This window comes from Pedobacter sp. A2324 (assembly GCF_059693705.1).
Genome location: NZ_JCASSK010000004.1, coordinates 1 through 57,671 on the forward strand (window position 1 = coordinate 1; position 57,671 = coordinate 57,671).

Below are 57,671 nucleotides of genomic sequence, written 5' to 3' on the forward strand. Positions count from 1 at the left end.
AGCCGATGGTACTGCGGTAACACGTGGGAGAGTAGGTCGGTGCCAAATCTTAAACTGCCTAAAAGCAGATTAACAAGAACCCTTGCAGTAACAACTGTGAGGGTTTCTTCGTTTATAAAATCCACGTTTGTTAATGCAAATGCATTTATTCAATTGGAATAGGTGAACGACTGAAGTATAAATCAACGATGTCAATGGCAGCTGATGACGAGTTTACTATGAATGTTCATCATTTCAGGGTTAAACAATATGAATTTCATGATATATTTCATTTTAAAAACTGATTATTTGCAAATGTGTTAATATAATGAGGTTTGCCATATTATTTGGTTATCTTTGCTTTAATAACTATATATATAAAGGAATGAGTTTTTTTGCAGAGAAAAGAGGGGAAGTAATGCTGTATATTGAAAAATATATGCTGGAGATGATGGATACCTATTTAAAACCAATTGACACTAACTGGCAACCATCAGATTTTCTTCCTGATTCTACAAGTGAAACCTTTTATCAAGATATTAGAGTATTAAGGGAAAATGCTAAAGATCTTTCATATGATCTTGTAGCTGTTTTAATCGGTGATACCATCACAGAAGAGGCGCTTCCTACTTACGAGTCGTGGCTTGCTATGGTTAAAGGACCAAGCATGAAAGAAGATGGGGGATGGATGAAGTGGAATCGTCATTGGACTGCAGAAGAAAATCGGCATGGTGATCTTTTAAATAAATATTTATATCTGTCTGGCCGTGTTAACATGCGCCAGATGGAGATTTCAACACAGTACCTTATTGCTGATGGTTTTGACATCGGTACAGGTCATGATCCATACCGCAACTTTATTTACACTTCATTCCAGGAGTTGGCAACCAATATTTCGCACCGCAGGGTGGCATCTTTGGCTAAGAAAGATGGTGATACATTATTATCACGTATGTGCGGCGTTATCGCCTCAGATGAAGCTAGACATGCCAAAGCTTACAAAGATTTTATGAATCAGATTTTTAAAGTTGATCCAAATGAAGCGATGTTGGCTTTTGAAGATATGATGCGCAAGAAAATTGTAATGCCTGCACACTTTTTGAGGGAAGTGGGTTTAAAAATCGGACAAACTTTTGGACATTTTACTGATGCTGCTCAACGTTTAGGTGTCTACACAGCGGTTGATTATGTCGACATCATGCAAGAGTTGATTGAAGATTGGAAAATTGAAGGCATGCGCGATTTAAATGAGGCCGGAGAAAAGGCACGGGATTATATCATGGCTTTACCTTCACGTTTATTACGTGTTGCTGAACGTATGAAAAACCCGACCATTGATTATAAATTCAGCTGGATTGCCGGTTAAAAGTAATTCAAGATATGATATAGAGCCCTGATGTTTATCAGGGCTTTTTTTTTACAAGTTAAAACATCTACATGTTTCGCCTGTATTGACCGCCTACTTCATAAAGTGCCTTGCTGATCTGACCGAGCGAACACACTTTGCAAACTTCCATGAGTTGTGTAAATATATTCTCTCCGGCAATGGCTGACAGCTGCAGTTGCTTTAGAACTTTAGCGGAAAGATCAACATTCCGGTTTTGGAAGTTTTGTAATGCCTTAATCTGGTATTGTTTTTCATCTTCTGTAGCTCTGATTACTTCTCCGGGCACAATGGTAGGCGATCCATTTTTGTTTAGAAATGTGTTTACACCTACTATAGGATATTCGCCTGTATGTTTAAGTGTTTCATAGTACAAGCTCTCCTCCTGAATTTTTCCACGCTGGTACATGGTTTCCATTGCGCCGAGAACGCCACCACGATCGTTTATTCTTTTAAATTCTGTTAAAACAGCTTCTTCTACCAGGTCTGTTAGTTCTTCAATGATGAATGCACCTTGCAAGGGATTTTCATTTTTCGCCAACCCAAGTTCTCTATTAATTATCAGTTGAATGGCCATTGCCCTTCGTACAGACTCTTCCGTAGGTGTGGTAATGGCTTCATCATAAGCGTTCGTATGTAGCGAATTGCAATTATCATAGATTGCATATAAGGCCTGAAGTGTTGTTCTGATATCGTTGAAGTCAATTTCCTGAGCATGTAGCGATCTGCCGGAGGTTTGGATATGGTACTTCAGTTTTTGCGACCGATCGTTGCCCTTATATTTATTTTTTATGGCCTTAGCCCAGATTCTTCTGGCCACACGCCCGATTACAGCATACTCCGGGTCGATTCCATTTGAGAAGAAGAATGATAAGTTCGGTGCGAAATCATCGATCAGCATGCCGCGACTTAAGTAGTACTCAACAAAGGTAAAACCATTGCTGAGGGTAAAAGCCAGCTGCGAAATCGGATTAGCACCAGCCTCCGCAATGTGATAGCCTGATATGGAAACAGAGTAAAAATTTCTAACCTTTTCATCGATAAAATATTTCTGAATATCGCCCATCATGCGTAATGCAAATTCGGTAGAAAAGATACAAGTGTTTTGTGCCTGGTCTTCTTTTAGTATATCTGCCTGTACGGTGCCCCGGACTGCAGATATCGCTTTTGCCTTGATTGGTTCATAAATTTCTTCCGGTAATACCTGATCACCCGTTACTCCAAGCAACATTAGCCCCAAGCCGTCGTTACCTTCTGGTAATGAACCATTATAGGAAGGCCTTTCCATGTTCAGCTGATCGTAAATTGCATTAATCTTTGAATCGACCTCATCTTGAAGATTATTTTCGATAATGTATTTCTCACATTGCTGATCGATGGCTGCATTCATAAAGAAACCGAGTAACATTGGCGCAGGGCCGTTGATCGTCATCGATACCGATGTAGAAGGGGCACACAAATCAAATCCGGAATAAAGTTTCTTTGCATCATCCAGGGTTGCAATACTTACACCTGAATTGCCAATTTTTCCATAGATGTCGGGTCGGATGTGCGGGTCTTCTCCATATAAGGTTACAGAATCAAAAGCTGTGGAAAGCCTGTGTGCGGGCTGACCGAGAGAAACATAATGGAAACGCTTATTGGTTCGTTCTGGCCCACCTTCACCAGCAAACATCCGCGTAGGATCTTCACCGTCACGCTTAAGTGGAAAGACACCGGCGGCATAAGGGAATTCACCAGGAAGGTTTTCGGTTAAGAGCCAACGCAGAATATCACCCCAGTCTTCATACTTTGGTAGGGCAACCTTTGGGATCTTTAATTTCGAAAGGGATTCATAATAAAGCGGCTGTTTGATTTCTTTATCACGCACTTTGTAGATGAAAAATTCTTCTTTATAGGCCCTTTTTGTTTCCGGCCATTGGCGTAGCAACCGTTTACATTCAGCATCAAGTTGCTCTTCAAAAAAAGTGTAAGCTTCAGCAAGTCCGTTACCTATACCCAAAGATTGGTTTTCTGCAGCTAAATCGATCACTCCTTTTAGCTGATACATCTTTGTTGCAATGGATGCCTGTTTATTTACCCATTCGTTGTAAGCTTGACTGGCTTCTGCAATCTCCGCCAGATAGCGGGTACGATCGGGCGGGATGATGTATATTTTCTCAGATTGATCGCCTGTCAACTCCATTTTTGCTTTAAAATCAATGCCGGTTTTTTCCCTGACTTTTTGCATCAGTGCTACAAACAAATTGTTCATGCCTGGATCATTGAATTGTGAAGCCATTGTTCCGTAAACAGGAATTTCGTCGTCGTTGGCCTCAAATATCTGATGATTACGTTTGTACTGTTTGCGCACATCACGTAAAGCATCCAAAGCACCGCGTTTATCAAATTTGTTAATGGCAACGAGGTCTGCAAAGTCGAGCATATCTATTTTTTCAAGCTGCGTTGCAGCTCCGAATTCGGGCGTCATCACATAGAGAGATACGTCGCAATGCTCGGTGATTTCTGTATCTGATTGTCCGATTCCTGAAGTTTCAACAATGATCAGATCATACCCGGCAGCTTTGCAGATATCAATGCTTTCCTGTACATTTTTAGATAAGGCGAGATTTGCCTGGCGGGTAGCGAGGGATCGCATGTATACCCTTGGATTATTGATCGCATTCATGCGGATTCTATCGCCCAATAATGCACCTCCGGTTTTTCTTTTTGAAGGGTCTACAGAGATAATCGCCAGTGTTTTATCATCAACTTCAATTAGAAAGCGCCGAACCAGTTCATCTACCAAAGATGATTTACCAGCCCCCCCGGTTCCTGTGATGCCGAGAATCGGAACAGTGTAACTTGCCGATAACTTTTTCAGTTCGTTTACAAATTGTTGTGTCCCTTCCGGATCGTTTTCGGCCACTGTAATGGCGCCTGCAATTGCTTTTATATCTTTTGAAGGGACACTTGTCAACTCATTGGTAATGTTTTCTTTGGTAATGAAATCTGTTTTGATCAGCATATCATTAATCATGCCTTGTAGCCCCATTCTCCGGCCGTCATCCGGAGAGTATATTTTAGTAATACCATAGGCTTCCAGCTCTTCTATTTCAGCAGGAAGAAATACGCCGCCACCCCCGGCAAAGATTTTTATGTGTCCTGCTCCGCTATCCTGAAGCAAATCGTACATGTACTTGAAATATTCAATATGACCACCCTGGTAGGAAGTCATTGCAATTCCCTGAACATCCTCCTGAATGGCACAGTTTACCACCTCATCAACCGCGCGGTTGTGGCCAAGGTGAATCACTTCGGCACCTGATGATTGCAATATGCGGCGCATGATGTTGATGGTTGCATCATGCCCGTCGAAAAGGGATGCTGCTGTAACAAAACGAATTTTATTCTTTGGTTTGTATATTTCTACTGCTTGCATACTATGGAATTAAAGGCCTTACAGAATCAAATTCTGAACTGCCTGTAGCTGATATATTTGGTTCAACAAATGTAGCAAATTGTTATAATTAGTGGCTTTTATAATGATTTTAAGAAAGACACGTGCAAGAGCTGGGATGGAGGGGTAAACAAAAAAGCCACCTGGCAGGGTGGCTATATTTTTATTTGTTTGTAATTTCTGTTATGGGTTCTCCAACGGTTCCATTGGGTGTTTGGATATGCAATAGTGCGGCTAAAGTTGGTGCGATATCAGTCATATAATGCATGGTATTGGTTGCACCGGGTTTTATACCCCATCCCATAAATACCAATGGAATATGCGAATCGTAAGGGTTCCAGTTTCCGTGTGTGGTTCCGCTGCTGCTTCCATTAAACCAGTTTGGCTCAAGGACGTAATAAATATCTCCGCTACGACGTGGATAATATCCGTTTGTAATCATCTTTTTCTGAATTTCCTGTAAGGTAGCCTGAGAGATCTTTGAAATATCTACCGCATTTTGAAAACCATCAAGATGTCTTAAAAATTCAACTGATGCTGCTTTAATTACGTCGAAACTTACACTTACTTTATCAATTTTGTCATGATCAAAAATGATCTGGTTGTTCATTGATTTTAAAACGATGTTATCTGCTTTGAACTTGTCGTTTAAGAAAGTATTTAACTTGCTTGCAATGTCCCTGTCGCTCACTACGCCAGCAGGCAAATTGTTTTCTTTCATGAAACCTGGCACATGCGCCGCACCATGGTCTGCCGTAAGAAATACAGTATAATTTCCTTTACCCACCTGTTTGTCCAGGTAATTGAAAAAAGCCTCGATGTCTTTATCTAAACGGAGGTAAGTATCTTCAGCTTCAACGGAATTAGGACCGTAAGCATGGCCAACATAATCTGTTGATGAACAACTTACTGCTAAGAAGTCAGTAATGTTATCTTTTCCTAAATCTTCAGATAAAATGGCCAGTTTAGCCAGGTCGAGCGTAATGGTATTGCCATATGGCGTGCCTCTGATGGCATCAAAGTTCTTATCAATATTCTGTGTCAATTGATGAGGGAAAGTACTTGATTTACCTTCGTAAGCTTTCTCGTCTGCTGTGCTGTTTACGTATGTGTTTAGAGGATAAAGTGTTTCCCAGTTTTTAGCATAAAATTTATTTGCCAGTTTTAATTTGTTGTAATCAGCAATCCACGATGGTACCTCTTTCATGTAGTATGTACTGGTGATCCAGTTTCCGGTACTACCCTGGTACCAATATGCTGCATTGGCGGCATGGCCCGCCGGTAATATAGAACCTCTGTCTTTTAGAGAAATACCAATTACTTTGCCTTTAAAGTTTGTAGCTAATCTTAATTCATCAGTGATGGTATTGGTAAGCATGTTTTTAGGTGACATATTACCTTCAGGAGATGGTGAACTTCCAACAGTAGTTACGGTCGAATCATCTGTACAATAAACACTTTTCTTTGTTTCAGGATTGTACCAGTCGTTTCCAACAATACCGTGTACTGCCGGAACAGATCCTGTATAAATACAGGTGTGACCGCAAGCGGTATAGGTAGGTGTATATGGGATGAATGTATTTTCAACTGAAAAACCCTCATTTACTAATCTTTTAAAGCCTCCATTTGTGTAACGGTTATAAAAACGATACAGGTAATCCCAGCGCATCTGATCCACAACAAGGCCAACAACCAATTTAGGTCGGGCAACCTCGGCCGGAAAAGCCTTGGCAGGGACAGCGATAGTTTTCTTAGTTTGTGCGTTTGATATTGAAGCGGAGAGAAGCGATAGGGAAAAGAGTAAATAAGATATTTTCTTCATTCTATAATTGTTAAAGGGCTAAAGTAACAATTTTTAAATGAACATATTTTGAAGTAATTGTAAAGTTTTTATATCGCTTCTGCCACCACAAAAGTGCTGCCGCCAATGAAGATCAGGTCATTAGGATTGGCAGACTTCATTGCTGTTTCTTTTGCTGACTGCACGGAGGAGTATGAATTACCTGTTAAGCCGAAGGCAGCAGCCTGTTCTTTCAAATCCCCTGCATCCAGGCCTCTTTCCAGATCGGGCTTGCAAAAATAGTAAGTGGCATTTTGCGGCAACAGGGAGAGTACTTTTGAAATGTCTTTATCTTTTACCATTCCAAAAACAATGTGCAGCTTTTCATACGGGGTTTGGTCAATGTTTTTAATCACCTCAGCAATGCCTGCTTCGTTATGCCCGGTATCGCAGATTACCACAGGGTGTTGGTTTAAGGTTTGCCAACGGCCTTGTAGGCCAGTAAGTTTTTTTACCTGCTTTAAACCGCTTGCAATACTTTCAGCCGAAATGCTGAATTTTGAGGTCTGGTTGAGTATCGCAATGGTTTGGAGCACAGTTAAAATGTTTTTATGTTGGTAGGTACCGGTTAAATCACTCTCAAGAGTGTAATTAATTTTATTTCCAATTTTATTTAAGGATAACGAGAGTTTTCCCTTGGTAAGTTTAAAGTTGGTGGCTGTTAACTCCTGATCAGCAAACGAGATTGGTGCATTCATATCTTTTGCTTTTTTGATAAAAACCGGCGATGATTTTTCCTGAGTTTCTCCGATTACGATGGGAATACCTTTTTTTATAATTCCTGCTTTTTCACCTGCTATCTCTTCGAGTGTATCGCCGAGCATATTCATATGGTCCATGCTGATATTAGTAATTACAGAAATTTCCGGGGTGATGATATTGGTTGAATCCAATCTGCCTCCCAAGCCTACTTCGATAATGGCAATATCTACCTGATGTTTAGCGAAATGATCAAAGGCGAGCGCTACTGTAACCTCAAAAAAGGAGGGTTCAACCTCTTCGATTAATTCTTTCTGATCGTCTATGAAGGAAACCACCTCCGTTTTGGCGATCATTTTTCCATTAATGCGGATACGCTCGCGAAAATCTTTTAAGTGTGGTGAAGTATATAAGCCGGTTTTGTATCCCTGTGCTTGTAAAATTGCTGCCAACATGTGCGATGTAGAGCCTTTACCGTTTGTTCCTGCAACATGAATACTTTTAAATTTATCCTGCGGATTGTTTAATGCATTGCAAAAAACGATGGTATTGGTTAAGTCTTTTTTAAAGGCGGAAGCGCCAACACGGGTAAACATGGGGAGTTTACTGTAAAGGAAATCTAGTGTTTGCTGGTAGTTCATCATTCAGGTCAAATATAGGCTGACTATTTTTATTATGAAATAAAAAGTTGAACCTGAGATCCTATTTAAATGATTTTTTTGCAAAAAAAATGGCCTGCAAAAACAGACCATTATCTACGATTAAGTCAATTGCGACTTATTTCACCTTGAAGTTAAATACAACCACTCCGGTCTGGTTATCCGTCCCAATGTCCGATTTGCTCAGTGAAGAATTGAGCACGGCCTGAATACACTTATTAACCAGCTCAGTGTCGGTAATCGTTGAACCTTTTAATTCCTGATTGGCACGTACAATATCGCCCGAACGATTGAAATAAATACGGATTGCAATCCTTCCTGTTTTTTGTCCATCGTCTTTAGGAACTACCAGGTTAGAGAATCTTCTCAGTTCTATAGGCTTATTTCCAAAACCAGATCCACCTTCTCCATAATTATTTGCAAGCGGATCTCCGTTAACTGAACCCTGATTTCCAGCCGTATTACCTGTCCCGTCTCCGCCACCCTGACCTGTACTTTTTTTACCCTTATACAGCGCATTCTGGTTAATAACCGGTTGAGAAGGCTTTTCTTCAGTCGCCGTAGTTGGTGTGGTGGTTTTAGTTTTAGTTGGTTTAGTATTTACGCTAATGGCCTCTTCGGTATTCTGTGTCTGGATTTCCTTATCGCCTGTTTCTACAGTGGTGTTTTCTGTTACCTTCTCCTGTGGCGTTACTTTATCCGGCGCTTTCTGATTTGCATTAGGATCAGCTGAAGGTTCTTCAATACTGGTATAATCATCACCCATACCTTCTGCGGCAGTACCGTAATTTACCACCATACCGCCCATGCCTAAATCTTCAGGGGGTTCAAAAGAATTTATCACAATTAAGAAGCTAATTGCAAGCAAAACTGCCATGATCCCGGAGGAGATGGCGATAGCTTTTGGATAGTTATTTTCTTCTGTAGTATTCATTATTTTTTCGGCTCTACAGCTAAAACGAGTTTTAATTTCAGTTTGTTTGCCACATCGTAAGCTACCATGATATTTTCTGCAGGTACATTTTTAGCGACATACAAAATGATGGTCATATCTGGTGCTACCTTCTGGTACGACTCTATTGCTGCCTGTAAGGCATCAACACTCACTGGTTTTTTATCAACGAAATAATTGAACTTTTCGTCTATACTTACGGTAACCGCTTTTTTAGCGGTAGATTGTTGTCCGCTGGAAGACTGAGGCAATAACAGTTTAACCACTTGTGGATTTACCACAGCAGAAGCCAATAAAAAGAACAGCATCAGGAAGAACATAATATCGTTCAGTGCTGATGTATGTACTTCTACGCCTCCTTTTGTTCTCTTGCGTAAATTCATTATTTGCCTGGTTCTTCTAATAAATCAATAAAATCAATTGCGTCGGTTTCCATCTTAAGGATGATTTTTTCAACCATGATGTTCAGGATGTGGTACAGTACGTATGCGATGATACCAATGATTAGACCTGTAGCCGAAGTGATCATTTTGGTATACAAACCACCTGAGATGGTGCCGATTTCAATAGCACCTTTAATGGATACCTGGTGGAAGATCGTGATTACCCCGACAATTGTTCCTACGAAACCGAGCATGGGCGCGATACCCGCTACAATGCCTAAGATACTGATATTTTTCTCCAGTTTAGAAACTTCGAGTTTACCAACGTTTTCTATGGCACCTTCAATATCTTTAATGGGGCGTCCAATACGCTTTAAACCTTTCTGCAGCATTCTGGAAAGTGGGGAGTTATTGTTTCTAAGCAATGACATGGCTCCATCCAGATTGCCGGAATGAATGTATGACCTGATCTGACCCATTAAATTTGATTCGTCTTTTGTGGCTTTTTTAATGGTTAAATAGCGTTCAACGAAAATTACCAAAGCCAGAAAAGCCAGAAAAGCAAGGGGGATCATTACCCATCCGCCTTTGAAGAGCAAATCAATAAAATGAAGTTCTTCAGGAGCTGGTTGAGTTACTGCCTGATTAATTGCATTTGCGGTATCCTGTAATGCCTGTGTGGTGTCTTGAATTAATAAAGTTATCATTTTTATGGTTGTGTGTTGATTTTTAACTGTTTAATGTAAAAGCCTTTCCCATTGAGTTTCTTCTGCAGAATATCTTTCTGTTTCTCAGCTTCTTCTTTTGTACTAAAGTTAGCGATACTCACTTTTTTTCTGGTTCCTTCCATTTTTACAATCTCAGCATCCAGGCCAATTTTCTTCATCTTGGCAATGTATTCCAAGGCACGGGCTTCAGTTTTGTACGAAATGGCGATAACATAGAACCGTGAGGATGAATGATCAGCGACCGGTGGCGCTGCCGCAACAGCCGTGCTTACAGGTTTTGCTTTTTTAACGGTATCTGTTTTTGCTGCCACCTGACTGGCTTTCAAAATACTGTACGTTTTCGCGACAGAATCCTGTTTAACTTTCGCACTGTCAATGGTCACCTTAGCGGTGTCAATCGTTTTTACCGGTTGGTTGACTACTGGTTGCTGACGGTTAAACCATTCCGGTTTGGTATAATAAACAATGGCTCCAATGATTAACAGCAGGAAGATCGCTGTGAGAACTTTAGGCCAGATGGGTTTAGTGTCAGGGACTGATGGCTCTTCCGGAACAGGGTCATGGCCAAAGCGGTTTGGGTGTTCGGCGTGTTGCGCTTTGATAAATTCAGGTGCTTCGATAACCGGTTCATCAACAGTGGTCTCATCTCCAAGTTGAATATACTTTTTAGGTTGGTCAAGTGCTTCTGCAGCAATCTCCTGATTAATTTCGTGTGCAAGCACCTCTGATTCGGGCGTGTGGCCAAAGCGATGAGGGTGTTCCTCATGCTGCTCTTTCATAAATTCCGGTGCTGGAGTTTTTTTATTTACATGCTCTTCAGATTCTGGTGTGTGACCAAAACGGTTAGGATGTTCCTGGTGCTGTTCTTTGATGAATTCAGGAGCGGGCACTACATCTTCTTCCTTGGGTGTCACATTTTCCAAGGTCTTTCTTAAGTCGTCCTGTACTTCATCCAGTTCAATATTTTCAATAACGGGGTGTGCTATTTCCTTGCTTTCAGAAACAACAGGTGTATGCGGAGCTTCAGCAATCTCATCGTAAATGTCTTCGTCCGGTTCTTCGACTGAAGCTTTTGGTTCTACATGTAAAGGTTTCGGTTCTTCAGATATGGTTTCAGAAACCTGTGGTAAACCATAAAACTCTGAGCCATAATTAATATTGTTAGCTGGTTCAAAACTTAAGCCCGCATGTTCAGTGAAGAATAAGCGCCCTAGATTGTCCAGTTCAATTTCGTGTTCAGTTTCCAGCTTCTGCTGGATGTTTTCTACAAACTGAGCAATGTAATAATTCGCACTGTCAGTAGAAATATTTCTTTTAGCGGCAATAAAATCTGCCAGGTATCCGCTTTCTTTTAACTCAGATGTAAAAACCAAGGTATAACTTGGTGGCAAAAATGATTGTGTTTCTTTATCGTATCTCCCCGGTGATTTCTTTTTGAAGAAAGTGCCCAGGTCATTAACTCCAACTTCCTTGCGTTGTTGCAAAAGTTCTAAAAGGTATGATAAGATGTCCATTCCGGTATTATTAAGCATTAAATTTAAAAATTATATTTGACCTTCAAAGCGTCAGCAAATACGTTATCGTGCATTTTGCCTGAAAAAGGAGGGTGGAATGATGACCGTATTGATTGTTTTATCATGTAAAAGTGTAACGTGTTAAAAGATTCGTATCTCCTTAACTTCTAAAGATAACGGTTACAAAGATAGAAATGGTATGTGAGTTACCAAATGAGATACCTTATATAATCATTAATAAGATTAGAAATTTATTAAAACCAATTTTTGAGAACCTGATTGCGATTTGGTAGTGGCATAATAATTTATTCTCTTTATTTAAATTAATTATAAATAACTCTTGATTTGCAACGGTGCGGATTTTATATTTGCAGGAAATCTGACCGTATGCTGAATGGTATGGTAACCGATTCCAAACGAATTATGATAACAACTTCCTTCCTGTTTATGCTAATTGCATTTGAAATATGCTATCTGACTTCAAAACAGTTCAAGCAGCAACATCCACCTTCTTACGTTTCTACTATAGTGCATAAGAAAAAGCAATTTCGGGTACTCGCGGCACTGTTTTTTATAGTATCGTCAACTTTATTGATTTTAAACCTGGGCTGGGGGAGTGGGATTGCTGCCATTGTGTTTACCTTGATGGCAGCGGGCAGTCTGATTGTATCCATTCAGCCTTTCCGCTATGTCAGAATCGGTGTTATCGCAGCGGTTTACTTTTCAATTCTCTTACTAGAAATGTTTATATAATTTATGCCTGCAAATAAAAAACACCTTACCAAATCGCCGTGGATCAGGTTTGCGAAAATTCTGATTGGAGTAATCGGCGGATATCTGGTAATGTTCAGCTTTCATTTACTACTCACCAGAATCTTTCCGTCACCCGAGGTCATCGCCACTTCATTTATTACAGGTTATTTGTTATGGGCCGTTTTGTTACTCCTGACATTTTTATCAAGGAGTGTATGGAAAGTTTTAGGGATTTATACTTTATTAATATTAGTGTTTTCGGGCGCTTGCTACATGATATAATTAGAAATGGATAACAGGAAATACAATATTTACTTTCATACGCATACCATAAGTGGTATTATCATTTGTGCAATTTTATATGTGATGTTTTTTGCAGGTTCGTTTTCTTTTTTTAAAGATGATATCAGCGCCTGGCAAAAAAACAGTTCTTATGTTGAGGGGCGTAGAACCAGTACAAAAGATTACGGTCATATTCTGGATTCTTTAGGAGAAAAAACAAATTTGAAGGGGCGTGACTTTAGTTTTTTTATTCAGCGGAATGATGTTGGTGCTTATGTATCTGTAACAGGATCAAACGACAGCACACTGAAAAAGAAGATAACACCGAAACCAGCTGGGGAAGGCAAAAAACGTAAGGGCCGTGGAAGAGGTGGGGACGATGATTCAATGTATTTTAATTACGATTTTGCAAATAAAAAATCGGGTGATTATACTGACTCCTATGACATGGGTGAGTTTTTATATCGCCTGCATTTCCTCGCTCAACTGAATGCAGTTCCCATTCATTTAGGTGCACCATTCGGATACCTGCTTGCCGGTATTGTGTCATTTATCTTTGTTTTCGCATTGATAACAGGACTGATGCTACACTGGGAAAAGATTTTTTCGAATTTCTTCACCTTTAGACCATGGTCTAAATGGAAAACGTTATGGACGGATTTGCATACGGCTATCGGCGTAATTGGTTTTCCTTTTCAACTGATATTTGCCATAACAGGAGTTGTGCTTATTGCCAATGTATTTCTAATTGGGCCTTATACGAAATTCGCCTATAAAGGAAACAGTGCGGCTTTATATCAGGATTTAGAATACAGTGATACCACAAAATATGATTATAGCTACAAGCCATTAGAAACTTCTTTCAATATCAACGATTTGCTATCCAGAACCGAGCGCAAATGGAAGAATAGCAGAATCACCTCTGTTCAGATTAAGAATTACGGAGATGCGAATATGCACGTTATACTGGAGGCTAAACCACAGGCTCAGGAGAGCTTCTCTGGTACCGGACATCTCGTGTATAGAGTCAGAGATCAACAGGTCTTAAGTGAAGTATCACCTGTAAAGCAATCGAGCTATGTGGATAAAGTAAAAAGTATGATCTATCACCTTCATTTTGGTGATTTCGGAGGGAAACCTTTAAAGGTAATTTTCTTTGTACTTGGAATCATGGGCTGCCTGGTCATCATTTCAGGGATCCTGATCTGGCTGGTAGCCAGGGATAAAAATAACGTTCCAAAAAAGAAAAGGGTGTTTAACTTCTGGACCGCTAACATTTTTATGGCTTCCTGTTTAAGTATGCTGCCCGTTACAGCATTTACACTGATCAGTTTATTGTTCATAGATAAACCAGGCCAGTCAGATATTTTCCATCTGTATTTCTATTCGTGGTTATTGTTATCGGTTTATTTTATCGTAAGGCGAAATCTGGCGATAACTAATCATCAGAGTTTGATATTATCTGCTTTATCATGTTTCCTTTTGCCTTTAATGGATGGGATTAAACGTAACAACTGGTTGTGGATTACATTCGATCAGGGGAAGTTTGATATTTTGTTTATTGATCTGCTGTTCCTGATCTTATCCATTATTGCTGTTGTAGTGCTTGTTAAAATGAAGCAGCATGAAAAAGCAAAGAAGGTTGCTGCATAAATATCAAAAAAAATATTTCAACGAAAAAAACCACAGCTGTAAGCTGTGGTTTTTTTGTATAAAGACGATTAAAGGCTAAAATGAGTAGCTTAATCCACCAAAGATATTAAATCCATTCACCTGATAATACAAATATCTGCTGTAGTTTTTATTGAGCAGGTTGTTCGCTTTAGCAAATACAGAGAATTTGTTATTGATTTTATAATCTGCACCAATACCTAAATCAACATAACCTTTAACGGTAACAATCTCTTCTATACTGGTATTTGGAACTACATATTGTAAGGGGTTAACTGGTGCGCTCAGGTATAACTTCGCTTTAACATCATCCTGTATTACAACACCTGCATTAAAAGTCAGTTTTTTATTAAATGTATACACAAAGTTTGAGCTTACCTTCAAGCCTGGTTTAAACCAGCTATAGGTTTCCTGGGCCGGTTTCCAATCGTCAATGTTTAGTTTGCCTGTCCACTTTAATGCATCACTAACCTGAACTGATATCTCTCCTTCTAATCCGGTTAACTTGGTTTTACCAAAATCGTAAATCACATCAAATTTATTGAAATCAGTAAAGTTATTCACGAATAGTGGCATATCATCAAATTGCCTGATGTATAACTTAGCCTTGTAGCCGAAGCCCGGACCACCAGTGCCTTTAATACCTGCGCTAAAGCTCAGCTTCTCTACTGTGTTTTTAACCAGGATATTATTATTCAACCATGGATTCTCGTCTGTAAAGCCTTTCAGCGAATTTCTGTTTACATCGCCTTTCACTTCACCAAAAACTTGTAAGTAATCGGGAATCAAAGTGAAATCAGCTGTTACCGCAGGGAATATCCTGGTGCTGCTGAAGGCTCCAAACTCCTGTACGAAGTTAATACCAGCCGTTACTTTAGCCCCCTTAACCTGTAAGCGGATATAAGGATTTAAGCGAAGCAGGTTGTTGCCTACACTAGTGAGGGCGTCTTTTGTATTGCCGAATTCCGTTGAGGCGGCCAACCCCAGATTAAAGGAGCTGATGCGTTTATTAACATAGCCATTTAGCGTAAAGTAACTTTCCTTAGCATCGTATTTATCTCCCCAAAGGTAACCGTTTGCTTTAAGTGCATAGCTAAATGCATCCTGATCTTCGGTGAAGTTCTTTACCAGCTCCCCCTCAAGTTCAACAAAAGTTAAAGCTTGTTTTTGAGGATCGGTGTTAAAGGTCGGCCGGGCATCATCTATCCCGTAGAAATAAGTGCCGTTGCGTTCAAAATTAATTCGCCCGCTAACTGTGTTTTCGTCTAAAATGCTGCGACCAAATACACTCAACTGCTGACTGCTGCTGTTTTGTTTATTTAGCTTACCTTCCTGGCTAAAATGTTTGAAATAACCACCGAGCTGTAGGCCTTCATCTTTACCAGTATTAAAATAAGCCTCGCCCAATAATGTAGCCTGTGATCCAAATGCTCCTTTCACATAATTATTAACGAGAACGCTCGCCTTTTCATCAGCGAGGGCTTGTGCCTGCAGCTTTTGAATGTCGCTGTTTAACTCTAATTTCCGGTCAGTTATGCTGTAGTTGAATTTTGCCTTGTAGGTTTTTACGTCATCCAGATTCGGGCTTCTTCTCAGTTTTACAGCTTCAGCTAAAATTGGTTTATATGGGCGAACTACCTCAACTTCTTCAGTAACCACACCTTTTTCATCCTGTTTTTTATCTTGTGCCTGCACCGTGACTATTCCGGCAGCTAATAAGAAAAGTGTACTGTATATATATTTAATTGACTTCATAATGCTACTTCTTCTGGTTTAGTTTTTCTAGTTTTTCTTTGGCTGTAGGGATGATATCATCCTTGCCTTCGTAATTATCGATGATACTGAGAAGAGTACTTTTAGCCTGTAAATTATCCTTGAGGGCTACATAATTATCAGATAGGAGAATAAAGGCCTTCGCTACCCAGTAATCATAAGAAGCCATATTATTGATCAGATCAAAGCATGTTTTTGATGATGTTTTAAAATCGCCTTTACTGTATTCCAGCAAAGCCAGGTTGTATTTAGCTTCTGCTGCAGCAATGGTTTTGGTTTTTGCCACAACGTTTTTAAATTCCTTTACGGCTGTGGTGGTATCACCTTTTAATAAGTACGCTTTACCTGAGTATAATCCTGAACTATTTTTTTCTTCCTCCGACGCTTTCTCGGAATCTTTAGTCAATTGTGCATATTTTAACATATCATCAGGCATGTTAAGTGCGGTATAAGCTTTTAACAGGTTGTTGATGGCAAAACTGTAGTGAGATTTGTAATCGGTAGTTGTTTCCAGTCTTTTCAGATATACAATAGCTTCATTGTATTTTTTCTGGTTGAGAAAAACCTGCGAAATGCTTACCAGCGAACGCTCTGTGTAATCACTTGTCCAATCATTCAGTATAAACTCGTAGTCGGCGATAGCATCTTCCGGGCGGCCTAATTTTACCAATGATTCGGCCCTGATAAATTTAGCCTCTTTTTCGTGGATGGCTTTAGGAAATTTATCAAAGTAGGCGTTTACAGATTGAAAGGCACCATTTGCATCACCTTTGAGATAAAGGTTGTTGGCTGCAGCAAATACAATGTTATCCTGGTCATTTGATGAATAATTACCTAGTGGCGTAGAGTTAGCATAGGTAATAAAACCGTTTGCATCTCCGCGATCTATATAGATATTTTTGGTGGATTCCATGGCTTGCTTAGCCTCATCTGTTGTTGGATAGTCGCGCACCACTTTTTTGAATGACTCCAGAGCGGCATCATCCTGATCCTGATTATACTGAACCAGTCCGATGGTAACTAATGCCTTGGGCACGTAGCTGCTGCGGGGATATTTTGCCACCAAATCAACTAAATCTGATTTTGATTTATCGAAGTCGCCTTTTGTAAAATAAGTATAGGCTGTTTCAAAGCCTGCATCATCAGCATAGTTAGAGTTTGGAAACTTTGATAATAACGACTGCATGGTTCCGATCTTGGCATCATACTGATTTTCGAGGCCCTGGATCATTCCTTTCTGAAAAGTAGCATAGTCTTCAGAAGATGTATGTCTGGCAATGATTTTATTGTAATTAGACATGGCATCGCCATAACTTTTATTTACAAAATATGAATCGGCCAGGCGGATGGTTGCATCATCAATTGTTTTCTGGTCTTTATCGCTGCCTGCCAGGAATTTTTCAAAATAACTAGCGGCCTTACTATATTTTTCATCTTCAAAAGCTGCATAAGCAAGCGCATAGTTGGCGAAGTTATAAACACCTGTTTTGTCTGCGTCAGGCATTTTTAAAAATTTCTCGAAGGTAGCAACGGCTTCGCCAAATTTACGCAGTTCATACATTGATTCTGCTTTCCAATAGGTACTTAACGCATGGATCTCGGCATCTTCAGTATATTTTTCCGAACGTAAAAACATAGAGAGTGCATTTGGAAATGCCCTTTCATTATAAAATTCAAGTCCGCGGAAGTAAGTCACCTTCTGATAAGCTTCCTTTGCTTCTAATGTTTTATCCGGAATAGGTTCTAAAATATCAACAGCAGCCTGGTAGTTTTTGGTTGTCAGCAATACCTCACCCAACAGTGTTTTGGCTTCGTTAAGTTTTTTAGATTTTGGGAAGGCCTTTAAAAAACCTTGTGTGGCTTCCAATGCCTGCTGATGGAAGTCGAGCTCATAACTCAGCTTAGCATAACTTAACCAGGCTTCTTCCTGTATGGCTTTGTCGAAATCCAACCTTGATGCCCTGAAAAATGCACTTTGTGCTTTTTGCTTGTTGCCTAACTGAATAAATGCTTTACCCAGAGTGTGCATACCATTTTGCAGGTAAACATCATCATTGTTGAGTTTTTCTAAAACGGCAACAGATTCCTTATATTTTTTATTCTGGAAAAGTGAGTATCCGTACTGATAAATAAACAGGTTATTTTTGGTCTCGCTTTTATCCTTTGCATAAAACTCAGCAAAGTATTTTTCAGCGTTTTTGAATTCTGATTTTGCAAAGTATGATGCCGCGACAAGGCTTAACATTTCCGGTTCGAATTGTTGCTTTGTTTTCTGTATTGAAGCCAGAGCATACTCGATCACATCGTCATAGCGCTCATCAAGGTAATACATTGATGTGATGTAGTACGGATAACTGGCTTCATAGGTAGGAGAGCCTTTTAGCTTTTCGAAATTGGCAAGTGCCGTTTTATATTCTTTATTCAGGTAGTTGATGTAGGCAAAATAATAAGTTGCACTTTCCTGAAAATCACCTTTATCTTTTTTAACCAACTCAAATAAAGGTTCAGCTTTTTCGTAGTCTTTAAGTTCGAAATAGCTGTAGCCTTGTTTAAACTGATATTCATTTCTTTGTTTTCCGGATAGGGTTGAAGGGTCAGTTTTTTCAAACCACTCCAATGCTTTGGTATAATTTTTTTGTCCGAAATAAGTTTTGCCTACATAAAAATAAGCCAGTTTGGTATTTGGATTTAACGGATAGTCGCGGATAAAAGACTGGAATAAACTCTCAGCATCACTGTTTGTTAATTCGAGCGCGCAAACTGCGGCATAAAATTTAGCATTTTCCTTTAAGGTTGACAGCTCTGCATTACTTTCTGTTTGCGTTGAGGGTTTATAGCGAAGCTGCTCTACAAGCTTAAATTGCTGCGCTGCCGCAGTGTATTTCTCTTTTTCTAATAATTCTAAGCCAGTCTGGTAGTTCTTATTGAGGTTTTGCAGCGCGCTGACCTGCGCGTAGCTGGTAAAACTTCCTGCCAAAAATAGCGGAATTAATAAGTATTTTTTCTGCATCGGTTTCAAATATGGTTGGTACTAAATTATAAATAGTATCAGTGTTTATCAACAGAAGTAATTAACATCTGTTAACAACACACTTAAACGAAGGTATTGTAGAAATGGTATGTTATTGTTGAAATGTGGATAATTAAGCTGCAAATTCATCCAGCTTTCAATTGATAAACCACTAAGTTCTGTTTATCCCTGGCTTGCCAGCAAATACAGAACAGCCATCCGTACAGCTACTCCATTTTCTACCTGATCAAGAATGATAGACTGTTTGCTGTCTGCAACATCACTGGTAATCTCTACACCACGGTTAATTGGTCCCGGGTGCATCACAATGATCTCCTTATCAAGATTATTCAGAATTTGTTTATTTAAGCCGTACATCATTGCATATTCCCTTAGGGAAGGGAAGTACTTAATATCCTGGCGTTCCAGTTGAATGCGCAGCATATTGGCAACATCACACCAGTTTAAGGCTTTGATGAGGTTGTGTTCAACTTTAACGCCCAGTTGGTGGATATGTTTTGGAATCAGGGTTGTAGGGCCGCAAACCATTACCTCTGCACCTAAGCGCTGCAGACAAAGTATATTTGAAATGGCTACCCTCGAGTGTAAAATATCGCCAACGATGACTACTTTTTTACCCGCCACATCGCCAAGTTTCTCGCGGATGGAAAATGCATCAAGTAGAGCTTGTGTTGGATGCTCATGGGCCCCGTCGCCGGCATTTACAATCTGGGCCTTAACATGTTTGCTCAAAAACTGGCCAGCGCCTGCATAAGGATGTCGCATAACCACCATATCAACTTTCATTGACAAAATGTTGTTTACGGTATCAATCAGGGTTTCACCCTTGCTTACTGAAGAAGACGATGCCGCAAAATTTACCACATCCGCAGAAAGCCTTTTTTCTGCAAGCTCGAAGGAAAGTTTGGTTCGGGTAGAATTTTCGAAAAAAATGTTGGCAATGGTAATATCACGAAGTGACGGCACCTTTTTGATGGGACGGTTGATTACTTCCTTAAAATTATCTGCAGTTTCGAATATCAATTCGATATCATTCCGGTTAATATCTTTAATGCCTAAAAGATGTCGGGTTGATAGTTTGTCTGCTGCCATTTCTTATTTATTGTTTTCCGATAATAATATAACCTTGTCTTCTGCTCCTTCACTTGCCCATGTAACCTTCACCTGTTGCGAGTTCAGGCTATCTACCGGATGACCGATATAATCGGGCTCGATTGGTAAATGTCTGCTGTAACGGCGATCAATCAGGACTAGTAATTCTACTTTTTCTGGTCTTCCATATGCAAGCAATGCATCAAGTGCTGCCCTGATGGTTCTGCCCGTCCAAAGTACGTCATCAATCAGCACAACTTTTTTGCCTTCAATGATGAAATCAATGGAATTACTGCTTGCTGTAACCAATCCATCTTTTCTTCTGAAATCGTCTCTGAAGAATGTAATGTCGAGGTTTCCCTTTAAAATTTTCGTGTTCTTTAAGATCGATTGCAGTTCCTGATGAATGCGGTCGGCCAGGTAAATGCCACGTGGTTGAATACCAATGAGAACGGTATTTTTGAAATCGTCGTGGTTTTCAATTAACTGATGGCAAAGCCGCTTAATTGTAATCTGAATTTTTTGTCCGTCAAGAAGTGTTTTCTTTTGCATGGAAGAAGGATTGGGCAAATATATAAAAATGTTCGAAGCTTGGAAAGCTGAATTTCAATTTAGCGGTTAGGCATCCCAAATGTTGTTCGCCGCGGTGAGTACAATGGGTTTACCTGCAGTAATCAAAATGGTATGTTCGTGCTGGGCTACAAAGCCACCTTTATCACCTGTAAGTGTCCAACCATCATTTTCGGTTTCTGCGATGGATGAAGCTGTAGAAATAAAGGTTTCGATGGCTACCGTTGTACTTTTCTTAAATCTTTCGTGATTGTAACGGTCGTAGAAATTTGCAATTTCGTGGGGTTCCTCATGCAAACCACGTCCAACACCATGGCCGGTCAGGTTTTTAATTACCTTGAATCCCTTCTTACGGGCTTCTGTTTCGATTAATCTTCCAATCTCAGCAATACGAACCCCTCCTTTAATGTTATCGATAGCTTTTTTCAGAATTTCTTTTGATGAGGTGACCAGCTTTTGATGGCCATATATATCGTTGCCGAGGATAAATGATCCGCCATTGTCAGACCAAAAGCCGTTCAATTCTGCAGATACATCAATGTTGATCAAGTCGCCGTCTTTTAATATTTTATGCTCGCTGGGAATTCCATGAGCGATTTCATTATTGACACTGATGCAGGTCCAGCCGGGGAAATTATAAGTGAGGCGGGGTGCTGATTTTGCACCTAATGCATTGAGTATTGAACCTCCAAATTCATCAAGCGCTTTGGTCGACATTCCGGGTTTTGCAAAGTTGCGCATTTCTTTTAAAGTTTGGGCAACCGCATTGCTCACTGTCTGCATTCCGCTGAGTTCGTGTTCTTTTGTAATTGACATATGGCTAGTGCTTTAAGGTTGAAGATATTTATGTTTACTTCTTGTCGTTCGGCTGTTCAGAACGTATTTTGTCCTGATCTTGTTTTCTTCCCGGCGACCATAGCCATAGCGAAAGAATAATAAGCGGTATCAGAAAACTTAATGCAATGACAATGAGGATAGGCCTTTCTTTGATGATACCGGCGTCTGTAGAAATGAAGATATTGATGGTTTCTTTAAGTACATACAGCGTAATCAGCGTGGATATTATGGCAAAAATTTTTTTCATAATCATTATTTCAACAAAGATTGCATTTATTTTTTAAACACATTGGATACAGACCAAATAAGCTAGCAGTTTCACCCAAACATTCAAGCGTAAGTAATAAGCTATCTTCTGCAGCCTTGATGGCAAAACCAATCATCTATTAATTTTCCAGATACCTTTTTGAATAATTTATTCCCATTAAATCGTAACGTTTAAACTGCGCTCTTAAACGTTTCTGAAAATCAGGATAGTTTCGTTTCTCTTTCGCGCTCCACAAAATTTCACTCAAAGCATCCAATCTTGGAAACAATTGATACTGTACTTTGGCAGGGTTGGTGATGTACTCGCTCCATAGACAACCTTGTCCACCCCAGATGTATTTGGCTTGTTCTGAATTTAGTTGTGCTGGAACGGGTTCATAATTGTAAACATCGTACAAAGAGGATGGAGTACTTGCTGTTAAACTGTCTTCCTTTACAAACTGACCGTGGTTAAAGTACATTTTATTTTCAGGAGTCATAATAGCCCTGTGGCTTTGTTTTGCCGCCTCGATGGCACCTTTCTCACCTTGCCAGCTCATTACAATGGCATTTGGAGCTAAACCTCCCTGCAATATTTCATTCCAGCCAATAATGGTTTTGCCCTTGCTGTTTACAAATTTCTCCATCCTGCGAATGAAGTAGCTCTGTAGTTCACTTTCATTTTTTAATCCGTTCATTTTCATAAATTGTTGCGATACGGCAGATCGTTTCCACCAGATTTTTGATGCTTCATCGCCGCCGATGTGGATGTAGGGTGATGGGAATAAATCCATCACCTCAGTCAGTACATTTTCCAGAAATTTGAAAGTAGTATCAGATGCTTGTAGTACATTATTGTATTTGTTCATCATGCCCCAGGTTTGTGCTACTTCATATTTTTTGTCGGGCTCGGTACCTAATTCTGGGTACGCTGCCAGTAAGGCCATACTGTGTGCAGGCATTTCAATTTCCGGAATAATGGTAATATAGCGTTTAGCGGCATAATCAATTACATCTTTGATCTGTTCCTGCGTGTAATAACCACCATGTTTAACGCCATCTGTTTTAATTACTGCATCTTTTGGCATAATCTTCACTTCTGTAGGTAATACCTGATATTTAATATTTTCATTGCCTTTTCCGGGCCATAAACCAATAATGCTACCATTGCGCCAGGCGCCAATTTCGGTGAGTTTTGGGTATCGTTTAATTTCGATTCTCCATCCATGATCATCAGTTAGGTGCCAGTGGAAGTAATTCATTTTATGTAACGCGAGATAATCGATGTATTGTTTTACAAAAGCTACATCGAAAAAATGACGGCTTACATCAAGGTGCATACCACGGTAGGCGAAACGGGGATAATCTATGATATCAACTGACGGTATAATGAGTTCACTATTGGTATTTGAGGATAGCAATTGAATAATAGTCTGAACTGCATAAAATAAGCCCTGTTCTGAAGATGCCCCTGCATTAATTGTTGAAGCTAATACTGAAACAAAGTATTTATCTGGATTTTTATATAATTGATCTGAGAGAACAAGTGTAATCGTATTTCCCTTAATATCTTTAGTGTTGCTACTTATTTTTAGATTGAGGTTGTAATATCTAGTGATATAATCTTTCAAAAAATTAGCAGCGTTTATGGCCGCAGAATCTGTTATTAGTATAGTCGTGCTTTTATTGATGCGGAACTTACTGGTTGGAAAAGTTCCGGGTCTTAGTTCTACAGGCTGCGGAATAACATTCACTTCCTGTGCCGAAAGCTTGATGGAAACGATGATTAGAAACAAAAGGATAATTTTTCTCATGCTGAAAAGACTGGTTGCTTTTCAAAAGTAATAATAATAGGAGGGATGCTGGGAGTAAGTAGGAAAGAACGGGTTATTTTGTTACATAAAAAACTCGTCATTTCAAGGAGGCTTTTTCATGCGACGAAGCAATCTTTCCTGCAGAAATCGTCAACATGAAAGATTGCTTCGTCGTACCTCCTCGCAATGACGAGTTTCTATTGGAGTCTGTTAATGGTAGCCATTCTAACGATGACTATTTCGTTCCGTGTTTCCGTGGCAAAAATAGGCGCAAAAAAAAATCCCGATAACTTTCGCTATCGGGATTAATATATTTAGTTAAAAAGAACTAGCCTTTTTTAGCTTTGCTTTCTTCGCCTTCTAATTGCGATTTCAATTGAGCCAATACGTCTAAGTCTCCTAAAGTAGATTTCTCTACAGAATCTTTAACTTTTTTAACAGCAGTTACAGCAGCTTTAGCTTCTTTTTTCTTAGTTGCTCTTTCTTCTGCTACAGCTTCAGCTTTAACTTCTTCCCAGATACGTGCGTGTGAAACAACGATGCGTTTAGCTTCTTTGTTAAACTCGATGATTTTGAAGTCGTTAGTTTCTTCAGCTTTAACTGAAGTACCATCTTCTTTAACCATGTGTTTAGTTGGTACGAAACCTTCTACACCATATGGTAAAGCAATAACAGCACCTTTATCAGTTACTTTAACAACTGTACCCTGGTGAACTGAATCTAAAGTGAAGATAGTTTCAAAAGTATCCCAAGGGTTTTCTTCTAATTGTTTGTGACCTAAGCTTAATTTACGGTTATCAACGTCTAATTCTAAAACAACTACATCTAATACATCACCAACTTTAGTGAATTCATTAGGGTGGTTTACTTTTTTAGACCATGATAAGTCAGAAATGTGGATTAAACCATCAATACCTTCTTCGATCTCAACGAAAACACCGAAGTTAGTCATGTTTTTAACAGTTGCCTGGTGCTTGCTTCCTACTGGGAATTTAGCAGCAACTTCTTGCCATGGATCGTTAGATAATTGTTTAATACCTAAGCTCATTTTGCGCTCGTCTCTGTCTAAAGTTAAAACTTCAGCTTCGATCTCATCACCAACTTTTAAGAATTCCTGTGGGTTTCTTAAGTTTTGTGACCAACTCATCTCAGAAACGTGGATTAAACCTTCAACACCTGGGATGATTTCTAAGAAAGCACCGTAATCTGCAACAGTTACGATTTTTCCTTTTACTTTAGAACCAACCTGAATGTCAGTACTCAAGTTTTCCCAAGGGTGTGGAGTTAATTGTTTTAAACCTAAAGCGATACGTTTTTTCTCATCATCGAAATCTAAAACAACAACGTTGATTTTTTCATCTAATGATAATACTTCTTTTGGATGCTCTATGCGGCCCCAAGAAATATCAGTAATGTGAAGTAAACCGTCAACACCACCTAAATCGATGAATACACCGAAATCAGTAATGTTTTTAACAGTACCTTCAAGTACCTGACCTTTTTCTAATTTAGAAACGATCTCTACTTTTTGTGACTCTAAATCGTCTTCAATTAACACTTTATGAGAAACTACTACGTTTTTAAACTCATGGTTAATTTTAACAACTTTGAATTCCATTGTTTTACCCACGTATACATCGTAATCGCGGATAGGTTTAATATCAATCTGAGATCCTGGTAAGAAAGCTTCAACGCCCATGATGTCAACGATTAAACCACCTTTAGTACGGCTCTTAACGAAACCATTGATGATTCTATCATTTTCAAGAGCCTCGTTAATTGCTTCCCATGATCTTTGGGTTTTAGCTCTTTTGCGAGAAAGGATCAATTGACCGTTAGCATCTTCTGGTGCTTCAACGAAAACGTCAACTGAATCGCCGATTTTTAGATCTGGTGTATCACGGAACTCTGAAGTAGAAACTAAACCGTCTGATTTGAAACCTACGTTTAATACTACGTCTTTGCTGTTGATTGAAACAACGATACCGCTGATGATTTCACCTTTAGTGATCTGGTTGAATGTTCCAGCGTACATGTCTTCAAACTTTTTACGGTCTGCGTCATTGTAATTACCGAAAACTTTTTCATCTGCATCCCAATCGAAATCTTCCGTTGGTGTTGCTAATGATGATTTGATCGATTCGATCGAAACTGAATCAGCTTCTGATTCAATAGTTTCTTTTTCAGTCAGGCGTCCGCCTTCTCCCTGAAGCTCAGCTGTTTTAGCTGCTAATTCTTTTTCTGCTACTTGTTTTTTAGCCATTAATTAATTATCTCCTTTTTTCCCTATTTAGGGACTGCAAAGGTAAAAATATTTTAATTAATAGAAAAGATTTTTTTAATAAATGTTGCTGATTTTTAATGGATTATAATCAGAAGCATGATCTGTTTAATACTAAATACCCCTATTTGATAAAGAAACAGTAACGTTATGCAGGCTAAAAACAGTTCATTTCGTTCGCAGTAACTCCGCGACGTATCGTTATCTATCTGATTTCTAACTATCATTAGGCACAACTTTGATAGTAAATAAAGCACCCTGCAATCAGTTATTTCTTTGCAAACGTTCCCCTTGTAAAGCCTTCTCCAATTAAAGTTTTATCATCTCTGATTAGTAGCATAATGGTGTTTTGCTGATCATATAATTTGATCATATCGCCATCGATTACGTATTTGGAAGTAAATGTAGAGTCATTATAAGCATCAGAAACAGTAACAGAGTCTTTAGATTTAAAAATAAACGTTTTATACTGCACATCGTCACTACTGGCAAAAGTCCCGGTTACCACTTTTTGCTGTACAAAAGTAATGTAACATAAGTAGCCTACTACCAGAATCACGATTACCGAAAAGCCAATAATGAATTTATTACCGCTTGCATATTTTAAAGAAAAATAAAGAATCGTAAAAAGGATGAGTGCAACAACAGCTATAAATATAATGGCTGAATAATCGGTGTTGGTTTGGGGCACCGAAGCCGCAACAGTTGTTTTCTCTGCTGCTGTTTTTACCGGAGAAATTCTAACCAGAAATTCTTTGCTTACCCAGCCTTCACCATTGGTAACCTTGATTTTAAAGAAGCTTGCATTGGAAGAATCGATAACTGCCACATTCTCGTCTTTAGGTAAATATCCAACAATTTTACTTTTTGGATCTGCTTGTTCCCGAACCCGTAAATCATCGGCTGTTACGCGATAGAGATCAGCATTTGCTGAAGTTGGTTGTGCGGTATCGCTTGCTGCTGCGGGCGCAGCAGTTTGGTTTGGTGCGGAGCTGGCAGCTGCAGCGGGAGCAACCTTTTCCAAAAAGTCTTTACTTACCCAACCTTCACCATTTTTCAATTTTACTTTATAAAACTTAGCATTGCTGGCATCCAGAACCATAATTTTTTCGTTTTGGGAAAGTGTGGTTATCACCCTGCTTTTCTGATCGCTTGTTGCCCTAACCCGTAATTTATCGGCAGTCACCCGGTAATTGTCCTGAGCATTTATACGGTTTGAGAAGATAAAAAAGGCAGTTAATAGGAGAAAAAATCTGATCATAGTTATAGGATTTCTGCAGGTAGTTATAATAAAATTGCAACGACGTTAAGAGCAAACATCGTGCTATTGTGCCAAAATTAGGAAATAATTTAAATGATAGGGTATAACCTATGAGATTGTTAGGCTACCAGCTTCCGCCACTGCCACCCCCGCTGCTGCTTCCGCCGCCCCAACTGCTTGAAGATGATGAGCTGCCGGATGAAGAGGAACCTGATGTGCCCCCTGAACTTTCTTTTACCAGCATCGTAAGGGATACCCAACTGATGAATTCGACATGTTTGCAAAAACTACACTCATTAACCACTTTTGCCTGACCGTCGTGACTGTATGTTGCAGCCTTTACGGTTACCTGCTTGTCGCTTTCATAAGTTCTGAATCCGCACGATGGGCAGGCAGCAAAGTGGTTATATTTTTCGGCCGGCGACTCTTTTATGATGTGCTCCTTCTGATCAACACTCTGCCAGATGTCATAATCGTACACTTTCATCATTTCCTCTTTTCGCTGGCCTTTTGTCAAAAATGGCGTACCTTCAATGTTCTCATCTCTGTCTAAACGAACCATAGGCTGCTGTCGGCTGTCTAATACCGGTTTAAAACGTTTATTGCTTTCAGCTTTGCGGAAAAACTGCCGGATGATTACAAAAATGATCAGTGGAGAAAAGAGCATCATCCATCCGTATTTTTTATGAAAAGAGGTTACTGCATTTGAAAAGTTTTCATCATCATGGTAGGAACTTCTGATGTGCTCAATCAGAAAAATATAGCGAAAGAATAGGCAAATGCCTAAAATAGTTGCTAAAATATAAGGCAATACTGAAAGTGGTATGTTTTTGAACCAACCGAATCCGCCGGCAATAATGGATATAATACCCGCAAAAATTGTTGTAAAGACCATCACTGCGCACCCTATGTTGGGTGCTGACCGCTGCAAAATTTTATTTCCTTTGCCTGGTTTGACTTGTTTCACCGGATAGCGCCCGAGCAATTTAAACAATCCGAAGAATGCGAGACAAATAGCTATAGCAGGAAGCCAAACCTTATCCAGGTTGCTATTGTAACCACGCTGGGTAAAAAACTGATTAAGTTCGGACTTATTGTCCGTATTCAGGATGATGGTACCCATGGCATTGAGCGTATTGATAATTCCCGTGCCATAATCGTTTTTCCTGAAGGCAGGCAGGAGGTTTTGCTCGGCAATGTGTTTGAGTTTTACATCCGGTAATACGCCTTCAGCGCCGGTGCCGGAAATAAAGCGATATTTCCTTCGATCTTTAGCAATGAAGAGCAATACTCCATTATTACTGGTTTTCTGTCCGATTCCCCAGGTATTAAAAAGCGTATAGGCAAAATCAAAATCTTCCTGTTCCGGATCAAAATCGTTTACAATGACTACTGCAACCTGAACGTTGGTTTTTCGTTCAAAGCTTGAAATGGTGTCATTGATGCTGGCCACATCTCCGGCGCTAAGTATCCCGTCGGGATTACTCACCCAACCACCGTTTGTTTTTTTTGGATCAGGTATCTCAGTTACAGAATAGGCTTTTTGGCCTATTAACGGGCTTGAAAAAAGAACAAGAAGGAAAAAGAAAAGTGCTTTTGAGAGATGATGGTGGCGCATTACAGATGATCTTTTAGCGATTAGATTAAAATCTACATGCAAATACAGTACCGTTTATTCTTTTAAAATGCGATCAATAACGGTGTCAAGTTTTCGCTTGTCTTTTGAATAAGGCGAGAGGTCGAAAAGTTGTACCGATTTAAACTCGATTGGATGACTTTCGCTTTGCAAAGAAATATAGCCAGATTTGAGTGCCTTGCCATCGGTTTTAGCTTTGGGATCAAAGTTGGAAACATTTCCACCACCAATTTGAGGCCTGGTATATTCCAATACCACTTCGTTGTCAATGATATGCTTAATTACTGAATCTCCAAGCACCAGAAATTCTGCTGTTACCCATTGGTCGCCTGCATAGGTTTTTGATTTCGAATCGAGACAATGTGGTGTAAATAGTTCACCCTTGTAATTAATTAAAGTTCCGGGTGTACATACATTGCTTGTGTGTCGTTCATGTTCGCCATCGCCACCCAGGATTTGTCCTTCAATCGAAATGGGGAAATCCTGGTCTTTTAACATGGTTGCCGGATCCTGGCAATGCAGCATTGCGCCGCTGTTACGTGTTGCCCATCCTTCACCGCCTTTAGCCTGATCACCAATAAAACGGTAGGTAACCTTTAACAAGTAATAAGAAAAAGGTTTTTTATAAAAGATGTGACCATATTGTTTATCAAATTCCTGATAACCATCATAACTCACTTTCATTAATCCATTTTCAACGCGAAAGGTATTGGCATAATTGTCTTTGTATTCATGTTTGGATATTTTGACATTCCAGTCCTTTAAATCCTTTCCGTTGAAAAGATTGATCCAGCCTTTTTGGGCGCTGGCATTAAGCGAAATAAACGCAAAAAATAAAAATAGAGCAGATGTGTGTTTTAAATTCATGGTTGCCTTATTGGTTAGCAGCTAAAAATATGAAATTTAAATCAAACCTTATTTTTATAATTTTATGACTGCGGTAATAGAGCTGTTACCCTTTCTAATGCAAATTCAAGCTGTTCTTCCTGAGTCAAGTTGGTGTTATCCAATATGATTGCATCATCAGCTCTCACTAGCGGACTTTCTTTCCGGGTGGTGTCTGCATAATCGCGGTGGGCCAGGTTTTCGAAAACCTCTTCCAACGTCGTCTGGTTATTGCCTTTACTTTCCAGCTCCTTAAATCTGCGTTCAGCCCTGATTTTCGGATCGGCCGTCATGAAAAGTTTTAGAGGAGCATCAGGAAAAACTGTAGTTCCTATATCCCTGCCATCCATCACAATGTTTTTGGATTTCCCCATACGTTGCTGCTGTTTTACCATTTCATGGCGAACGATTTTATGGGCAGAAACTTCACTCACATTTTCAGATACGGGCATTAAACGGATTTCAACAGAAACCTCTTCACCGTTCAGGGTGATGTGCGATTCGTAGTCACGTGAGTGGAAATTCAGTTCAATATGTTGCAATGCATCGGTTACCGCTTCATCACTGTTTACATCAATATGGTTCCGCAAAAAATATAGGGTTACCGCGCGGTACATGGCGCCACTGTCTACATAAATAAAACCTAATTTTTTAGCCAGTGCTTTTGCTAAGGTGCTTTTTCCGCAAGATGAATAGCCATCAATAGCTATAACCAAGTTTTTCTTCATTGTGTTGCAAAGGTAAAAAAGGCGGTGAACTTATTAAATTTTTTTAGATTACTATTCTTCATACTTTTGTGACATGTTACCCACGAGAGAAGAAATTTTAAGGTCAGTGATATTCAAAACCTCCAGGAGCGGTGGGAAAGGTGGGCAAAACGTAAATAAAGTTTCCAGTAAAGTGGAGTTGGTTTTTAATATTGAAAATGCTTCTTTTTTTGATGACAATGAAAAAACGTTACTGAAGGTTAGGTTAGCAAACAGGTTGGATACTGATGGTTTGCTGCATATTGTTTCTCAGGAAGATAGGAGCCAGCTCTTGAATAAAGAGAAAACCATTGCCAAATTAATCGACTTGTTTAAAAAATCGCTTAAAGTTGACAGGAAACGAAAGCCAACCAGGATTCCTAAAGGAGTCATTGAAAGCCGATTAAAGAATAAATCGGTCAATTCGTTGAGAAAAGAGGCGAGAAGAAAGCCCCAAGTTGATTAATCTGCAGTTGAAATAAACCTTCTCCCGAGTTTAATCATTCAAATTAGTTCCCAAACCTGTAGTATAAACTCAGGCCGCCATAATTTTGTGCCTGGGCAACACTCTTGATTTCTTTTGTTTTGAAGATGATATTGAAATCTACAGTAAACCGTCTGGAACTATAATTTACACCAAATTGCTGTTCAAAAACGATCGGCTTAACTCCAAATGTTAAGGGACTGTTGTTATTAAACAGGCTACCTTGAATGGTTGCATCGTAAGCAACGAAATTGAGTTGTGGTTTAACGTAAACAAAAAACTCCGATTTATTTAAACTGGCTGTTTTGGCATTACCGATCACAGCGTTATGGGTGGTACTGTTAAAAAGCTGATTTAGTCTGCCTGCCCTCAACAATGCTGATGCCCCAAGACCTGAAAATGTTGTGCCTATATTAGCATAACCCTGACCGCTGAGGTCAACTACCTGATCGTTTGAACGAATAAAGAGTTTGCTGTAATTTGCAGCCAGGTTAACAGCTAATTCATTTTTGATCTGATATTCCCAGCCTGCCGGGGTATAAAAGCCAACGGTTCGATGTAGCAATTCCTGTGCATCCTGAGCGAGTGAATTAGGCCCAACGGTTCCGATTTCTACGCTTGTTTTCAGAACGCTCTCATTTTTGTAAAATATGGAATATGCCGCACCCGCGTATAAATAGCCGGCAAAGGGGCGGTCCTGATTTTCTTTTTTCGGTACCTGACCCCAATAGGGGGTATACATTTTTTGCCCGGCCGATATTTCATAAGTTTTCTTCTCTATCTGTTCAGAAAATTTCTCAGAATTTAAAGCCCTTCTGAAATATATAAACAAGCCATTGGTGTAGTAGCGATCATTCAATGTTGCCAGATAGGCATCATTCTCTGTTTTAAAGCCGAATTCGTTTTTAAATGACTGGCTAAAGCCAGATAGAAACACAAAGCATAAAAATGCCGTAGTAAAAAATGATTTCATAAAAAAGCCCGGATTTATCCGGGCTATAAATGTATTTATTGTAAATGGATATTTGATTCAAAAACCAAAAGATTACAAATTAGTTAACGATTGGCTTGATCTTTATAGTCAAATCCAGTGGTTTTTTTACCTTATTTTTAGTTAAAGCCATATCAATAACCTCACTCATTTCACTTACATAATGAAATTGGAGATCTTTGATGTAGCTTTCCTTAATTTCCAGAATATCTTTTTTATTGCTTTTGCACAAGATGATTTCCTTAATATTGGCGCGTTTAGCTGCCAGAATCTTTTCCTTGATTCCGCCAACAGGTAGAACTTTACCTCTTAAAGTAATCTCACCAGTCATGGCCAGGTGTTGTTTAACCTTACGCTGTGTAAATGCTGACGTAAGCGCCGTTAACATGGTTACACCCGCTGAAGGGCCATCTTTAGGCGTTGCGCCTGCAGGAACGTGGACATGCACATCCCAGCTATCGAACAAAGAATAATCGATACCGAACTCAGCTGCATGTGCCCGCAGATAAGCCAACGCGATCACAGCCGATTCCTTCATCACATCCCCCAGGTTACCTGTTAAAGTTAATTTTCCTTTTCCGGGACTCAAACTGGCCTCTATAAATAGGATATCACCACCAACGCTTGTCCACGCTAATCCAGTTACCACACCAGCAACCTCGTTTCCTTCATACAAATCTTTATCGTAGATGGGTGCACCTAAAATGCGTTCTATGTCGGCATGAGTTAAGGTAGGCTCATAACTTTCTTCCATAGCAATTTTCGTTGCCACACCACGAACAAGTGAACCTATCCGTTTTTCCAAACCTCGAACCCCTGATTCCCTGGTGTAATCTTCAATAACTTTTTCAATAAGTGCAGGCTTCAGATTAATATCTTTAGTTTGTAAACCGTGATTTTCTTTTTGTTTCGGTAAAAGATATTTCTTTGCAATTTCGATTTTTTCTTCAATGGTATATCCATTAACCTCAATCACTTCCATACGATCCAGTAATGCTGGCTGTATAGTACTTAACGAGTTTGCGGTAGCAATGAACAGGATGTTAGATAAATCGTAATCCATCTCCACGTAGTGATCATAAAAGGCATTGTTTTGCTCCGGGTCCAGTACTTCCAGAAGCGCAGAAGATGGGTCACCCCGGTGATCGGTTCCTACTTTATCGATTTCATCCAAAACAAAAACCGGGTTATCAGCGCCTGCTTTTTTAATAGACGAGATAATGCGCCCAGGCATAGCACCAATGTAGGTTTTACGGTGACCACGGATTTCAGCTTCATCACGAATACCACCCAGTGCCATCCGCACGTACTTGCGTCCCAGTGCTTTTGCTACGGACTTTCCAAGTGATGTTTTTCCAACTCCCGGAGGGCCAACCAGGCATAAGATCGGCGCCTTCATATTGCGTTTCAGCTTTAATACCGCTAAATACTCAATAATTCTTTGTTTCACTTTTTCCAGACCGAAGTGATCCTTGTCCAGGATACGCTGGGCACGTTTCAGGTCAAAGTTATCTTTGGTAAACTCGCTCCAGGGTAAATCCAGCAACAGCTCAAGATAATTTAACTGAACTGAATAGTCAGGAGCTGCAGGATTCATCCTGCCAAGTTTGTCAAGTTCTTTATCGAAGTGGGAATAAACCTCCTTCGACCATTTTTTTAATTTAGCTTTTTCCTGCAGGGCATCAAATTCAAGATCGGCAGAGTTTCCGCCTAGTTCTTCCTGAATGGTTTTCAACTGTTGATTCAGGAAATAGTCTCTTTGCTGCTTGTCAAGATCAGTTCTCACCTTCGATTGAATCTGGTTTCTCAACTCGAGCATCTGCAACTCGATCATCAAAAGCTCCATTACCTTCTGTGCGCGATCCTGCAATTTATCCATTTCAAGGATTTTTTGCTTGTCGGCCATTTCGGCATTCATATTTGAAGATATAAAGTTGATCAGAAAAGAATTGCTTTCGATGTTTTTTAATGCAATACTGGCTTCGCTAGGTATGTTAGGCGAAAGCTGGATGATCTGGGCAGACATCTCACGGATAGAGGCTATAAGTGCTTTAAACTCTTTGTCCGTTTTGTGCTTCTGCTCCTCAAATTTTTTAACAACAGCTTTGATATATGGCTCGTTTTGTACCTCTTCAATTAAACTGAAGCGTTGCTTGCCCTGTATAATTACAGTGGTGTTACCATCAGGCATTTGCAACAATTTTACAATGTTTGCAACTGTTCCTACCGTGTTAAGTTGCTCGAATGTAGGGTCTTCTATAGAAACATCCTTTTGAGATACAACCCCAATAATTTTATTTCCTTTATAAGCTTCTTTAATTAATTTTATTGATTTATCCCTTCCAACAGTTATTGGAATAACTACCCCAGGAAAAAGTACGGTATTTCGCAAAGGCAATATGGCCAATGTTTCAGGGGTTTCCTCATTGTTCATCTCATCTTCGTCTTGTTGAGACATTAATGGAAAAAATTCGGTATCCTCGTTTATTATGGGCATAGCAGAATGGAAATCAAATATATCTTGTTTACTCATTATCACGTTTCCTCAAACGACAAACTGGCAGTGCTGTCGCCTTCACATTTTTAATTTAGTTTCTATAGTAATAATTTCAACTCTTGTGCCAAAGTGAAAATTACATTAATGTTATGTTAAAACGGCAGAATAATTTAAATATTTATGCCTATATCATATTAACTGTTTTTTAACGTTATTGCTATTGTTTGGCGGGATGGGTTTTAAGGTGAATGAAAATTAAAAACTTTTAATTTATAAGAATACGATTATATTGCAAAAAATTTCAGCCATTAGGTATAAATTTATAAAACTTATTATTCATTACATGAACTATTTCAAAAGGGCTATCCTGGGCTTAATCATTTTTTCATCAACAAACACGTTTGCACAAGGAAATTACGAGAAGAGTATGCAGGCAATGATGAACGGTGATTTCAAATCTGCTGTTACTCAATTGGAAAAAGCCGATACAAAAACACCAGATAACGCAAAGATTTTGCAGATGCTGGGTTATTCTTATTTTCAAAACGGAGAATATGAAAAATGTATTTCAACTTATAGCCGTTTGATTAATGTTAAACCCAGTGAGGTTTCGGCATATTATTACCGCGGTAAAGCCAGATTGAATATCGCCAACGACCCCAAAGAATCATTAAACAGTTTGAGGGAAAATTTTTATACCGCTGCGTTGAAAGATTTTTCGAAATCAATCGAAATTACAGGTGATGAAGATTCTCAAATGTTTCAGAACAGAGCTATAGCTTATAAAGATTACGCTATTTTCAGGTCATATAAGGCCAAGAAAAAGGAAGATAAGTTAGCCTGTGTGGCATTATTCAATAACTCAATTGCAGATTTTCAAAAGGTTTTGACCATGCAACCGCTCAGAAAAGATATTATCGACTGGATTACTTATGATAAAGCACAGATTGCGAGTTTAAAATAAAACGCAGTTGTCTTAATTGCAGTTGCCTTATAAAAATGGAGCCCTGATTGATCGGGGCTCCATTTTTTTTAGTTGATTTTACCGGTAATGTGGTAAGATTTCTGTTTAAGAAACCTTATTTTCTGGAATTTCTTAATCTCGTAGAATCGGTCTGGCGCATAGGTCAGCGTATCAGTCGATTGAAAAAGGATGTTTTTACTCTCAACAATAATTACAATTTTAGCCAGTTTATCATGCTGATGTGTGAGCAAAATCTTTTTAACAGGGATCTTTTTATTTGCCGAGCTGTAAATGGTTAACTGATTACTTGCGGTTATCTTAAATTCGCCTTGCCATGAAGCTTTATTGATGTCTGCATTTGTAAATACGGCAAGTTCTTTCTGCCAATCGGGAATTTTAAGTTTTCTGTTTTCAGCGGTGCCATTCACTGAAACCATTTTTTGAACAGTTGGATTGGTTTGCTGTAGTCGGTTAATTTCTTTATTGAAATAACCTTTAACATCAAAATAGGATAACCTTGCATTGGCACCGTTTGGCTCCTGGTTAATGCAGGAGACGAATCCCAGTGCCAACGCAAGTATTAAAATTTTTCTAATCATTATACCAGAATGTTTCCTGTCATTTCTTCGGGAATGGCAACACCTAGTATTTGTAGTATTGTAGGTGCAATGTCGCCCAGTTTGCCATCAGCAATGGTTTTATAATCATTGTCGATCAGGATGCATGGCACCAAATTCGTCGTGTGTGCGGTGTTTACTGAGCCGTCGGCATTTACCATATATTCAGAGTTTCCATGATCTGCCAGTAAAATAAATGAATAGCCATTCTCCAGGCCTTTGTTAACAACAGTTTCCGCACATTTATCGGCAGTTTCTACAGCTTTAATTACAGCTTCAAAAACGCCGGTGTGGCCCACCATATCAGGGTTTGCGAAATTTAAACAAATAAAATCAGCCCAACCTGTTTCCATTTCTGCGGTTATGGCTTCGGTAATTCCGGCAGCACTCATTTCAGGTTGCAGGTCGTAAGTTGCAACCTTTGGGGAAGGTATTAAAATACGTTTTTCATTATTGAATTCAGTCTCCCTTCCGCCTGAGAAAAAGAATGTAACGTGCGGATATTTTTCGGTTTCAGCGATACGGATTTGATTTTTGTTGTTTTCAGATAATACTTCACCAATCGTTTTGGTTAAATCGTCTTTTGTGAAAACAACATTTACTTTCTCAAAACTCTCGTCGTAAGTAGTCATGGTAACATAGTATAGCGGAAGTTTGTGCATTTGTTGCTCGGGGAAGTCCTTCTGGGTTAGTGCAGTTGTAATTTCCCTGCCTCTGTCGGTCCGGAAATTGAAACAAATCACTACATCGTCATTCTGAATGGTGGCTACAGCATCTCCGCTGGCTTCGGTTAGTACAACTGGCTTCAAAAACTCATCTGTAATGCCATCGGCATATGATTTTTGAATAGCGGCTAAGGCATCCTGAGTTCTTTCACCCACACCATTCACCATCACATCATAGGCTTGCTTAACACGTTCCCAACGATTATCGCGATCCATAGCGTAATACCGACCAACTAATGTGGCCAGTTTTGCATTTCCGTTTTTAATGTGGTTTTGAAGATCACTGATAAATCCCAGTCCGGAGTTAGGGTCTGTATCACGGCCGTCTAGAAATGCATGGACGAAAGTTTTCTCTACATTAGCCTCTGTAGCAGCATCGCATAATGCCTTTAAATGTTCTATATGTGCATGTACACCGCCATTTGAAACCAAACCAATAAAATGGACAGCTTTGTTGTTTTGTTTGGCATAGTCAAAAGCAGCCAGCAAAACAGGATTAGTATGTAATTCTCTATCTGCAATGGCTTTGTTAATTCTTCCGAGTTCCTGATAAACAACTCTGCCGGCACCTAAATTCATGTGTCCAACTTCAGAGTTTCCCATCTGCCCAGCTGGTAAACCTACTGCTTCGCCTGAAGCTTCAAGTCTTGAGTTAGGGTATTTCTGTAACAAAGAATCGAAAAAAGGTGTATTGGCAGCATAAGCAGCATCTGATTTATCTTTTCTGCCATATCCCCAGCCATCTAAAATTATAAGTGCGAGTTTTTTATTGTTTGTCATCTTCTTTAAAAAATAATTGAACAGCTTAAAAACAAATCTGCAAAAGTCTTGTTTTTGGTTTTATTAATAAGGCAAATATAGCTTTCTTGGTGCTTAAATAAATTAATAATCCTTTTTTTGATAAGCTAATGGCATAATTTTAGCTATAGCGTTCTGTATAAAATACAGAAATGGTCCGAAGCTTATTTTTACTGATTATTAGTTTATCATCATTATATAGTCCTAATGCCTATCAGGCAGATATTATTGATGATTTGTCCTCGTATTTCAGGTCTGGTAATGCCAAAGAGGTTGCTAAAAACTTCGCTTCTACCATTGAGCTTATCATCGTTGATGAGGAAGATGTATACTCAAAAGCACAGGGTGAACAGATTCTGAAAGACTTTTTTACGAAGCACCCGCCAGTAAAAGCGAGTATTTTTCACAAAATAAATACCAATCCTAATTATCGTTTCGGAGTTATTTCGTTAACTACATCCAGGGAGAATTTCAGAGTGTCTGTAACCATGAAAAAATTTAACAATAATTTTCAGATTACAGAATTAAGAATTGAGGCAGCCAAGGATTAAGCTACTTTTTCCAGATTTACTTTGCCGTAACAGTACCATCATGATGGGCATATAATGCATCTATATTGGTTGGCAGCTCATAAATATTTGCTATTTTTGTTGCTCTTAAAGCTACATTTTGGATATTCAACTTATACACCAATTCATAAAAAATGCCCTTGCCGAAGATTTAGGTGACGGTGATCATACTTCTTTATCCACAATTCCCATTGGAACTCAGGGAAGAGCTAAACTTATTATTAAGGAAGATGGTATTCTTGCGGGTATGGAACTCGCTTTGGAGATTTTCAAAGTAGTTGATGAAAATCTTAAAGTTGAGGTTTTACTAAATGATGGTGCGGAAGTAAAGGTAGGTGATATAGGGCTTACTGTTTCAGGTAATACCCATTCTATTTTGATAGCAGAACGCTTGGTTTTGAATTGCATGCAGAGAATGAGTGGTATTGCAACAAAAACACATCGTATTGTTTCGCTTTTGCAGTCTAGCAATACCAAAATCCTTGATACGCGAAAAACTACTCCCGGATTAAGGTACCTGGAAAAGTGGGCCGTTAGGATTGGCGGGGGAGTCAATCATCGGATTGGGCTTTATGATATGATTCTGATTAAAGATAATCATGTCGATTATGCCGGCGGTATCGTAAATGCTATCCAGGCTGCTCAAAAATATCTTGTTGAGAATCAAAAAAAATTACAGATAGAAATCGAAGTGCGTAACCTCGAGGAGCTATCTCAGGTGTTGTCAGTTGGTGGTGTAGATCGGATTATGCTTGATAATTTTAGTTTCGATAATTTGCGTAGTGCCGTGAAGCAAATCGATAACCGGTTTATCACAGAAGCTTCGGGAGGCATCACAGAGGAAAATGTGGCTAAATACGCCGCTTGTGGGGTGGATTTTATTTCAATGGGTGCATTAACACATTCTGTAAAAAGCTTAGATATCAGTTTAAAGGCATACTAAAGTGATTTCCTGTAAAATTAAATCCTTATTTTTTGTATCATTGTAGGCTATGGTTACGGTTTATTCGCTCAGCGCCTTATTAGTTGCGTATCTTTTTGGATCAATACCAACAGCTGTATGGCTTGGCCAGGCTTTTTATGGTATTGATGTAAGGGAGTATGGAAGTGGTAATGCTGGTGCAACCAATACTTTCAGGGTTTTAGGAAAAAAAGCTGGTATAGCGGTAATGATTATTGATATTGCCAAAGGCTATACCGCTACTAATCTCGCTTTTCTCATTGGTATGTCTGTAACCGGGCCCCACACATCTGTCGTTTTTGTTAACTACCAGCTTGCGCTCGGTGTTACAGCCGTAATGGGACACCTTTTTCCCGTTTTTGCAGGCTTCAGGGGGGGTAAAGGTGTAGCTACACTTTTTGGAATGATTTTGGCAGTTAACTTCGAAGCATCTATGCTTTGTGTTCTGGTTTTTGTGACGGTTCTTTTGGTAACTAAATATGTTTCACTAAGTTCTATTTGTGCGGGATTTACTTTTCCGCTGAGTGTAGTCTTTTTGTTTCAGGTGTCAATCAAATCCGAAGTACTTTACGGAATGGTTGTCTGCATCTTAATTCTGGTTACCCATCAAAAAAACCTCGAACGTTTGCTGAAAGGCAAGGAATCAAAAGTGTATTTGTTTAAGAAGAAGGCTGGTTAATTAGCAATGCAGAATCTTCGAAACTTATTTGTCGGATTGCTGTTAATATGACAATCCCAGATAAGGATTAACAATCATTAACGACAAAATTTAAGAAGCTGTCAGATTTCTGCATCATGATTTGCAGAATGATGCGCAGGCTTCGTCATTAAAAAAAAATAAACAGATGAAAAAGTTATTCTTAGCAGCAAGCGTTGCCGGAGTTCTCCTCTTTAACTCATGCTCCACCGTACCCTTAACAGGACGCAGTCGTTTTGACCTTGTAAGCAACGACCAGGTTTTGCCAATGGCATTTCAGGCTTACAGTACATTTTTAACGGAAAATAAATCTACGGTTTTGCCAGCATCAAATGCACAGGCGCTGAAAGTTAAAACGATCGGAAGCCGTTTAATAACTGCTGTAAAATCATACATGAACAGCAATAATTACGGTAATTTAATTGCCGACTACCAGTGGGAGGTAAATGTGGTTCAGAATAACGAAAAGAACGCATGGTGTATGCCTGGCGGAAAAATAGTTGTATACACAGGCATCTTGCCCGTAACGCAAGACGATGCAGGTTTAGCTACCGTGATGGGGCACGAAATTGCACATGCCATCGCCGGACACTCGGCTGAACGCATGTCGCAGGAAATGGTAGCGCAGGGTGTAGGTGCTGCAGCAGGAGTAGCATTGTCTAAGAATCCTAAAACCCAATCTATCTTCAACACGCTTTATGGGGTAGGAACGCCTGTTGCCATGCTGAAGTTCAGCCGTAATCAGGAATTGGAAGCCGACCGTTTAGGTTTGATCTTTATGGCTATGGCAGGCTACAATCCTCAAAGTGCTACCAGTTTCTGGAATAGAATGGCATCTGCATCGCAGGGTGCGGCAAAGCAACCAGAATTTTTAAGTACACACCCAAGTGACGCTACACGTATTGCTCAGATACAAAAATACCTGCCTGAAGCTCAGCAGTATTATAAAAAATAAGGCTTTTAGTCCAGAATTTTTTTTTATAAAGGTGGGATTTGCGACAGGCATATCCCGCCTTTTTTATTTTTCAAGCGAATAATCCTGTCCGGGGTAGTTTGCGTCGTGAACAATTAAACTCCGAGCACCTTCAAAATCGCACTGGCCTTTAGCAAACATTCATCATATTCTTTTTCGGGATCGCAATGGTAAGTTATTGCACCACCAACCTGGAAAGATAAATACCTGTTTTCAGCATTGTAAAGAATGCTGCGGATCACAACATTGAAATCGAAATCTCCATCTGGACTGATACAGCCAAAAGACCCGGAGTATATGCCTCTTTTAGTCTCTTCGTATTCCTCAATCAAATTCATTGCTTTAACTTTTGGAGCACCTGTCATGGATCCCATAGGGAAAGCATTTTTAATTGCATCAATGAAATGAATGCCTGGATCCAGCTCACAGCTGATTGTAGAAATCATCTGATGTACCTGGGGAAATGTGTAAATGCCAAATAGTTCTTCCACTTTTACCGAGCCTTTGACAGCTGATTTGGTTAAATCGTGACGAACAAGGTCCACAATCATTACATTTTCTGACTGCTCCTTGGTATCGTTTCTAAGCTGAACTTTGATCTGTTTGTCTTCTTGCGGGTTGTGACTTCTTCTTGCAGTTCCTTTTATCGGCTGTGAAATAAGCTTTGATCCCCTCTTACATAAAAAGCGTTCCGGAGTTGCGGATAAAATATACTGGTGATGATATTTAAAATATCCCGCAAACGGGGTAGGGGAAACCTGGTTTAAGAGTTCAAAGGTTTCCAATGGATTTATTGCCGCATGGTCAGCAAAGAATTCCTGGCAGAAATTCACCTCATAAATATCGCCACGGATGATATGGCTTTTTAGTAGATCAACTTTGGAAATATATTGATTCTTTGTAATCCTTTGTTTAATGTCCGGAGGCGAAACCATGTTATTATTTACTGGCTGGTATGCCTCAATTTGGTCCAAAACAGATTTACTACCCAGTAGGATCTCTATTTTTCCATCTTTAACCGCAATCAGATATTGCGGTATAAAAAAGTAAAGGTCTGGGAAATTCAAAAAGTCGCTGTTTTCAGACTGCAGATCTTCGAGTTCATTTTTAAGATCATAACTGAAGAATCCGAAAATCCATTGTTTATGTGTTTCGTAGAATGCTTTCAGCTTTTCAAACCCGGCACGTTCGAGGCATCTTAAATCTTTCTGAACGCCGGCGGCGATTATATAGTCGTAAACCGAGTAGGCATCCTTGTATTCATTCGAATCTAATACGCAGCAAACATCGAACTGATCGGCCCAGTGTATCGCTTTTTTTTTGAAATCAGATATGTTTTGGAGGGTTTTCACACTGCGGCAAAGGTAAGTAAACGATGGCAAAAAAAAAGCAACCTGGTAAGGGTTGCTTTTTTTATTATTTGTAGCAATGTCCTGATTAAAATCAGAAATTCTAATTAACGCAGTTCTAAAGTCTGTGCCCGGTCTGGTCCTACAGAAAGAAATTTGATTGGCACTTCCAGTTCTTCTTCCAGGAACTTAATATAATCCGTTAGCTTAGACGGGATTTGATCAACAGCGGTAATTTTGGTTACATCTGTAGCCCATCCATCAATCGCTTTCAATACCGGCTTAGGTTCAATAGAGATGATATCGTACGGCATATAATCTATTGTTTCGCCATTATATTCGTAGTGTGTACAAGCATAAATGGTATCGAAAGTATCTAGAACATCCGCTTTCATCATAATTAATTCGGTTACACCGTTTAACATGATGGCATATTTTAATGCTGGCAAATCGATCCAGCCACAACGACGGGCCCGGCCTGTAGTTGCGCCAAATTCATGACCTAATTTACGCAGGTTTTCACCAACTTCATTATCTAATTCTGTTGGAAAAGGGCCACCTCCAACGCGCGTACAATAAGCTTTGAAAATACCATATACAGCGCCAACCTTATTAGGGGCGATACCTAATCCTGTACAGGCACCCGCAGTCGTCGTATTACTTGAAGTTACAAAAGGGTATGAACCGAAATCAACATCTAGTAAGGTACCTTGTGCACCTTCAGCTAAAACAGCTTTTCCTTCCTTCAGGTAACCGTTAACGAAATGCTCACTATCCACATGAGGAATAGCCTTTAAAAACTCTATAGCTTCAAAAAATGAAGCCTCTTTTTCAGCTAGTTCGTATTCAAATCCCTCGTAATGAGAAAGAATTTCAGTATGTTTTTCTACCAGTTTGTTATAACGTTCTTTAAAATCAGGAAGTGTGGTATCGCCAACGCGTAAGCCATTACGGCCTGTTTTATCCATATAAGTCGGGCCGATACCTTTAAGTGTCGATCCGATTTTATTCTTACCCATGCGTGCCTCATTTGCGGCATCCAGCAACTGGTGAGTAGGTAAAATCAAGTGCGCTTTACGGGCTATAACCAGTTTGCCTTCGGCAACCGGATCATGACCAGCTTTCTTTAAATTATCCAGCTCTCTCTTTAAAATGATTGGATCGATAACTACACCATTTCCGATAAGGTTCATGGTTTTTTCGTTGAAAATTCCTGATGGGATGGTATTTAAAACGAATTTTTTGCCATCGAACTCTAAAGTATGTCCGGCATTCGGGCCACCCTGAAAACGGGCGATAAGATCATATTTCGGACTGAGTACATCAACGATTTTTCCCTTTCCTTCATCACCCCATTGCAGGCCGAGAAGTACATCTACTTGCGTCATTATTAAAAATTTAAGCTGGTTTTATTTTGAGTATTGATTTAATTTGCTTTTAGCTGGGCTGCTGCAACAGCGGCAGTTTCATTCACTTTTCGTGCTACGCTGCAATCAGAACAGAACCCATAAAGATTCAAAGAGTGGTGTTTAATATCAAACTTTAACAGATCGCCAACCATGGTTTGAATCTGGTGAATACGCGGGTCGCAAAATTCTACCACCTTACCGCATTCGATGCAGATCACATGGTCGTGCTGACGGTAACCATAAGATTTTTCGAATTGTGCCATATTCTTACCAAACTGATGCTTGGTAACCAGGTCACATGAAACCAATAACTCTAAAGTATTGTAAACCGTAGCCCGGCTTACACGGTACTTTTGGTTTTTCATGTGAATATAAAGTGTTTCAACATCGAAATGGTCGTTTCTTGAATAGATTTCTTCCAGGATTGCGAAACGCTCAGGTGTTTTGCGTAGATTTTTGTTTTCTAAATAAGCTTCAAAAATCTTGCGAACAAGCTCATTTGTATTTTGTTCAGACATAGTTTTAAACTCCGTTCAAAGGTAGTTAAATTGTTTGATTGTTATAGCGTTTGATTGTTTAAATGTTGTAATTATTAAGCATCAAACCTTGTTACTCCTGTCACGCCACGTACTTTTAATAGATTGTTGATCAGGTTTTCCAGGTGCTCGGTATCGTTAACAAAAATCATAATCGAACCTTCAAATATACCTTCATTGGTATCAACCGTTATCGATCGCATGTTGACTTTAAAGTCGGTTGAAATTACCCTTGTGATGTTGTTGATCAATCCTACATCATCAATGCCTACAATGCGTAATCCGGTAAGGAATGTGAGTTCTTTTTGCTTGTTCCATTTGGCCTTCACCACCCGGTAGCCATAGTTAGCCATTAGCTGAGCGGCATTCGGGCAATTTGTACGATGTATTTTAATCCCGTCACTTACCGTTATAAAACCAAAAACGTCATCACCTGGTATTGGGTTACAGCATGCCGCAAGGGTATAGTCTATTCGTTGCATGTCCTCTCCGATGAGGAGTATATCTGAATCGTTGCCCTTAATTTTATTCTTGATGCCATCTACAGTGAGGTTCTCTGGGCGTTCCGGGCTTTTATGCTCAGTTTCCTTATCCGTATTGAGGTATTCTTTGATGTCCTTTAATTCAATTTTCCCTAAAGCCACATGCACAAAAAGTTCCTGTGTTGATGGAAGTTTGAAGAAATAACTCAGCTTTTGAATATTTTCCGTGTTGTAAGTAATTTTTAAAGACTTCATCTTACGCTCCAGAATCTCCTTGCCATTATCAGCAATCTTCCGTTTTTCTTCTTTTAATGAAGATTTGATTTTAGATTTCGCTTTGGCCGTAACAACGGTATTCAGCCAGTCTTCCTTAGGGGTTTGTTTGCTTGATGTGATAATCTCTACCTGATCGCCATTCTGAAGTTTATAGGAGATAGGTACAAGCTTGTGATTTACTTTGGCTCCGATACAGGTTGCTCCCACATCGGTATGGATTTCAAAAGCAAAATCAAGTGCCGTAGCACCCAATGGCAGCTGAATCAGAGCACCCTTCGGGGTGAAAATAAAAATCTCATCTGAAAACAGGTTCATCTTGAAATCATCTAGGAAATCAAGTGCATTGGCTTCCGGGTTATTCAACATTTCCCTAACCTTTTGAATCCATTGATCCAAACCATTATCGTTGCTTGATTCTTTGTACTTCCAATGTGCCGCGAAACCTTTTTCAGCAATTTCATTCATGCGCTGTGTACGGATTTGTACCTCAACCCACTGCCCGCGTGGGCCCATTACTGTAGTGTGCAAACTTTCGTAGCCATTACCTTTTGGTGATGAAACCCAGTCACGCAAACGATCCGGGTTTGGCCGGTATAGGTCAGTCACTATGGAATAAGCTTTCCAGCAATCTGCTTTTTCATTTTCATAGGGGCTATCAAGAATAATTCTAATGGCAAAAAGATCATATACCTCTTCGAAAGGTATATTTTTCTTCTTCATTTTGTTCCAGATGGAATGAATTGATTTTGGTCGTCCGTAAACATCAGCCTCCAGGCCCTGTTCGTGGATAATCTCATCTATAGGCTCTACGAATTTTTTTATGAACAAGGCACGTTCCGCTTTTTTCTCATTTAGTTTTTTAGCTATGAACTTATATGTGTCAGGGTCGAGATATTTCATCGAAAGATCTTCGAGCTCGGATTTGATCGCGTACAAGCCCAGGCGATGGGCCAGGGGAGCATACAGATAAATGGTTTCTGATGCAATTTTAAGCTGTTTATGGCGCGGCATAAATTCCATCGTCCGCATATTGTGCAGCCTGTCGGCAAGTTTAATCAGAATTACCCTTACATCATCGGCAAGGGTAAGTAGCATTTTCCTGAAATTTTCGGCCTGTAAAGAGCTGTTGGTATCGAAAACCCCGGATATTTTGGTTAGTCCATCAATGATTTTAGCTGTTTTCTTGCCAAACTCGCGTTCAATATCTTCCAGTGTGATGTTGGTATCCTCAACAACATCGTGTAATAATGCACAAACGATAGAGGTAGTACCCAGTCCGATTTCTTCTGCAGCGATTTGCGCTACTGCGATGGGATGGTATATATAGGGTTCGCCAGATTTACGGCGCATATCTTTATGGCTTTCAAGTGCCATATCGAAAGCTTTTCTGATTTCTTTTTTATCTCCCTTTTGCAAGGTAGACTTGCTCGCCCGTAGTAATGCCCTGTATCTTTTAAGAATCTCTTGCTTTTCCGCCTCTAAATCAATCACTAACTCTGTTTTCATTTGTTTTTTTTGCGTAAAAATTTGCGTCTTATTTCTGAATAAAACCTATATTAGTTTTGTTAAACATCTAATATATGAAATAACACCTAACTTTGTAAAAGTATAAATTTATGAAATTTAAAGGGCTAATCATTCTGTTTATTGTCATGATTTTTAGTGTAAAGCTAAAAGCTCAGGATCCGGCTGCACCCGTTTTCCCAAAGCCGGGCAAAGCAGATACCATTCGTGTAGCCTCTACGAATGATAACGGAGTGATGATTCCCTGGATGCAACTACAGGAGGTGAGCATTTATGCTGCACGGATCTGGAAATCTCCGGCAGAGCAGGCTGCCTTTAACAGATTGCGGTACAATGTGCTTAAGGTGATGCCCTATGCATTGTTTGCCAAACGCAGATACGAGCAACTGGAGCAGGATATTGCCCGTACACCTGAAAAGAAAGAGCAGAAACAACTGGTTAAACAATGCGATAAGGAAATTAAAGACATGTTTAACCGTGAGATAAAGGAGCTGACCATTACACAGGGGCAAATTTTAACAAAACTTATTGATAGGGAGGTAGGGAGAACAACCTACGATATTGTAAAACAAACTAAAGGCGGGTTTGCTGCATTTTCCTATCAGATTGTTGCGCGTGTAGTGGGGCATAATTTAAAAAGTACTTACGATCCGCGTGAGGATAGGGATATTGAATCTATTATCCGGACTTCAGGATTTTACCAATAAATAAACGATGCAGGAAAGCATTCCGAATATATATTCTTTTACAGTCAAAAAAGTTAACGGTGACGACGTGCCATTATCAGCCTATCAGGATAAGGTAGTTTTAATCGTAAATACGGCCTCTGGCTGCGGTTTAACACCTCAACTCTCACAGTTGCAATATCTAAAAGACGAAATAAATGATCCTGATTTTGAGATCTTAGGTTTTCCAACCAACGATTTCGGGAGACAAGAGCCTTTAAACGGATCCGAAATCACTGCATTTTGCGAAATTAACCATGGCGTAAAGTTTCCGGTGTTTGATAAAATTGTGTCTCGCGGCCAGCATGCCCATCCGCTTTATCAGTTTTTAAGCGATAAAAAGCAGAATTCGAAACTGAATGCTAAGCCTCGCTGGAATTTTCACAAATATCTGGTAAACAAAAAAGGGGAGCTGGTAGATTTTTACTACCCTTTCACTAAGCCTTTGAATGCAAAAATAAAAAAGAAAATTCAGTCTTTACTACACGTAAATGCATGATAGAACGATTCTCTCGTATCTGCAACCATAAAAAACCTTTAGATGAAATTAGATATTTTAGTTATAGCCGTTCATCCTGACGATGCAGAACTATGCTGTTCGGGAACCATTTTAAAGCACATTGCACTAGGTAAAAAAGTAGGAATTGTAGAATTAACCCGTGGTGAACTGGGCACGCGCGGGACTGCAGAAACCCGGGATGAGGAAGCAGCAGCATCAGCAAAAGTGTTGGGTTTGCACGTGAGAGAAAACCTGAAAATGAGGGATGGTTTTTTTCAGAATGATGAAGCCCATCGTCTGGAGGTAATTAAAGTTATTCGAAAATATCAGCCGGAGATTATACTCAGTAATGCACTGGAAGACCGTCACCCAGATCATGGCAGGGCCGGAGATTTGGTTTACGACTCTGTTTTTTTGTCGGGTTTACCTAAAATAGAAACTGAAGCCAATGGGGTGGCCCAGCAGGCCCATCGCCCGAGATTATTGTTGCAATATATCCAGGATCGCTACATCAAACCAGATATTATTGTAGATATTACGGATCATATGGATAAGAAAATCGAATCCATAAAGGCTTTCAGAACACAATTCTATAATCCGGATGTCGATGGACTACAAACTTATATCTCTTCTCCGGAATTTTTTGAAACCATTGCCGGCCGCTCAAGGGAATTTGGTAAAAGCATTGGAGCAACATTCGGGGAAGGATTTACTTCAAGAAAACTACTTGGGGTGGATAGTCTGTTTGATTTGAGGTAATTCAGCATCGGGCGCAAGCCAACAAAATTGCCACTCATTTGTTATTCTCAAAACGAGTAATAATGGCGAACATATTTTCTTCTCTAAAGAATGCATACAATCTATTTAAGCATGTCGATTTTGACAAGTTAGAGGCTTTATCGAAAAAAGTTGACTTACCTAAAATGGTCGAAACTATTTCCAGTCTGGACGAAAAACAGATTCAGGGGATGATGAAAATGATGGGTGGGTCGGGTAAAAAGAAGGAACTTCCACCGATTGAAGGTGATTTTTACCACCTTGGGGATGAGGCGCTTAAAGATGAAGACAGGGCCTTACAGCTCAAAGTGCGTGCTTTTTTGGAAAAGGAAGTTAAGCCAATCGTAAATCATTATTGGAATAAAGCAGAGTTTCCACATGAAATTATTCCCAAATTAGCAGAGTTAAACATTTGTGGCCTGACTTACAAGGGCTATGGCTGTCCGGGTAAGTCAAATTTAATGGAAGGAATTCTGGCCATGGAAATGGCAAGAATTGATACTTCAATTTCTACTTTCTTCGGGGTACAAAGCGGCTTGGCTATGGGGTCAATCTATCTTTGTGGTTCAGAAGCTCAAAAGCAGCAATGGCTTCCATTGATGCAACAATTCAAAATAATTGGTGCATTCGGACTTACAGAGCCAGAAGTGGGATCTGCTGCTGCCGGAGGATTAACCACTACCTGTAAGTGGGTGAATGGTAAATGGATACTAAACGGGCAGAAGAAATGGATTGGTAATGCCACTTTTGCTGATATACTGGTGATATGGGCGAGGGACGAAGAAAGTAATGAGGTAAAAGGCTTTATTGTTAAAAAAGATAATCCGGGTTTTGCAGTTGAGAAAATGCAGGATAAGATGGCGCTCCGCATCGTACAGAATGGCTTGATCACCCTAACCAATTGTGAAGTTGCGGATGAAGACCGTTTGCAGAATGCAAATTCATTTAAAGATACGGCTAAGGTATTACAAATGACCCGGGCCGGAGTAGCCTGGCAGGCTGTAGGCTGTGCACGGGGGGCTTATGAAAATGCGCTGGAATACACCAGAACACGTAAGCAGTTTGGAAAACCCATTGCCTCATTTCAGCTTATCCAAAACCACCTGGTGGAAATGTTATCGAACCTTACTGCCATGCAAACCCTTTGCTTCAGGTTATCGCAACTGCAGGATCAGGGTTTGCTGAAAGATGAGCATGCATCGCTGGCAAAAGTATTCTGCTCGCTCCGTACACGGGATGTAGTAAGTAAAGCCCGCGAAGTGATGGGTGGCAACGGCATCCTGCTCGAATACAATGTTGCCAGATTTGTGGCAGACGCAGAAGCCATCTACTCGTATGAGGGAACCAAAGAAATTAATACATTAATTGTGGGAAGGGCAATAACCGGATTTTCTGCTTTTGTATAACGGGTATAAAGTTAACCTTCTTTAATCCCCGGTTACTTCATGGGATGTTTGTTAAAAGCCACCTGGCTCATGGCACTTTTTTCATAAAGGCCTATACAAAGGGCATTAAATGCCGGATCGAAATTGACATCACCCGGTTGGAGCTGGCTGGGCGCATTGGTTCCAGCCATAAAGAAATAAACTTTGGTGTTGCCATATTTGGTATGTGGCATCATGTTACCATAGTCTTCCATTTCTTTCCAGATAGAATCCTTAACAGTCACCACATATATACGCTGTATGGGCCCGGTGTTATTTGCATTTCTAAACTTTGCAATTTCCTTGAAACCGGCTTTCATGTCGCCGATTCCAGGTTGATCAAAAATATCCTTTACCATGAAAAATACCAGGATTAAAACACCTGCGGTGATAAAGTACACCATTGATTTTTTATTCATGCCTACAATAAAGGCAATATTTTTTCCATAACAGTCAGGCCCTGGTCAATATGTTTCTGCTCGATGCAAAGTGCCGGCCGGAAACGGATTGTTTTTTCGCCACAGCCTAAAAACATCACATTGTTTTCGAGTCCTTTAGCTATAAATTCATTTCGCATATCCTTATTTGGAAAATCGAAAGAACACAGCAGGCCCCGGCCGCGAACGTTGGTCATCTTATCAAATTTAAGGGCTAACGACTGGAGATTTTCTTTAAGGTATGTTCCCACCTGATCTGCATTTTCACACAGCTGATCTTCATTAATGATCTGCAAAATCTGTGTGGAGCGCACCATATCAACGAGGTTTCCACCCCATGTTGAATTAATCCGGCTGGGGACATTAAACACGTTTTTTTCTATTTCGTCAACTTTATGACCAACCAGAATTCCGCAAACCTGCATTTTCTTTCCGAAGGCAAGAATGTCAGGTCTGGCTTTTTCGCTAAAATGCTGATGGCACCAAAACCTGCCGGTTAAACCTACGCCAGTTTGCACCTCATCATAAATTAAAAATGCCTCATGTTCATCTGCCAATGCTTTCAGCTGGATCAGGAATTCCTCACGCAGATGATTATCCCCACCTTCAGACTGGATGGGCTCGATGATGATGGCGCAGATGTCATCTTTATGCTCGGTAAAAGCTTTTTTGATCTGTGCAATTGATGTTTCTTCGGTTTCGATGGCTTTTTGTAAATGATCACCGGAGAGTGGAAATTTCACTTCGGGTACCGATACCCGTGGCCAGTCGAATTTGGCGAACCACTTTGTTTTATCCGGCAGGGTATTGGTTAAACTCATGGTGTAACCGGTACGGCCATGAAATGCCCGCTCAAAATGAAGTACTTTAAATCCTTTTTCAGCCGTATATCCCTTCGCAAAGTTTTTCTGTACTTTCCAGTCCATGGCAACCTTGATCGCATTTTCTACCGCTAAGCCACCTCCGGCGATGAAAAATGCATGGGGTAGGTAATCAGGTATTCCAATTTCGGCGAAAGTCTCCAAAAATTGGGCATACTGCTGGGTATACACATCCGAATTTGATGGGTTTGCCATTGCAGCCAACAGCAGGTTTTTGTTGAAGTGCTCATCGTTCAACATTTTAGGATGATTGTATCCTAAAGGAACCGAAGCAAAACAGGTGAAAAAATCAAGAAGATTTCTGTTATATTTAGAATCGTAAATGTAGGCACCACGACTTTTTTCCATATCGTAAGTGAGGTCGAAACCATCAGCCAGAATATGTTTGCTTAAAGATTCTTTAACACGATTGGCTGGGACTGTTAACTGATACATAAAATCTGATTTTGGTGTATACCAAATTTAGTAAAAAGCGCCAGGAATCACAATTTAAGCGCTTTTTATACCGATCACCGAAAAACAGGTTTAAACAGTTTAAACTGTGATTATGGACAACATCGACTTTCAGACTTCGGAATTGTTGAAAACTTTTTGATTATTAATCATCGTTCGCGGCTTTACCGCAGTTCGACCTATCCAGGAGATTTCTAGTACCGTCGCACTTAACTCGCTTGGGTTTTCCTTGGACATTCCTTGGACATTCCTTGGACATTCCTTGCACCTTGTTTGGGTAAATGCAGCTAAAACCCAAGTGAAACCCATTTAAACCCGCTTTTTGGTAAAAAAATCCCTTTAAACCCACCTACAGGGCACTTTTTAAATATCACTTTAAACAAATGACGCTGACCGCTGGTTTAATGGATGGTTAGTGATATGTCAGGTTTTGTATTACCTGATAAATAAGCCGATTTTGTTCACGATATTAGTGTTATAGCGCTGTAATGCATCGCTTTTAAATTTGAAGAATATATGAGTACTGAAAAAGCAATATTGGCAGGAGGTTGTTTCTGGGGAGTAGAAGATCTGGTCCGCAACCAGGAAGGGGTAATTGATACCACTGTCGGTTACACTGGTGGCGATGTGCCAAATGCCACTTATAGAAATCATGGCACACATGCCGAAGGCATTGAGATTGAATTCGATCCAGCGGTATTATCGTATCGTAAACTACTGGAATATTTTTTCCAGATTCATGATCCAACGACCAAAAACAGGCAGGGCAATGACATCGGAACGTCCTACCGTTCGGCCATATTTTATCTCAGTGATGCTCAAAAAGAAACTGCAGAGCAGTTGATTGGTGAGCTGGAACAATCAGGGAAATGGCCAGGTAAAATCGTAACGGAGGTTGTTCCTGCAGGTGATTTCTGGAATGCGGAAGAAGATCATCAGGATTATCTTCAAAAAGTTCCCTACGGTTATACCTGCCATTTTGAACGTCCGGACTGGAAGTTGTCTTAGCAAAAGATCAAAAGCCTTCTCCGTAATAGGAGAAGGCTTTTTTAAAATTTGTCTTTCATGCCAAACATACCCAGCAATCCTCCGGTATGTATCGCCAGAATTTTATCATCCTGATGAAGGATACCCTTCTGCCGAAGATCTGTAATGGCATAGAACATTTTGGCTGTGTAAACAGGATCAATGAGCAAGCCGGTTTGACCCGTAAAATTTTTAATAAAGTAAATCAGATCTGGCGTTGTTTTGGCGTACCCACCGAAATGATATTCGGTATGTAAATGCAGATGGGCAGAAGCTGGTGTAATACTACTAATTTCATCCATCAGAAAGCTACCGCCTTTTAGTGCAGATACAACATTAAGGTTGGTGTCCAGCTCATGCTTTTGTATGCCTGCAAGCAGGCCTGCAGCCGTTGTACCGGTGCCGGCAGCGCAAAAGATATGATCATATCTTGCAGGAAGTTCCTGAATGATTTCTGCACAGCCTATTGCCGCTTCGGGTGAAGCGCCACCTTCATCAATGAAATAGGCTTTGGGGTCATCTGCAAAATAATTGCCATAAAGTTCTTTCTTACTGCGATAGCTTTCACGGTCGGTAAAAATCAGCTCCATGCCAAATAAGCGGCAAAGCAACAGCATTTCGTTATTAACGGCTTCTCCACGTACAAAGGCCGTTGCTTTCAAGCCAGTTCTTGCTGCTGCTGCTGCGGTTGCAACCAGATGATTGGAGTAGGCACCGCCAAATGTAACCAGGTGGTTTTTATTGGCTGCTGTAGCCTTTGCCAGAATATATTTCAGCTTACGCCATTTATTGCCGGAAATGAAAGGATCAATGAGATCATCGCGCTTCACAAATAAGTTGCTAAATGGCGCGTAATTCAACTGCTCAACGGGGCTATTTAGTTTTTCAAACACAATGTAAAAGTAAAAAACACCTGAAATATCCAGGTGTTTTTATTCATGAATAGAAAAATCTGATTAATTTCCTATGCCTAAGCCAATACCGCCATTAAACATGCTATATTTAGATTGAGTATAGGAGGTGTAAAACTTGAAGAATCCAAATTTCAACTGGAAGCCAATACTTCCTTTTATTCCATCGATATCCGTTTGTTTCACTGAAACAGGATCAACATAAGTTGCGTTTGTTGTGGTGCCGGTTGCAAAGCGATAGGTACCTAATGCTTTCAGATTAGTATTTGATGTTTGGTAACCAATGCTGGCAAATGGGGTGAAAAAGACAATCTTTTTGGATACAATGGCATCGATATTTACACCGTTAAACTTTGCATCAATGCGTTGATCAGAGTTAGCAACATTGTCGATGTTCAGATCCAGGCTGTATTTGTATTGTGTAAAGCCTGCGAATAGTGCAACATCTACAGGAACCAGTTTATCGGCTTTACCCATAATCAGTGGTAAAACTTCAATCTTGGCACCCACTCCAATCATCGATAAACTTCCCAGATCGCTACCGAATTTAATTTTAGGCATGGCCCGCAATGTGACGTCAATGTTTTTTGGTAAACCTAATGTGGCCTGAATCTGTGCTGCTGGAACCGTATGGAATCCCAAGCCTTTGGGGAGGTTAAAGAATCTTCCGGTTCTAAATCCATTATCGGCTACTACTTCCATTCTTCCACCATCCTGATCATCACCAAAGGCGGTTGGACCAATTGAAGATGCTCCAATAGCCGGTTTGATATTAGTCAACCCGAGTGCATTTACGTCATAACTTCTTGCTGAAGTTGGCACTGCAGCTCCGGAAACGGAGAATCTGACATCAAATTTCAAAAAGCCTTTTGATTTGGCAGTATTTGTCCAGCCATCAGTTAATCCTTGTCCCAGGCCTTTGTACAGTGGGTCGAGGTAAGCATTGATGAGTTTTGTTGCGTCTCCGGGACCGGAAACAAACAGGCTTCCAACATCCTGCTGAGCGCTTGCCGTTTGCGTAAGGCCAACCAGAGACAAGGCAATTAATGCCTTTAATGAGTAACGTTTCTTCATGTTGATGAGTTAAAATAGTTTGATTTTAAAGTAAAGATAATGGTGTTTTTTTAATTCTAAAATCTTGCCTGTAAAAGTTTAATTTTGCGGAATGGAAAATGTGGTCGAATTGCAGGAATCGGAAGAGCAGGAATTATATGAACATTTAAAGATTATTGTTGATAAGGGGCAATCGTTACTTCGGATCGATAAATTTTTGATGGTGCGTGTAGAGAATGCTTCGAGGAACCGTATTCAGAATGCAATAGACGCGGGTAATGTGCTGGTAAATCAAAAGCAGATTAAAGCAAGTTATAAGGTTAAGCCTTTTGATGAAATTTCCATTGTGCTGCCACATCCGCCACGCGACACCGAAGTTTACCCGGAAGATATACCGATAGATATTGTGTACGAAGATAACGACCTGTTAGTGGTGAATAAGGTTGCCGGAATGGTAGTTCATCCTGGTTTTAACAACTATACCGGCACGCTGGTAAATGCGCTGGCTTTTCACTTTGAGCAGTTGCCACAGTTGCCTGGTAATGATGGGCGCCCTGGTTTGGTACACCGTATTGATAAAGACACCTCTGGCCTGTTGCTGATCAGCAAGAATGAGCGTTCAATTACCCATCTTGCCAAACAATTTTTTGATCATACGATTACCCGGAAATACATTGCCCTTGCATGGGGTGATATTGAAAATGATGGAACGGTTACAGGATATATCGGACGGAGTGTGAAAGACCGGAGAGTAATGGATATTTATGATGATGAAGAGAAAGGAAAATGGTCGGTTACTCATTATAAGGTTTTAAAACGCCTTGGATATGTAACGCTGATCAGCTGTGAGCTGGAAACCGGACGTACACATCAGATCAGGGCTCATATGCAACACATTGGCCATCCGCTGTTTAACGATGCGATGTATGGCGGAGATAAGATTTTGAAAGGAACTACGTTTAATAAGTACAAACAATTTGTAGATAATTGCTTTGAACTTTTACCCCGACAGGCTTTACATGCGCAGAGTTTGGGTTTTATTCATCCAACCACAAAAGAATATATGTTTTTTGAATCGCCATTGCCCGCTGATTTCAAAGCTGGATTGGGCAAATGGGAAAATTACGTTGCTACATCATAAAATATGCCTCAACAATATCTGTTATTAAATGATGAATTTCATGATGTAGACACACCAGTTCTAACCGCCTCGAACAGGGGATTTAAATTTGGTGATGGCCTCTTCGAGAGCATGAGAATGATCGACAATAAACTTCAGTTTGCTGATTTGCACGCCGACCGTTTGGTTGGAGGTATGAAAGCGCTGAAGATTGACGGGCACTCGCTGATGGATGATTATTTCATCCGCCAGAAAACCCTGGATCTGGCAAAAAAGAACCGGTGGAATGGTAATGCCCGCTTCCGCTTATCGGTATACAGGCAGGGGAGTGGTGTTTATACCCCTGAAACCAATAAAGGCAGTTATATTTTAGAGGGCTATGCATTGAAAGATGCCCAATATCAGCTCAATAACAAAGGATTGATTATTGATGTTTATGATGAAATTACCAAGCCAATTAACAAGCTTTCGAATTTCAAAACTTCCAATGCTTTGCTGTATGTGATGGCAGGAATATTTAAAAGTCAGAACAGGCTTGATGAGGCCATGATATTAAATCAGAGTGGGTTTTTATGCGAGAGCATCAGTGCAAATGTGTTTGTGGTATATAACAATCAGATTTACACACCCGCGTTGACTGAAGGATGCGTGAGTGGTGTAATGAGAACCGCGATTATGCAGATTGCAAAAATGAATGATATCGCATTAATTGAAGCACAAATCAATCCGGAGATACTGAAAGAGGCCGAGGAAGTTTTCATTACCAATGCTACGCAGGGAATTCAGTGGGTAATGGGTTATGGCCGAAAGCGGTATTTCAATGAAGTGTCGAAGTATTTGATTGAAAAGTTGAATAATCTATAGTGGTGTGACTTATCTTCCTTCAATCAAATACAATCTTGATTATTTGTTGCTGTTATAGTCTCATGCCTCTCAGAAAATCGGCTATTAGCATTCTCTTTTTTCCTTCATATTGAATATCGAGCAGTTTGATGAATCCATTTTTGGTGGCAAATTTCAAATAGGTTTTACCATCTGTTAAGAATCCACCAGCTACAATTGCTGATTCTTTATCTTCTATTTCCGCCTTGAAAATTTTCAAGGTTTTATCGTTCAAAATCGTAAAAGCGGTTGGGTAAGGACTCAGGCCTCTTATCAGGTTATGAATGGTTAGAGAATCGTTGTTCCAGTCTATTTTACAATCGTCTTTGAAAATTTTGGGTGCATGCTTCAAGTCGTCACTTTGCGGTTGCGGCTGCTCCTGTACGTCTCCGGCTTCAATGGCTTTTAAAGTTTTTACAATCAGGCTGGCTCCGATGGCCATTAGTTTGTCGTGTAGCTCTCCTGCAGTTTCGTCGTCTCCTATTGCAACACTATCGCTTAAAATGATATCGCCGGTATCTATTTCATGTTTCAGGAAAAAGGTAGTTACGCCGCTTTCTTTTTCTCCGTTAATGATGGCGTGATTTATTGGTGCCGCACCACGATATTGCGGTAATAAAGAACCATGCAAATTGATTGTTCCTTTTGGCGGCATATTCCAAACCAGTTCAGGCAACATTCTAAAAGCAACCACTACCTGCAGGTCGGCCTGGTACGTTTTCAGCACTTCAATAAATTCAGGGTTTTTAAGTTTTTCGGGTTGTAGAACCGGTATTCCCTTTTCAACAGCATATCTTTTTACCGCGCTTTCATTCATTTTTTGTCCCCTTCCCGCTGGTTTATCTGGTGCAGTTACCACGGCAACTACATCAAAATTGGCTTGTACCAGGGCATCTAAAGAAGCAACAGCGAAATCGGGCGTACCCATAAAAACTATTTTCATAAATATTATGTTGTGTTTCTAAAATTAACGTGAACAGGGGTGTTAAGGTTTTACAAAATAACTAAAATAACCCCATAGTTACAGGTAAAAATGGTACAAGGCAAAGATGTTGTAAAAGAAAGTGGACTGGTATATGTAACTGATGCCATGCCTGGTATTTACCGGAAAGGTAAGCCCGGGAAATTTCACTATGAGGATAAAAACGGGAATCGGGTATCGGATGAAAAACACCT

The 57,671-nt window shown here is 39.9% G+C and carries 48 protein-coding genes and 1 pseudogene (1 of these 49 running past the window's edge); 17 read left to right on the forward strand and 32 right to left on the reverse strand.

Going from position 1 to position 57,671, the window contains the following annotated elements; all coding sequences use genetic code 11:
- The first annotated feature begins 364 nt into the window (after positions 1-364).
- Positions 365-1,345 carry an acyl-ACP desaturase gene (locus AC570I_RS12565; RefSeq protein ID WP_497405690.1) on the forward strand — a complete coding sequence of 327 codons (981 nt, stop codon included), beginning with the start codon at positions 365-367 and terminating at the stop codon, positions 1,343-1,345.
- Positions 1,346-1,412: 67 nt separating this feature from the next.
- Here the strand turns inward: AC570I_RS12565 and AC570I_RS12570 are convergent, their stop codons facing one another.
- The 7 genes from AC570I_RS12570 to AC570I_RS12600 form a co-directional block, all read right to left on the reverse strand.
- Positions 1,413-4,784: a methylmalonyl-CoA mutase family protein gene (locus AC570I_RS12570; RefSeq protein ID WP_497405691.1), complete on the reverse strand. Its 3,372-nt coding sequence runs from the start codon at positions 4,782-4,784 to the stop codon at positions 1,413-1,415.
- 181 nt (positions 4,785-4,965) lie between these two features.
- On the reverse strand, positions 4,966-6,624 hold the full coding sequence (gene pafA / locus AC570I_RS12575) for an alkaline phosphatase PafA (RefSeq protein ID WP_497405692.1): 1,659 nt from the start codon (positions 6,622-6,624) through the stop codon (positions 4,966-4,968).
- Between the two features lie 68 nt (positions 6,625-6,692).
- Entirely contained in the window at positions 6,693-7,985 is a 1,293-nt protein-coding gene (locus AC570I_RS12580; RefSeq protein WP_497405693.1) for a bifunctional folylpolyglutamate synthase/dihydrofolate synthase, read from the reverse strand.
- A 133-nt stretch (positions 7,986-8,118) separates the two neighbouring features.
- Complete coding sequence (locus AC570I_RS12585) at positions 8,119-8,934, reverse strand: hypothetical protein (protein ID WP_047799531.1); 816 nt, start codon at positions 8,932-8,934, stop codon at positions 8,119-8,121.
- Positions 8,934-9,335: an ExbD/TolR family protein gene (locus AC570I_RS12590; RefSeq protein WP_047799530.1), complete on the reverse strand. Its 402-nt coding sequence runs from the start codon at positions 9,333-9,335 to the stop codon at positions 8,934-8,936. The genes AC570I_RS12585 and AC570I_RS12590 overlap by 1 nt, the downstream gene beginning before the upstream one ends.
- Positions 9,335-10,042 carry a MotA/TolQ/ExbB proton channel family protein gene (locus AC570I_RS12595; protein WP_047799529.1) on the reverse strand — a complete coding sequence of 236 codons (708 nt, stop codon included), beginning with the start codon at positions 10,040-10,042 and terminating at the stop codon, positions 9,335-9,337. Before AC570I_RS12595 ends, AC570I_RS12590 begins: the two co-directional genes overlap by 1 nt.
- A gap of 2 nt (positions 10,043-10,044) precedes the next feature.
- The gene (locus AC570I_RS12600) at positions 10,045-11,577 is read right to left on the reverse strand and encodes an SPOR domain-containing protein (protein WP_497405694.1); all 1,533 of its coding nucleotides are present in this window, start codon (positions 11,575-11,577) and stop codon (positions 10,045-10,047) included.
- 756 nt (positions 11,578-12,333) lie between these two features.
- Between AC570I_RS12600 and AC570I_RS12605 the strand changes: the two genes are divergently transcribed.
- Positions 12,334-12,612 (forward strand): hypothetical protein, encoded by a 279-nt coding sequence (locus tag AC570I_RS12605; RefSeq protein WP_047799527.1) that lies wholly within the window; start codon positions 12,334-12,336, stop codon positions 12,610-12,612.
- A gap of 6 nt (positions 12,613-12,618) precedes the next feature.
- The gene (locus tag AC570I_RS12610; RefSeq protein WP_497405695.1) at positions 12,619-14,265 is read left to right on the forward strand and encodes a PepSY-associated TM helix domain-containing protein; all 1,647 of its coding nucleotides are present in this window, start codon (positions 12,619-12,621) and stop codon (positions 14,263-14,265) included.
- 75 nt (positions 14,266-14,340) lie between these two features.
- Here AC570I_RS12610 and AC570I_RS12615 read toward each other — a convergent pair whose 3' ends face one another.
- The 12 genes from AC570I_RS12615 to cmk all read right to left on the reverse strand — a co-directional run bounded on the left by AC570I_RS12615 (position 14,341) and on the right by cmk (position 30,437).
- On the reverse strand, positions 14,341-16,038 hold the full coding sequence (locus AC570I_RS12615; RefSeq protein WP_497405696.1) for a TonB-dependent receptor: 1,698 nt from the start codon (positions 16,036-16,038) through the stop codon (positions 14,341-14,343).
- Positions 16,039-16,042: 4 nt separating this feature from the next.
- Positions 16,043-19,066 (reverse strand): tetratricopeptide repeat protein, encoded by a 3,024-nt coding sequence (locus tag AC570I_RS12620; RefSeq protein ID WP_497405697.1) that lies wholly within the window; start codon positions 19,064-19,066, stop codon positions 16,043-16,045.
- A 183-nt stretch (positions 19,067-19,249) separates the two neighbouring features.
- Positions 19,250-20,179, reverse strand: a complete 930-nt coding sequence (locus AC570I_RS12625) for an aspartate carbamoyltransferase catalytic subunit (protein WP_047799523.1) — start codon at positions 20,177-20,179, stop codon at positions 19,250-19,252.
- Between the two features lie 3 nt (positions 20,180-20,182).
- Complete coding sequence (gene pyrR / locus AC570I_RS12630; RefSeq protein WP_047799522.1) at positions 20,183-20,731, reverse strand: bifunctional pyr operon transcriptional regulator/uracil phosphoribosyltransferase PyrR; 549 nt, start codon at positions 20,729-20,731, stop codon at positions 20,183-20,185.
- Positions 20,732-20,797: 66 nt separating this feature from the next.
- The gene (gene map, locus AC570I_RS12635; RefSeq protein WP_497405698.1) at positions 20,798-21,565 is read right to left on the reverse strand and encodes a type I methionyl aminopeptidase; all 768 of its coding nucleotides are present in this window, start codon (positions 21,563-21,565) and stop codon (positions 20,798-20,800) included.
- Between the two features lie 34 nt (positions 21,566-21,599).
- Positions 21,600-21,833: a hypothetical protein gene (locus AC570I_RS12640; RefSeq protein WP_497405699.1), complete on the reverse strand. Its 234-nt coding sequence runs from the start codon at positions 21,831-21,833 to the stop codon at positions 21,600-21,602.
- 139 nt (positions 21,834-21,972) lie between these two features.
- Complete coding sequence (locus tag AC570I_RS12645) at positions 21,973-23,646, reverse strand: beta-N-acetylhexosaminidase (RefSeq protein WP_497405700.1); 1,674 nt, start codon at positions 23,644-23,646, stop codon at positions 21,973-21,975.
- Between the two features lie 328 nt (positions 23,647-23,974).
- Positions 23,975-25,909, reverse strand: a complete 1,935-nt coding sequence (rpsA, locus tag AC570I_RS12650) for a 30S ribosomal protein S1 (protein ID WP_047799518.1) — start codon at positions 25,907-25,909, stop codon at positions 23,975-23,977.
- A gap of 286 nt (positions 25,910-26,195) precedes the next feature.
- The gene (locus AC570I_RS12655) at positions 26,196-27,188 is read right to left on the reverse strand and encodes an SH3 domain-containing protein (RefSeq protein WP_497405701.1); all 993 of its coding nucleotides are present in this window, start codon (positions 27,186-27,188) and stop codon (positions 26,196-26,198) included.
- Between the two features lie 124 nt (positions 27,189-27,312).
- The gene (locus AC570I_RS12660) at positions 27,313-28,806 is read right to left on the reverse strand and encodes a TPM domain-containing protein (RefSeq protein ID WP_497405702.1); all 1,494 of its coding nucleotides are present in this window, start codon (positions 28,804-28,806) and stop codon (positions 27,313-27,315) included.
- A 54-nt stretch (positions 28,807-28,860) separates the two neighbouring features.
- On the reverse strand, positions 28,861-29,691 hold the full coding sequence (locus AC570I_RS12665; RefSeq protein ID WP_497405703.1) for a 3-keto-disaccharide hydrolase: 831 nt from the start codon (positions 29,689-29,691) through the stop codon (positions 28,861-28,863).
- Between the two features lie 62 nt (positions 29,692-29,753).
- Positions 29,754-30,437 carry a (d)CMP kinase gene (gene cmk, locus AC570I_RS12670; protein WP_497405704.1) on the reverse strand — a complete coding sequence of 228 codons (684 nt, stop codon included), beginning with the start codon at positions 30,435-30,437 and terminating at the stop codon, positions 29,754-29,756.
- A gap of 118 nt (positions 30,438-30,555) precedes the next feature.
- On the opposite strand from cmk, the pseudogene arfB reads away from it, so the two are divergent.
- Positions 30,556-30,921 (forward strand): annotated as a pseudogene (gene arfB / locus AC570I_RS12675) (alternative ribosome rescue aminoacyl-tRNA hydrolase ArfB); the annotation flags it as partial.
- 43 nt (positions 30,922-30,964) lie between these two features.
- Here arfB and AC570I_RS12680 read toward each other — a convergent pair.
- Positions 30,965-31,912: a lipid A deacylase LpxR family protein gene (locus AC570I_RS12680; RefSeq protein WP_497405705.1), complete on the reverse strand. Its 948-nt coding sequence runs from the start codon at positions 31,910-31,912 to the stop codon at positions 30,965-30,967.
- A 79-nt stretch (positions 31,913-31,991) separates the two neighbouring features.
- On the reverse strand, positions 31,992-34,463 hold the full coding sequence (gene lon, locus AC570I_RS12685) for an endopeptidase La (RefSeq protein ID WP_497405706.1): 2,472 nt from the start codon (positions 34,461-34,463) through the stop codon (positions 31,992-31,994).
- Between the two features lie 307 nt (positions 34,464-34,770).
- On the opposite strand from lon, the gene AC570I_RS12690 reads away from it, so the two are divergent.
- Entirely contained in the window at positions 34,771-35,391 is a 621-nt protein-coding gene (locus AC570I_RS12690) for a tetratricopeptide repeat protein (protein ID WP_497405707.1), read from the forward strand.
- 68 nt (positions 35,392-35,459) lie between these two features.
- On the opposite strand, the gene AC570I_RS12695 is transcribed toward AC570I_RS12690, so the two are convergent.
- Both AC570I_RS12695 and gpmI read right to left on the reverse strand, forming a co-directional pair.
- Positions 35,460-35,990, reverse strand: a complete 531-nt coding sequence (locus tag AC570I_RS12695; RefSeq protein ID WP_497405708.1) for a hypothetical protein — start codon at positions 35,988-35,990, stop codon at positions 35,460-35,462.
- A complete protein-coding gene (gpmI, locus tag AC570I_RS12700) occupies positions 35,990-37,513 on the reverse strand; it encodes a 2,3-bisphosphoglycerate-independent phosphoglycerate mutase (RefSeq protein ID WP_497405709.1) in 1,524 nt (507 codons plus the stop codon). Before gpmI ends, AC570I_RS12695 begins: the two co-directional genes overlap by 1 nt.
- A gap of 170 nt (positions 37,514-37,683) precedes the next feature.
- Between gpmI and AC570I_RS12705 the strand changes: the two genes are divergently transcribed.
- From AC570I_RS12705 to AC570I_RS12720, 4 genes are all read left to right on the forward strand, one after another.
- Positions 37,684-38,082 carry a DUF4783 domain-containing protein gene (locus AC570I_RS12705; protein ID WP_497405710.1) on the forward strand — a complete coding sequence of 133 codons (399 nt, stop codon included), beginning with the start codon at positions 37,684-37,686 and terminating at the stop codon, positions 38,080-38,082.
- 118 nt (positions 38,083-38,200) lie between these two features.
- Positions 38,201-39,043: a carboxylating nicotinate-nucleotide diphosphorylase gene (nadC, locus tag AC570I_RS12710; protein ID WP_497405711.1), complete on the forward strand. Its 843-nt coding sequence runs from the start codon at positions 38,201-38,203 to the stop codon at positions 39,041-39,043.
- Between the two features lie 49 nt (positions 39,044-39,092).
- On the forward strand, positions 39,093-39,740 hold the full coding sequence (gene plsY / locus AC570I_RS12715) for a glycerol-3-phosphate 1-O-acyltransferase PlsY (protein ID WP_047799505.1): 648 nt from the start codon (positions 39,093-39,095) through the stop codon (positions 39,738-39,740).
- Between the two features lie 166 nt (positions 39,741-39,906).
- Complete coding sequence (locus tag AC570I_RS12720) at positions 39,907-40,713, forward strand: M48 family metallopeptidase (protein ID WP_047799504.1); 807 nt, start codon at positions 39,907-39,909, stop codon at positions 40,711-40,713.
- Between the two features lie 113 nt (positions 40,714-40,826).
- Here AC570I_RS12720 and AC570I_RS12725 read toward each other — a convergent pair whose 3' ends face one another.
- The 4 genes from AC570I_RS12725 to AC570I_RS12740 all read right to left on the reverse strand — a co-directional run bounded on the left by AC570I_RS12725 (position 40,827) and on the right by AC570I_RS12740 (position 46,289).
- Positions 40,827-42,083, reverse strand: a complete 1,257-nt coding sequence (locus tag AC570I_RS12725) for an anthranilate synthase component I family protein (protein ID WP_497405712.1) — start codon at positions 42,081-42,083, stop codon at positions 40,827-40,829.
- Positions 42,084-42,187: 104 nt separating this feature from the next.
- The gene (locus AC570I_RS12730; protein ID WP_497405713.1) at positions 42,188-43,468 is read right to left on the reverse strand and encodes an adenylosuccinate synthase; all 1,281 of its coding nucleotides are present in this window, start codon (positions 43,466-43,468) and stop codon (positions 42,188-42,190) included.
- 38 nt (positions 43,469-43,506) lie between these two features.
- Positions 43,507-44,007 carry a Fur family transcriptional regulator gene (locus tag AC570I_RS12735; RefSeq protein ID WP_047799501.1) on the reverse strand — a complete coding sequence of 167 codons (501 nt, stop codon included), beginning with the start codon at positions 44,005-44,007 and terminating at the stop codon, positions 43,507-43,509.
- A 74-nt stretch (positions 44,008-44,081) separates the two neighbouring features.
- Positions 44,082-46,289, reverse strand: a complete 2,208-nt coding sequence (locus AC570I_RS12740) for a RelA/SpoT family protein (protein WP_047799500.1) — start codon at positions 46,287-46,289, stop codon at positions 44,082-44,084.
- Positions 46,290-46,399: 110 nt separating this feature from the next.
- Between AC570I_RS12740 and AC570I_RS12745 the strand changes: the two genes are divergently transcribed.
- The 4 genes from AC570I_RS12745 (at position 46,400) to AC570I_RS12760 (ending at position 49,714) form a co-directional block, all read left to right on the forward strand.
- Positions 46,400-47,014, forward strand: a complete 615-nt coding sequence (locus AC570I_RS12745) for a DUF4294 domain-containing protein (protein ID WP_047799499.1) — start codon at positions 46,400-46,402, stop codon at positions 47,012-47,014.
- 7 nt (positions 47,015-47,021) lie between these two features.
- Positions 47,022-47,531 carry a glutathione peroxidase gene (locus AC570I_RS12750; RefSeq protein ID WP_497405714.1) on the forward strand — a complete coding sequence of 170 codons (510 nt, stop codon included), beginning with the start codon at positions 47,022-47,024 and terminating at the stop codon, positions 47,529-47,531.
- Between the two features lie 42 nt (positions 47,532-47,573).
- Positions 47,574-48,290, forward strand: coding sequence for a bacillithiol biosynthesis deacetylase BshB1 (gene bshB1, locus AC570I_RS12755; RefSeq protein ID WP_497405715.1), 717 nt, complete (start codon positions 47,574-47,576; stop codon positions 48,288-48,290).
- A gap of 62 nt (positions 48,291-48,352) precedes the next feature.
- The gene (locus tag AC570I_RS12760; RefSeq protein ID WP_497405716.1) at positions 48,353-49,714 is read left to right on the forward strand and encodes an acyl-CoA dehydrogenase family protein; all 1,362 of its coding nucleotides are present in this window, start codon (positions 48,353-48,355) and stop codon (positions 49,712-49,714) included.
- A gap of 32 nt (positions 49,715-49,746) precedes the next feature.
- On the opposite strand, the gene AC570I_RS12765 is transcribed toward AC570I_RS12760, so the two are convergent.
- Both AC570I_RS12765 and lat read right to left on the reverse strand, forming a co-directional pair.
- Complete coding sequence (locus AC570I_RS12765) at positions 49,747-50,151, reverse strand: hypothetical protein (protein WP_497405717.1); 405 nt, start codon at positions 50,149-50,151, stop codon at positions 49,747-49,749.
- Between the two features lie 2 nt (positions 50,152-50,153).
- Positions 50,154-51,485, reverse strand: coding sequence for an L-lysine 6-transaminase (gene lat, locus AC570I_RS12770; RefSeq protein WP_497405718.1), 1,332 nt, complete (start codon positions 51,483-51,485; stop codon positions 50,154-50,156).
- A 534-nt stretch (positions 51,486-52,019) separates the two neighbouring features.
- Between lat and msrA the strand changes: the two genes are divergently transcribed.
- On the forward strand, positions 52,020-52,511 hold the full coding sequence (msrA, locus tag AC570I_RS12775) for a peptide-methionine (S)-S-oxide reductase MsrA (RefSeq protein ID WP_047799494.1): 492 nt from the start codon (positions 52,020-52,022) through the stop codon (positions 52,509-52,511).
- A gap of 41 nt (positions 52,512-52,552) precedes the next feature.
- Here msrA and AC570I_RS12780 read toward each other — a convergent pair whose 3' ends face one another.
- Positions 52,553-53,422: a 1-aminocyclopropane-1-carboxylate deaminase/D-cysteine desulfhydrase gene (locus tag AC570I_RS12780; protein ID WP_497405719.1), complete on the reverse strand. Its 870-nt coding sequence runs from the start codon at positions 53,420-53,422 to the stop codon at positions 52,553-52,555.
- Between the two features lie 63 nt (positions 53,423-53,485).
- Positions 53,486-54,514 (reverse strand): DUF6588 family protein, encoded by a 1,029-nt coding sequence (locus AC570I_RS12785; protein ID WP_497405720.1) that lies wholly within the window; start codon positions 54,512-54,514, stop codon positions 53,486-53,488.
- 91 nt (positions 54,515-54,605) lie between these two features.
- On the opposite strand from AC570I_RS12785, the gene AC570I_RS12790 reads away from it, so the two are divergent.
- Complete coding sequence (locus AC570I_RS12790; protein ID WP_047799491.1) at positions 54,606-55,634, forward strand: RluA family pseudouridine synthase; 1,029 nt, start codon at positions 54,606-54,608, stop codon at positions 55,632-55,634.
- A gap of 3 nt (positions 55,635-55,637) precedes the next feature.
- Entirely contained in the window at positions 55,638-56,477 is an 840-nt protein-coding gene (locus AC570I_RS12795) for an aminotransferase class IV (RefSeq protein ID WP_497405721.1), read from the forward strand.
- A gap of 52 nt (positions 56,478-56,529) precedes the next feature.
- On the opposite strand, the gene fmt is transcribed toward AC570I_RS12795, so the two are convergent.
- Positions 56,530-57,438 (reverse strand): methionyl-tRNA formyltransferase, encoded by a 909-nt coding sequence (fmt, locus tag AC570I_RS12800; protein WP_497405722.1) that lies wholly within the window; start codon positions 57,436-57,438, stop codon positions 56,530-56,532.
- Between the two features lie 90 nt (positions 57,439-57,528).
- Here fmt and AC570I_RS12805 point away from each other — a divergent pair, with 90 nt between their 5' ends.
- Positions 57,529-57,671, forward strand: partial view of a DNA topoisomerase IB gene (locus tag AC570I_RS12805; RefSeq protein WP_497405723.1) — the start only. It continues 907 nt past the right edge of the window; 143 of the gene's 1,050 nt are visible here — the first part of the coding sequence; it begins with the start codon at positions 57,529-57,531; the stop codon falls past the right edge of the window.

Coding starts and splice junctions, on each gene's coding strand:
- AC570I_RS12565 (WP_497405690.1), top strand. CDS start 365: ATGAGTTTTTTTGCAGAGAAAAGAGGGGAAGTAATGCTGTATATTGAA.
- AC570I_RS12570 (WP_497405691.1), bottom strand. CDS start 4,784: ATGCAAGCAGTAGAAATATACAAACCAAAGAATAAAATTCGTTTTGTT.
- pafA (WP_497405692.1), bottom strand. CDS start 6,624: ATGAAGAAAATATCTTATTTACTCTTTTCCCTATCGCTTCTCTCCGCT.
- AC570I_RS12580 (WP_497405693.1), bottom strand. CDS start 7,985: ATGATGAACTACCAGCAAACACTAGATTTCCTTTACAGTAAACTCCCC.
- AC570I_RS12585 (WP_047799531.1), bottom strand. CDS start 8,934: ATGAATACTACAGAAGAAAATAACTATCCAAAAGCTATCGCCATCTCC.
- AC570I_RS12590 (WP_047799530.1), bottom strand. CDS start 9,335: ATGAATTTACGCAAGAGAACAAAAGGAGGCGTAGAAGTACATACATCA.
- AC570I_RS12595 (WP_047799529.1), bottom strand. CDS start 10,042: ATGATAACTTTATTAATTCAAGACACCACACAGGCATTACAGGATACC.
- AC570I_RS12600 (WP_497405694.1), bottom strand. CDS start 11,577: ATGGACATCTTATCATACCTTTTAGAACTTTTGCAACAACGCAAGGAA.
- AC570I_RS12605 (WP_047799527.1), top strand. CDS start 12,334: ATGCCTGCAAATAAAAAACACCTTACCAAATCGCCGTGGATCAGGTTT.
- AC570I_RS12610 (WP_497405695.1), top strand. CDS start 12,619: ATGGATAACAGGAAATACAATATTTACTTTCATACGCATACCATAAGT.
- AC570I_RS12615 (WP_497405696.1), bottom strand. CDS start 16,038: ATGAAGTCAATTAAATATATATACAGTACACTTTTCTTATTAGCTGCC.
- AC570I_RS12620 (WP_497405697.1), bottom strand. CDS start 19,066: ATGCAGAAAAAATACTTATTAATTCCGCTATTTTTGGCAGGAAGTTTT.
- AC570I_RS12625 (WP_047799523.1), bottom strand. CDS start 20,179: ATGGCAGCAGACAAACTATCAACCCGACATCTTTTAGGCATTAAAGAT.
- pyrR (WP_047799522.1), bottom strand. CDS start 20,731: ATGCAAAAGAAAACACTTCTTGACGGACAAAAAATTCAGATTACAATT.
- map (WP_497405698.1), bottom strand. CDS start 21,565: ATGTCAATTACAAAAGAACACGAACTCAGCGGAATGCAGACAGTGAGC.
- AC570I_RS12640 (WP_497405699.1), bottom strand. CDS start 21,833: ATGAAAAAAATTTTTGCCATAATATCCACGCTGATTACGCTGTATGTA.
- AC570I_RS12645 (WP_497405700.1), bottom strand. CDS start 23,646: ATGAGAAAAATTATCCTTTTGTTTCTAATCATCGTTTCCATCAAGCTT.
- rpsA (WP_047799518.1), bottom strand. CDS start 25,909: ATGGCTAAAAAACAAGTAGCAGAAAAAGAATTAGCAGCTAAAACAGCT.
- AC570I_RS12655 (WP_497405701.1), bottom strand. CDS start 27,188: ATGATCAGATTTTTTCTCCTATTAACTGCCTTTTTTATCTTCTCAAAC.
- AC570I_RS12660 (WP_497405702.1), bottom strand. CDS start 28,806: ATGCGCCACCATCATCTCTCAAAAGCACTTTTCTTTTTCCTTCTTGTT.
- AC570I_RS12665 (WP_497405703.1), bottom strand. CDS start 29,691: ATGAATTTAAAACACACATCTGCTCTATTTTTATTTTTTGCGTTTATT.
- cmk (WP_497405704.1), bottom strand. CDS start 30,437: ATGAAGAAAAACTTGGTTATAGCTATTGATGGCTATTCATCTTGCGGA.
- AC570I_RS12680 (WP_497405705.1), bottom strand. CDS start 31,912: ATGAAATCATTTTTTACTACGGCATTTTTATGCTTTGTGTTTCTATCT.
- lon (WP_497405706.1), bottom strand. CDS start 34,463: ATGAGTAAACAAGATATATTTGATTTCCATTCTGCTATGCCCATAATA.
- AC570I_RS12690 (WP_497405707.1), top strand. CDS start 34,771: ATGAACTATTTCAAAAGGGCTATCCTGGGCTTAATCATTTTTTCATCA.
- AC570I_RS12695 (WP_497405708.1), bottom strand. CDS start 35,990: ATGATTAGAAAAATTTTAATACTTGCGTTGGCACTGGGATTCGTCTCC.
- gpmI (WP_497405709.1), bottom strand. CDS start 37,513: ATGACAAACAATAAAAAACTCGCACTTATAATTTTAGATGGCTGGGGA.
- AC570I_RS12705 (WP_497405710.1), top strand. CDS start 37,684: ATGGTCCGAAGCTTATTTTTACTGATTATTAGTTTATCATCATTATAT.
- plsY (WP_047799505.1), top strand. CDS start 39,093: ATGGTTACGGTTTATTCGCTCAGCGCCTTATTAGTTGCGTATCTTTTT.
- AC570I_RS12720 (WP_047799504.1), top strand. CDS start 39,907: ATGAAAAAGTTATTCTTAGCAGCAAGCGTTGCCGGAGTTCTCCTCTTT.
- AC570I_RS12730 (WP_497405713.1), bottom strand. CDS start 43,468: ATGACGCAAGTAGATGTACTTCTCGGCCTGCAATGGGGTGATGAAGGA.
- AC570I_RS12735 (WP_047799501.1), bottom strand. CDS start 44,007: ATGTCTGAACAAAATACAAATGAGCTTGTTCGCAAGATTTTTGAAGCT.
- AC570I_RS12740 (WP_047799500.1), bottom strand. CDS start 46,289: ATGAAAACAGAGTTAGTGATTGATTTAGAGGCGGAAAAGCAAGAGATT.
- AC570I_RS12745 (WP_047799499.1), top strand. CDS start 46,400: ATGAAATTTAAAGGGCTAATCATTCTGTTTATTGTCATGATTTTTAGT.
- AC570I_RS12750 (WP_497405714.1), top strand. CDS start 47,022: ATGCAGGAAAGCATTCCGAATATATATTCTTTTACAGTCAAAAAAGTT.
- bshB1 (WP_497405715.1), top strand. CDS start 47,574: ATGAAATTAGATATTTTAGTTATAGCCGTTCATCCTGACGATGCAGAA.
- AC570I_RS12760 (WP_497405716.1), top strand. CDS start 48,353: ATGGCGAACATATTTTCTTCTCTAAAGAATGCATACAATCTATTTAAG.
- AC570I_RS12765 (WP_497405717.1), bottom strand. CDS start 50,151: ATGAATAAAAAATCAATGGTGTACTTTATCACCGCAGGTGTTTTAATC.
- lat (WP_497405718.1), bottom strand. CDS start 51,485: ATGTATCAGTTAACAGTCCCAGCCAATCGTGTTAAAGAATCTTTAAGC.
- msrA (WP_047799494.1), top strand. CDS start 52,020: ATGAGTACTGAAAAAGCAATATTGGCAGGAGGTTGTTTCTGGGGAGTA.
- AC570I_RS12785 (WP_497405720.1), bottom strand. CDS start 54,514: ATGAAGAAACGTTACTCATTAAAGGCATTAATTGCCTTGTCTCTGGTT.
- AC570I_RS12790 (WP_047799491.1), top strand. CDS start 54,606: ATGGAAAATGTGGTCGAATTGCAGGAATCGGAAGAGCAGGAATTATAT.
- AC570I_RS12795 (WP_497405721.1), top strand. CDS start 55,638: ATGCCTCAACAATATCTGTTATTAAATGATGAATTTCATGATGTAGAC.
- fmt (WP_497405722.1), bottom strand. CDS start 57,438: ATGAAAATAGTTTTTATGGGTACGCCCGATTTCGCTGTTGCTTCTTTA.